We start from the raw sequence: 56,005 nt of genomic DNA, 5'->3' as shown, positions 1-56,005 counted from the left end.
CACCCTGGCGGCGCGCTCCACGGACCTGTTCGAGGGCGGCCGCGAGAAGGTGCGGCGCTTCCTCAACGCGCCCTCCAAGGACGACATCGTCTTCCTGCGCGGCACCACGGAGGCGATCAACCTCGTGGCCAATTCGTATGGCCGCGCCAACGTCGGTCCGGGCGACGAGATCATCGTCTCCCAGATCGAGCACCATGCCAACATCGTGCCCTGGCAGCTTCTGACCCAGGCCACGGGGGCGACCCTGCGGGTGATCCCGGTGGACGACCGGGGCGAGATCATCTTCGAGCAATTCGCCGCCCTGCTGTCGGGCCGCACCAAGATCGTGTCGGTGACCCACGTCGCGAACGCGCTGGGCACCATCAACCCGGTTCGTGAGATCATCGCGCTGTCCCACGCCTACGGCGTGCCGGTGCTGGTCGACGCGGCCCAGTCGTCACCACACATTCCGCTGGACGTGCAGGCGCTCGATGCCGACTTCCTCGTGTTCTCCGGCCACAAGGTGTTCGGGCCGACGGGGATCGGCGCCCTCTACAGCAAGAAGCACCTCCTGGAGGCGATGCCGCCCTGGCAGGGCGGCGGCCACATGATCGAGGACGTCACGTTCTCGAAGACCGTCTACAAAGGCGCGCCGGAGAAGTTCGAGGCCGGCACGCCCGACATCGCCGGGGCGGTGGGCCTGGGGGCCGCCCTCGATTACCTCGAAAGCGTCGGCCTGCCCGGCATCGCGGCCTACGAGCACGACCTCCTCGAATACGCGCAAGGTGGGCTTGCCGAGGTGAGGGGCCTGCGCCTCCTCGGCACGGCCCGCAGCAAGGCCAGCGTCATGTCCTTCGTCATCGACGGACACGAGAACGAGGCGGTGGCCCACCACCTCGACGCGCGCGGCATCGCGGTGCGCTCAGGGCATCACTGCGCCCTGCCGGCCCTGCGCCGGTTCGGCGTCGACCAGTCGGTGCGCGCCTCGCTCGCCTTCTACAACACCCGGCACGACGTCGACGTGTTCCTGAAGGCGTTGCATTCCCTGCCGCGCCGCTGACGCGAAGCAACCGACCGGCGCCCCTCGGGGGGCCGCCGGTCGGACGTCGTCGGGATCTACGGATCGGGCGGCGCGTCGGGATTGCCTTCGGCCCGGTCGCGATAGGTGGCGGCGCGGCCGAGGAGGATCAGGGTCACGGGCGTGGTCACCGTGAGGAACACGCCGATCAGAAGGTCGCGCAGGACGAGGCGCCCCTCGGCCACCGAGAAGAAGAGGATCGAGGCCGCCACGATCAGGGCCATGCCGAGGGTTGCCCCGAGGGTCGGGGCGTGGACGCGCTCGTAGAAGGTCCGCAGCCGCACGAGGCCGATGGCGCCGACGAGGGAGAACCCCGCCCCCGTGAGCGCCAGGACGACCACGAGACACGCGGTCCAGACCGGAACATCCGCGCCCGTCACTGGATCACCTCACCCTGCATGAGGAACTTCGCCAGGGCCAGGGTGGCGGCGAAGCCCAGGAGGGCGACGACCAGGGCGGCCTCGAAGGCAAGGCCGCTGCCGGTGCGCAGGCCATGCACCATGATCGCGAGCATGCCGTTGAGGTAGACCGTGTCGAGGCCGAGCACGCGGTCCTGGGCACGGGGACCGCGCAACGCCCGCCAGGCGGCCAGCGCCATGGCGAGGACGAGCATGCCTTGAGCGAGGCCGAGGCCCCAGGCGAGGAGGGTGGCGGCGCTCACGAGAAGATCTCCATCAACGGGCGCTCGTAGCGGTCCTTGATCCGGCGGACCCAGGCATCGCCGTCGGTGAGATCGAGGACGTGGAGGAGCAGGCGGCCGGTGCCGGAATCGTACTGGACCCACAGGGTGCCGGGCGTGCCCGTGACGATGATCGACAGGACCGCCAAGCCGGTGGGGTTGCGCAGGTCGAGGGGGATCGAGACGAAGCCGGTGCGGCGGGTCCCGGCGTTGAGTCCGAGGATCACCCGGGCGACGTCGATGTTGGACCGCACCACGTCGACGAGGACCGTCCCGGCGAGCCGGAGGATCACGCCCGGCGCGCGCACGCGCACGGCACCGGGCCGCAGGAGCCGCATGACGAAGGGCACGAGCCACCCAACGAGCCCGGCGAGAAGCGCCGTCGCCGGGGTGACGGGGGCGTTCAGCAGCCCCCACATGGCCGCGAGCGCGAGGGAGAGCAGGGGATGGGGCAGGAGCCGGCTCATGGCGTGCCGCTCCCGAGGACGGCACCGATGTAGCCGGCGGCGTTCGACAGCCCCGCGACGGTCCGGTCGGTATAGGCCAGGCCCGCCCCGCCCCACAGGGTCAGCACGAGGCAGGCGCCGAGGAGCCCGGCCAGGGCGGCGAATTCCAAGGGCCCGATCACCGGGTCGGAATCGTCGTGCGGCACCCAGAACCCGAGGGTTCCGAGGCGCACCAGGGGCATCAGCGTGCCGAGGCTGGAGAGCGTCAGCACGAGGATGAAGGCCCAGGCGGCGGGCGGCATCGCCCCGGCGGCGAGGCCGGAGAACATCGCGAGCTTGCCGACGAAGCCGGCGAGCGGCGGCAGGCCCGCGAGCATGAGGGCGCAGAACAGGAAGGCGCCCCCGACGATGGCCACCGCCGCCGGGATCGCGCGGCCGGTCTCGGTGGCGCCCTCGTCGTCGAAGGGATCGCGGTACTCGTCGGCGAAGACGGCGAGGGAGGCGGCGGCGGGGTCGCGGCCGCGCTGGAGGATCTCGCCCAGCAGGAACAGCGCGCCGGCAGCCAACGTCGAGCCGACGAGGTAGAACAGGGCGCCCGAGAGGGCAGCGCGGTTGCCCGTGCCGAGGGCGGCCAGCACGGTGCCGGACGAGATCATCACCGCATAGGCCGCCGCCCGCATGAGATCGCGGGCGCCGAGGATGCCGAGGGTGCCGTACGCAATCGTGGCGAGGCCGGCGGCGAACAACCAGCCCTGGCCGAACCCTTCCGAGGCGCCCGCACCGAACAGCAGCAGGCTCAGGCGCACCACGACGTAGACGCCGACCTTGCTCAGGATCGCGAGGACCGCCGCCGCCGGCGGACTCGCGGCGGCGTAGGTCGGGGGCAGCCAGAACCCGAGGGGCCAAGCGCTGCACTTGATGAGGAACGCGATACCGAGCACCGCGCATCCGGCCTCGAACAGGCCCGCCCCGCCGCCCGTCTCCGACAGGCGCCGGGCGAGGTCGGCCATGTTGAGGGTGCCCATGGTCCCGTAGACGAGGCTGACGCCGACGAGGAAGAACAGGGACGCGATGAGGTTCACGGCGATGTAGGCAAGGCCCGCCCGGATGCGGGCCTCGCCGGAGCCGTGCAGCACCAGCCCGTAGGAGGCGGCCAGCATCACCTCGAAGAACACGAACAGGTTGAAGAGGTCACCCGTGAGGAAGGCGCCGTTCACCCCCATGAGCAGGAGGAGGAACAGGGCGTGGAAGCGCGGGCCCGCCCGGTCCCAGCGCGCCACGGCGAAGACCAGGGCGGCGAGGCCGAGCACACCCGTCAGCATCAGCATCATGGCGGAGAGCCGGTCGGCCACGAGGACGATGCCGTAGGGCGCGGCCCAGTTGCCCAGGCGGTAGACCTCCGGAGTGTCGGTCATGCGCCATGCCAACGCGAGGGCGGTGACGAGGAGCGCCGTCGCCGTGGCGAGGCTGATGGCTGCTTTCAGCCCGCTGCGCCGCTCGTCCAGGAGCAGCATGATCCCGGACGCCGCGATGGGCAGCACGATGGGCAGGACGAGGAGGTGGTCGCTCCAGGCGCTCATCGGCCGGGCTCCCGTTGGCTGGGCTTCCCTTGGCCGGTCTCTTGTCCGGGCTCCTGTCCGTCGACGTGGTCGCTGCCGGTGACGCCCCGGGCGGCCAGGAGAACGACGAGGAACAGGGCGGTCAGGGCGAAGCTGATGACGAGGGCGGTGAGTACCAGGGCCTGGGGCACGGGATCGGCGATTCCCGCCGCATCGGTGCCGGATTCGAGGACTGGCGGGGCGCCGACCTTTAGGCGGCCCATCGCGAAGATGAAGAGGTTCACCGCGTAGGCCAGGAGCGACAGGCCGAGGGCGACCTGAAAGGTGCGCGGGCGCAGAAGCAGCCACACGCCCGAGGCGGCGAACACGCCGATCCCCAGCGACAGGACGATCTCCATCAGGCGCGGGTCTCCAGCCTGGAATCCTGCTCGACCGCCGCCTCGCGGGCCCGGCGCAGGGATTGCCGCGCCAGGGCGACGAGCATGAGGACGCTGGCCCCCACCACGAGGACGACGACGCCGAGATCGAAGGCGACGGCAGAGGCCACGGGGATCTTACCCAGCACCGGCACCTCGGCATACTGGAAGGCAGCGGTGAGGAAGGGGCGGCCGAACAGCCACGGCACCGCGCCCGCCACCCCGGCGACGAGGAGACCGACGCCGATCCAGGCGATTGGCCGGATGCGCAGGCGCTCCTCCACCCATTGGGCGCCATGGGCCATGTACTGGAGGACGAACGCGATGGTGAGGGCGATTCCGGCCGCGAACCCGCCGCCCGGAAGGTCGTGCCCGCGCAGGAACAGGTGCAGGGCGAGCACGCAGACGAACGGGAACAGCCAGGTGATCACCACGGCGGGGATCAGCATGGCGTCGGTAGCGGTGTCCCCGACCGCGCGGTCGGCGTGGGCACGGTCGGCGGCCTCCTGCCGAAGCTGTTGCCTCGGGCGCTCGAGGCTGTCGGCGGCCGGGCGGAACCGCCGCAGCAGGGCGAACACCGTCAGGCCGACGATCCCGAGGACACTGATCTCGCCCAGGGTGTCGAAGGCGCGGAAATCCACGAGCAGGACGTTGACGACGTTGCGCCCGCCGGCCTGGGGATAGGCCGCCTCGATGAACCAGCGAGCGATGCCCTCGGGCGCCGGCCGGGTCATCACCGCGTAGGCAAGACCGGCGAGCCCCGTTCCCACAGCGGCCGCGACGACGAGGTCAGTGAGGCGGCGGCGGCGGGCGCGGCGAGTCTCGTCGGGGGGCGCCACGATGGCCTCGTCGCGCTTGGGCAGCCAGCGCAGGCCCAGCAGCAGCAGCACCGTGGTGACGATCTCGACGAGGAGCTGGGTCACCGCGAGGTCGGGCGCCGACAGCCAGACGAAAGTGAGACTGCCGACGAGGCCGGCACCGCCCGTGAGGATCACGGCGGAGAGGCGGTGATACTTGGCGCGCTCGGCCGCCCCCACGGCGCAGGCGCCACCCACGAGCCACAGGAGCGCGAAGGCGGGATCGATCCCGGTGAGGGGCACCGACGGCACGGCGGCCGGACCACCCGCGAGGACCGCCGACAGGCCGGCGATCAGAGCGACGAGGAACAGGGTGCGCAGCTGCGCCTGGAGACGGGTCGCCCCGAGGGCTCCTTCGAGCCACCGCGCGCCCCGCACGAGGCCGGTCATGGCCCGCTCGAACATCCAGCCGCCGTCGAGGCGGTGCATGAGCCAGGGGCCGCCCCGTGGGTTGTTGTTGATGCGCCGGCCGAAGGCGAGATACAGGCCGACGCCGCCGGCGAGCGCGCCCATGCTAAGGGCCAGCGCCGCGTTGACGCCGTGCCAGATCGCGAGGTCGTAGTCCGGCGTGGCCCCGCCGAACACCGCGCGAGCGGCGACGAGAAGAGCCGGCCCGATGGTGAGGTTCGGAACGAGGCCGACCGCGATACAGGCGAGAACAAGGACTTCGATGGGAAGCCGCATCCAGCGCACCGGCTCGTGCGGCGCCTTCGGCAGATCGTGCGGCGCTGCCCCGAAGAAGGTCTGGCGGATGAAGCGCAGGGAATAGAGCACCGTGAAGGCCGAGGCGACGGTGGCCAGCACCGGAAGGGCGAGCTGGACCGGATGGTCGCCGACGTTGTCGACGGCCTCCGACAGGAACATCTCCTTCGACAGGAAGCCGTTGAGGAGGGGCACGCCGGCCATGGCGGCGGCGGCCACCATGGCGAGGGTCGCCGTGTGGGGCATCGCCCGCCACAGGCCGCTGAGGCGGCGCATGTCGCGGGTGCCGGTCTCGTGGTCGATGATGCCGGCGGCCATGAACAGCGACGCCTTGAAGGTGGCGTGGTTCACCGTGTGGAAGATCGCCGCGACGACGGCGAGGGGCGAGTTGAGGCCGAGCAGCAGGGTGATGAGCCCGAGGTGGCTGATCGTCGAATAGGCCAGCAGCCCCTTGAGATCGTGCTGGAAGATCGCGCTCCAGGCCCCCACCAGCATCGTCGCCATGCCGGCGGTGCCGACGATCCAGTACCATGCGTCGGTCTCGGCCAGCACCGGCCACAGGCGGATCATGAGGAAGATACCGGCCTTCACCATGGTGGCCGAGTGCAGGTAGGCGCTGATGGGCGTCGGCGCCGCCATGGCCCGGGGCAGCCAGATGTGGAACGGGAACTGCGCCGACTTCGTGAGCGCCGCCATGAGGATCAGCACGAGGGCCGGCAGGTAGAGCGGGCTCGACCGGATGGCGTCGCCGGACGCCAGCACCACGGAAAGATCGTAGCTGCCAACGATGCGCCCGACGAGGATCATGCCGACGAGGAGGCACAGGCCGCCCAAAGCCGTGATGGTCAGCGCCATGCGGGCGCCGTCGCGAGCCGCGCGGTTGTCGTACCAGTAGCCGATCAGCAGGAAGGAGAAGACGCTCGTCAGTTCCCAGAACACCACGAGCTGAATGAGGTTGCCGGCGAGCACGATGCCCAGCATCGCGCCGACGAAGGCGAGGAGGAACGAGAACAGGCGCGGCACCGGATCCTGCGCCGACATGTAGTAGCGCGCGTACAGCACCACGAGGGCGCCGATGGCGAGCACCAGCACGGCGAACAGCCAGGCCAGCCCGTCGAGGCGCAAGGTCAGCCCGACGCCGAGCGTCGGCAGCCAGTCGAGGATCCACACCACGGGGCCGGCACTGACGCGAGCATAGAGCGCGCCGATGCAGGCGAGGCTCGCCAGCGTCACGACGCCGGCGAGGAGGGCGGCGGCGTTGCGCGCGTCCCGGGGCAGCAGGGCCGCCGCGACACTGCCGAGGAAGGGCAGAAGCGCGGCCGCCACGAGGAAAGTCTCGGCAGGCATGGGGGCGGGGGCCTCGAATGCGGGGTCCGGACCCGTGCTCTGGACGAGTTTTCGCGCTTTGTCGCCCCGGCGAGGCTGATTCGGCGCTTCGATGGACCGGATCGCCCGCTGGCGCATTGGCTCTTCGAGGGATGCGTTCCCGCCCTCCGGAGTCGACCATGAGACCATATCGCCGGAGCGCCGTGCTCCTCTTCGTCCTCCTGTGCGGGACGGGCACCCTCGCCTTCGACGCCCCCGCGCGGGCGGCCGAGGGCGTCGAAGCCACGACGCAGCCCCGCTTCCGCACCGCGCCGGAAGCCGGAAGCCTACGGGTCTCGAAGATCCTCGGCGTCGGCGTCATCGGACAGGATCACGTCCGCGTCGGAACCATCGCGGAGGTGCTGCTCGGCCCGGACGGACGGATCGACACGGTGGTGATCGGCGTCGGCGGCTTTCTCGGCATCGGCGAGAAATACGTTGCGGTTCCGTTCGATCTCCTGTCCTGGAACGTCGGCGACGTGCCGCTCACGGGCGGGCCAACCTCCGTCGCCACCCCGAAGAATGCCGCGAGCCCGGCGGAGGCGGCCAAAGCCGGGCCCTCGACGATGCCAGGCAGCGACACCACGCGGGAGGTCCTCGGCGCCGTCCAGAACCAGCATAGCGGCCGCGTCACCGACGCGACGGGGACGGTGGATGCGCGAACCGCACCGGCTGAGCCGGCGACGATCCTCGCCGGAGACTCGGGCAACGCCCCCGTGCGAGCCGAATTGCGGATGACGAAGGCCGAGCTCGCCGCCGCGCCCGCCTTTCGCTTCGCGGGTGAAAAGCCATGACCGACCGCAAGCGCGAGGATCGATCGATGACCAGGTTCGCGGCTCTTCTCCTCCTGCTCGGATCGTCGAGTCATGCCGTCGCGCAGGCGATGAACCCGGCCCCGCCGATCCCCGAGTCCGGACCGGCGGGCTCCAACTCCACCGCCAACACGATGGCGGCCATGGATTTCAACTGGGTCTGGGTCAGCCTCGTGGTGATCGGCCTGGGGGCCGCCCTCTGGTACGTCGTGCGCCAGCGCCAGTCGCGCTGAGGGCTACGGCTTGGCCTTCGTGACCGGGGATACGTTGGCGCTCGGGAAGAACAGCTGCTCGCCGCCGATCCGATAGGCGGCGATGGAGGCCTGGCCCTCGGGCGAGACGAGCCAGTCGATGAAGGCCTGTCCCTCCTTCGCCTTCACGGTGGGGTGCTTGTCCGGGTTGACCAGCATCACGCCGTAGGGGTTGAACAGACGCTTGTCGCCCTCGACCAGGATCGCGAGGTCGCCGCGGTTCTTGAACGCGAGCCAGGTGCCCCGGTCGGCCAGGATATAGGCGTCGAGGGCGGAGGCGGTGTTCAGGGCCGGCCCCATGCCCTGGCCGACATCGCGGTACCATTCGCCCTTCACGGCGGGCAGATCGATGCCGGCCTCCTTCCAGCTCCGCAGCTCGGCGCTGTGGGTGCCGGAGCGGTCGCCGCGCGATACGAACGGGGCCTTGGCCGCCGCGATCCTTTTCAGGGCGGCGGTGATGTCCGTGCCCCGGGCGCCGGCCGGATCGGTCTTCGGGCCGACGAGCACGAAGTCGTTGTACATCACGTCGAAGCGCGCCTTGGCGAAGCCCTGCGCCACGAAGGCGTCCTCCGCCGGCCGGTCGTGGACGAGGGCGACGTCGGCGTCGCCCCGCCGCGCGGCGTCGAGGGCCTGTCCGGTGCCCAACGCCACCACCTTCACGGCGATGCCGGTTTTCGCCTCGAAGGCGGGCAGGATGTGCTTGAACAGACCGGACTGCTCCGTCGAAGTCGTGGAGGCCACCACGATGGAGGCCGGCTCGGCCCGGGCCCGGTCCATCGAGGCCGGGGCGACGGTGCCGAAGAGGGCGAGGAGCCCGAGGGTCAGGAAGCCGCGGCGAGGGACGACCAAGGCAGTTCTCCATCGAGATAGGCGCGCGCCTCGGGCGTGCGCGGGGACAGAAGGGTGGTTCGGGTCGGGCCGTGCTCGACGGCACGGCCGCGCGCCAGCACGATCACGTCGGCGGCGAGGCGCGCCACCTGCGCGAGGTTGTGGGAGACGAGCACCACCTTGGTGCCCTCGGCCGCCATCTCGGCGACGAGGGCCTCGACGAGGTCCGTGGCGCCGGGATCGAGGTTCGCCGTCGGCTCGTCGAGGAGGAGGAGGTCGGGCCGGGCCGCCCAGGCGCGGGCCAGCGCGAGGCGCTGCTGCTCGCCCCCCGAGAACCGGGTCGCCGGGTCATTGGCCCGGTGGGCGAGGCCGACCCGGGCGAGCGCCGCCCCGGTGCGCGCCCGGCGCTCCGTCCGGGACAGCCCCAAGGCGGCGAGGCCGAGGGCGACGTTGGCGGACGCACTCGCCCGGATCAGGGCCGGCTTCTGGAACACGAAGGCCCGGCGCGTGCCCGGCACGGTCAGGCTACCGCGCGCCGGGACGAGGAGGCCGTCGATCACCCGCAGGGTCGCGCTTTTGCCCGCCCCGTTGGGGCCGACGAGGGCGGTGATGCCGTTAGGCGGGATCGCGAGGCTCAGGCGATCGAGGATCATGGTGCGGTTGAGGACGAGGACGACGTCCGTGAGGGTGATGCCCGCCATGCGGATCACCCGTAGGCGCGGACGGCATGCCCGCGCAGGAGGGCCGCGACGGCATTCACCGTGACGACGAGGGCGATGAGGACGATCCCGAGGGCGAGGGCGAGGCTGAGATCGCCCTTCTGGGTTTCGAGCGAGATCGCCGTCGTCATGGTCCGGGTGTGCCCGTCGATGTTGCCGCCGACGACGAGCACCGCCCCGATCTCCGAGATGGCCCGCCCGAAGGCGGCGAGCGCCGTCGTGACGAGGGAGAAGCGGGTGTCGTAGACGAGCACCCCCGCCCGGCGGGGAGCCGACAGGCCCAGCGAGCGCAGTTGCTCGCCGAGGTGATCCTCGGCATCGGCGACCACCTGTCGGGTCAGGGCCGCCACGAGGGGGGTCGCGAGCATCGCCTGGGCCGCCACCATGGCGCCGGGCGTGAACAGCAGGCCGAGGGACCCGAGGGGTCCCGAGCGCGACAGGACGAGGTAGAGCACCAGCCCGACGATCACCGGCGGCAGGCCCATGAAGGCGTTGAGCAGCCCGACGAGGGCGGACCGCCCCCGGAACCGCGTCACGGCGAGGAACGCGCCGAGGGGAATGCCGAGCAGGAGCCCGATCGCGACGGCCGTGAGACTGACCCGCAGGGACAGCCACGCGATGGCGAGGACGTCGCGGTCGAGGGTCATCAATCGTGCGAACGTCTCGTGGATCGTTTCGGTCATGACGTCCGGCAGGTGGCAACGCCCCGCGATGCTACGCCTGACTGGACAAGATCAATAGGCAGTCGACGTCCGATACGCCGGGTTTCGACGATCCCTGCGTGAGCCGGGCTACCAGAGCGCGGCGTGCGGATGGAAGGCGAGGGCATCGCCGGGGGTCACGCCGATGGCCTCGTCCGGCAACTCGGCAAGGCCGTCGCTGCCGGTGAGGGAGGTGAGGAGGCCGGCGCCCTCACGGGGGAAGTTGTGCGCCTCCACGACCCCGTCGGGACCGGTCGCGAGACTGACCCGGACGAATTCCCGCCGCCCGGCCTTCTTGCGATAGGCGAAGGCGGCCCGCACGGTCTGGCGCATGGCCGGGACCAGGGTCTCGCCGCCGAGCCGCGCGAGGAGAGGCCGCACCACGAACAGGAGGGTGACGTAGACCGCGACGGGATTGCCCGGCAGGCCGACGAACGGCGTCCCGCCGACGAGCCCCATGGCGACGGGACGCCCCGGCTTGATGGCGAGGCGCCAGAACAGTAGGCGGCCCACGGCCTCCACGGCGGTGCGCACATGATCTTCCTCCCCCGTGGACACGCCACCGGAGGTGAGGATGAGGTCGTGGTCGCGGGCGGCCTCGGCGAGGCGCCGGGCCAGGGGTTCGGGCGCGTCGCGCAGGATGCCGAGATCGTCCACCTGCGCGCCGAGGCGGGTGAGGAGGCTTGCCAGCATCACCCGGTTGGAATCGTGGATGGCCCCGGCCCCCAGGGGTGCGCCCGGTTCCGCGAGTTCGTCGCCGGTGGAGAACAGGGCGACGCGCAGGCGGGTGCGGACGGGCAGGCGCGCATGGCCCGTGGCGGCCGCGAGGGCGAGATCCTGCGGCACCAGCCGGCGGCCCGCCGCGATGATGCGTTCGCCGCGCGCGACGTCCTCGCCGGCCGCGCGGGCATTGGCGCCCGGCTTCAGGCCCGGCGGCAACAGGACGGCCTCGCCCTCGCGGCGCACGTCTTCCTGCATGAACACGGTATCGGCGCCCGGCGGCAGGGCGGCGCCGGTGAAGATCCGCACGGCGCCTCCCGTCGCCGCCACGGCCTCGGGCGCCGCCCCTGCGGGGAGCCGCCCCCGCACGGGCAGGCGGGTCTCTCCCTCCGGCGTCAGATCGGCGTGGCGCACGGCGTAGCCGTCGACGGCGGAATTGGCGAAGGGCGGAACGTCGTGGCCGGCGCGCACGTCCTCGGCCGCCACGCGGCCGTCGGCCTCGATGAGGGGCACCCACTCCGTCCCGGCGAGGACGGGCAGGCGCTCGGCGATGAGACCGGCCGCGTCCTCGATCCGCATCAGGGCTCCGCCGAAGGCGAAGCAATCGTCACTCAGCTGCGCCATGATGCCTCCCGAGGCGGTCCAGGGTCGCGCCGAGGGGTTCGGCGCCGGCGAGGACGAGGTCGGCGATCCCGGCGATGTCGTCGAGATCCACCACCGGAACAGGGGCCTGCGGGAAAGCCGTGTCGCTCGCGATTCCGACGATGCGCGGATCGTCCGGATGGAGCGGGGGCCGTCCGTTGGCGGCGCGGTGGACCTCGATCTTCGCGTGCGCCTCGCGCTTAAAGCCCTCGACGAGGGCGAGGTCGCAGGGCGAGAGCTTTCGCAGCAGATCGGCCAGGGTGGGTTCGGCGCCGTCCGCCACCTCGTGGATCTGGACCCAGCGCAGGGCGGAGGAGACGATGACCTCGCCGGCGCCCGCCGCCCGGTGGCGATGGGAATCCTTGCCCGGCTGGTCCACGTCGAAGGCGTGGTGGGCGTGCTTCAGGGTCGCGACCCGCAGGCCCCGGGCGACGAGGGCCGGGATCAGGCGCGTCAGCAGGGTGGTCTTGCCGGCGCCGCTCCAGCCGGCGAGGCCGATGATCCGGGGGGCACTCATGACACTGCATCCACGGCGAAGCCGAGGTCGCGCAGGGCCGCCCGCGTCGGCGCCTCCGCGAGCACCGCGCGGAACGCCGCCACGGCCGGCTTCGCCCGGTCGGCCGCCGCATGGGCGAAGTCGTAGCGCTCCTGCGTCAGGGGCAGGAATCCGAGGCCGTAGGCGCGGGCCACGGTGGCGATGGCGACGCCCCAATCGGCCCGCCCCTGCGCCACCGCCGCAGCCACGGCGTTGTGGGACCGCGGCTGGTTCCAGAACCCGGCGGGGCGCTGTCCGCCGAGGAGGTCGTCGATGAGGGCGCGGGTGCCTGAGCCGACATTGCGGTTCACCATCACGGTCTCAGGCCGGGCCACGGCGGCGGCCACGGCCGCCCGCGCGTCCACCCCCTCGAACAGGGGATCGCCGGGCCGGAACACCACGCCCTGGAGGCGCCCCCAGCCGGGCACGAGGGTGAAGCCTTCGGCGAGGAACGGCGCGTTGTAGAGGCCGGTGGCGGGATCGAGGAGGTGCAGGGCGGCGAGATCGCATTCGCCGCGCTCGAGGGCGGCGAGCCCCCCGGCCGAGCCGACCCACAGGGTCCGGGTCCGCAGGCCGCGTTCGGCCAGGAGCCCGACGACGCGGTCGAGGCCGACGCAGTGGCTGCCGATGAGAGTGAGGTCGGGCGGGCTCAAGCCCGCCCCGAGGCGGGTGACCGATACGGTCTCGCCCGCCTCCACCCCGGAGCGGGCGGCGGGAACGGCGAAGAAGCCGTCGGCCTGCGAGAAGGCGGTGACGGCGCCCGATCCCTTCGACACGGGCAGGGCGACCAGCCCCTCCGGCGTCCGCGTCAGGGCCGCCATCACGAACTCGGTCCGCCCGAGTTCGGAGGCAACGCGCTGGGGCAGGACGGCCGAGACCGCCTCCTCCTCGCGCGGCGGCAGGCCCGCCATGGCGCGGACGAGGGGCACGACGAAATCGTGGAACGTGAACATGGCCGAGGTCGGAAACCCCGGCAGCACCACGACAGGCTTGCCGTCCGCCACCGCGAGGCACAGGGGCTTGCCGGGTTTCAGGGCGACGCCGTGAACGAGGATGCCGGGAGCCCCGAGGTCGCGCAGGATCCGGTGCGAGACGTCGCCGGCCCCCTTCGACGTGCCGCCCGACAGGACCACGACATCGTTCTCGGCCAGCGCCCGCGCCAGGGCCGCCGCGAGGGCGGCCGCATCGTCGCGCACGATGCCGAGGGGAACGGCCTCGCCGCCGTTCTCCGTCACCGACGCGGCGACGATGGGTCCGTTGGAATCGTAGAGGGACCCGGGGGGAAGGGGCGCGCCGGCCGGCACGAGCTCGTCGCCCGTGGACAAGACCGCGACGCGGGGCCGGCGCACCACGGGCACGCGGGCCAGGCCGCAGGCGGCCAGCATGCCGATCTCCCGCGCGGTGATGCGCAGACCCTTGCGCAGGACGGTTTCCCCGGCGGCCATGTCGCCCCCGGCATAGCCGACGAACTGGCCCGGCCGCGCCGCCTGGACGAGGTCGACGGCGAGTGCGTCGGCGAAGAACTCGGTCTGCTCGACCATCACCACAGCATCGGCGCCGCGCGGGATCACGCCGCCCGTGGCGATGGGGGTCGCGGTGCCCTCGGTGACCGCGAGGCCGGGGGCGACGCCGCAGGCCAGGATCTCGTGGTTGAGGCGAAGGCGCCGCGGGCTCGCCGCCCCCGCGCCCTGCGTGTCCCCGGCGCGCACGGCGAACCCGTCCACCATGGCCCGGTCGAAGGGCGGCACGTCGATGGGGGAGGCGACATCCTCGGCCAGCACCCGTCCCAACGCCTCCGCGAGGGCGACGCTCTCGGCCGGCAGGGCCACGTGGGGGACCGCCGTCCGAAAGCGCGCCGACGCCTCCTCGCGGCTCACCACGGTCAGGAACTGCTCCTGCCGGGCGGCGGCCGCGAGTCGCTCGCGGAAGGGCATGCTGTCCGCCTTCGTCACAGGGGCAGGACCTCGCATGTCGCTCCTTCGGGGTAACCCTCCCGCTCGGGCTCCACCAGGATCGCCCCGTCCGCCTCGGCGAGGCGCGACAGGGCGAGGTCGACGCCGCCGAGTGGCTCGATCCCCTCGGCGGCGCGGCGCACGAACACCACGTCGCTGACCCCGATGGTGGCCGTGACCTTGCGCAGCAGCGTCGCGGTCGCGGGCTCCGGCGGACGGGCGCCCGTGAGGGCCGACACGAGGGGGCGCCCGAGGGCGAGATAGACCGCGAGGGCCGCCTCCGGACGGCCGGGCAGCAGCAGGACGGGGCAGCCGTCGGCGCGACCGATGGCGGCGGTCTCGCCCGGCCGGAGGGCGATGCCGTGGGCGGCAACCGCGCCGGCCCGCGCCAGGGCGGCGACGCTGTGATCGGTCCGGCCGGGACCGGTGCCGCCGAGGACGAACACCGCGTCGGCCCGCACCGCGCGGATCGCCGCGGCAAGGGCGTCCGGGTCGTCGCCGGCGGCCATGACCTCGGTCGACGCGGCGCCGTCGGCGGCGATGAGGGCCGACAGAAGGGCGGCGACGAGCGAGGCCCGTCCCGTCGCGACGAGACCGATGCGCGGGACGCGCACGGGGACGGCGTCGCGACCGGCAGCGCCCAGGGTGAGGAGATGCCTCGGCACGATGCGCGTGCCGGCCGCGAGCAGGCAGGCTCCGGCCTTCAGGTCTTCGCCCCTGCGCCGGGCGCCGTCGCCGGGGGGGGCATCCGCCACGAAGGCACGGCCCTCCAGGGCCTCCGGAGGCAGGACCGTGCAAGCGCCGTCCGGCAGGGCCTCGCCGGCCTCGACCCAGACCGGCGGCGCGGTCAGCAAAATCGGCGCATAGGCAGACGCCCCGATGACGTCATCGGCCGCCACCGCCCAGCCGTCGCGCAGGGCCGTGGTCGCCTCGGGCCAATCGCGTTCCGCGATCACATCGCGGGCCGCCGTGAAGCCGAGGGCCGCGTGGATGGGCCGCCCGTCCTCGGCCACGGGAGAGACGCCGGAGGTCAGGCAGGCGACCGCATCGGCCAGGGGCATCAGGGCCGCCGAGGCGAGCCGCGTCACGCCGTTGCTCATGCGGTCTTCGCGGGGATGGGCGGTCGGCAAATCCCGGCTTCCAAAAGGAGGTCCAAGGGGGCAAGGCCATTCATGTCCCCTGCGATGCGCCATCGGCCGACGTTGATCAAGCGGGGCGGGAGGCGCCGTCCGACGTGGCTTCGCGCGGCACAGGGCCCCAGGGCCGAGGTCGGGACAGGGGGCGGGCGCCTCGTCTATGGTCCGGGCGCCGCGATGCGGCCGGTTTGGGAACGGATCCGACACCACGATGCGGCGCCTGCGTCTCCTTCGATCCCTCGGCCTGCTCGCCGTCCTGCTGGCGACGCCGGCCTCCGCGCAGATGCGTGGCCATGGCGGCCCGGTGCGGGCCCTGGGCGTGCTCCCCGGCGGCGAGGTCGCGGTATCGGGCGGCTTCGATCAGGCGGTCATCGTCTGGGGCATCGCGACCGGCACCGCGCTCAGCGTTCTGCGGTTCCACGAGGGGGCTGTGAACGCCGTCGTCGCCCTGCCGGACGGCGGCTTTGCCACCGCCTCCGAAGACGGCCGCATCGCCCTGTGGCGGGTGGGGCAGTCGGAGCCCGAGCGGGTCTTTGCCGAGCATACCGGGCCGGTGACGGGGCTCGCGGTGTCGCCGGACGGCCTCAGCCTCGCCTCGGCCTCCTGGGACGGGACCGCGCGCATCCGGCCCCTCGCGGGCGGGCCGGCGCGGGAACTCGTGGGGCATGCGGGCAACGTCAATGCCGTCGCGTACCTGCCCGACGGCCGGATCGCCACGGCGGGCTACGACGCCACCCTGCGGATCTGGTCGGCCGTGGACAGCGCCGCGCCGCCCGTGGTCGTCACCCTGCCGACGCCGCTGAACGCCCTGGCGGTGACCCGCGACGGCGAGATCGCGGTGGCGGGGGGCGACGCCACCGTGCGCGTCCTGACGCCGGACGGCACCGAGCGCGCCGCTGTCGAGGTCGGGCCGAACCCGGTCATCGCGCTCGCCCTCTCGCCGGACGAAACCCGGATCGCGGCCGCTACGGCGGGCGGGACCGTGGCGGTGGTCGCCCGCGACGGTGGACGGGTGCTGCGCCGCCTCGTCGGGCCGGGCCTGCCGGTCTGGTCCGTCGCCTGGCGAGGCGACGAACTCGTCACCGGCGGAAGCGATCGGCTGGTCCGGCGCTGGAACGCCGCCACGGGCGAGCCCATCGGGGCGCTCAGCCTGCCGCGCCCGTCCGATCCCCTCGCGGCCTTCCATGGGGATCGCGGCGCCGAGGTCTACCGCGCCTGCGTCGCCTGCCATGCCCTGACGCCGGAGGACGGACCCCGCGCCGGCCCGACGCTCGCCGGCATCATCGGGCGCCGCATCGCCACCGCCCCCGGTTATCGCTATTCGGAGGCGCTGAAATCCATGGACCTCGTCTGGGACGCGGCCACCATCGCCCGCCTGTTCGAGGTCGGCCCAGCCCGCTACACCCCCGGCACCCGGATGCCGGAACAGACGATCACGGCGGCGGAGGACCGCGCGGCCCTGGTACGCTTCCTCGAAAAGGCGACGGCCCTGCCCTGAACCCGTCAGGGCCACCGCACCATGTAGCGGGCCTCGGGGCCGTAGCCCGCGAGCTTGTCCGCCAGGGCAGCGTCGCCGGGCGCCTCGCGAAATCCCTGCGCGTCCCAGAAGGCAGCGGAGCGGTTCACCGCCACGAGGGCGATGGCCTGTTCCCTGGCGCGGGCGACGAGATCGGCGACGGCCGCGCGGGCGTGCCCCCGGCCCGCCGCCTCCGGGTGCAGGCCGAGGTCGTGGAGATAGAGCGCGCCGCACGCCCCCAGACCGTCCGGTAGGGGCCGGTCGAGGGGCGGGATGCGGCCGAGCGGCCAGGGATAGGCGACACGGTAGCCCCGGATCGCCCCCGGCCCGGGCGCCAGGACCCGGCACAGGTCGGGGGCCACGCCCAGGCGTTCGGCGAAGCGCTCGGGCGCCTCGTAATGGTCCGGGAACAGGGCGTTCGCCAGGTCCACGACGGCGGGAAGGTCGTCCGTCGTCATGGCCCGCCAGCGCAGCCCCTCCATGCCCGGGCTCAGACCGCCTCGCCGCGCTCCGTCCGCTCGCGCAGGTAATCCTCCGTCGTGCGGGTGCGCGAGCGCTCCGGCCCGGCATGGGGATCGAACCCCTGGTTCAGGGCGGCTTCGACGCGGCAATCCTCGCACATCATCAGGGCGTTGATCCGCTCCGCGCCGCCCGTGCCGGAGAACATCCAGTGGCGCTCGCGCAGCTTCTCGACGACCCGCTCGATGGTGCTGCGGGTGCCGAACGGCTTGGCACACGCGATGCAGCAGAACGGCTCCTCCTCCTTCACGATGCGGCGGGGCGCCGTCCAGGCCTCGAAGTCGAGGCCAGGCTTCAGGTCGATCACCGATTCGGGGCAGGTCGCCGCGCAGAGACCGCACTGGACGCACAGGCTCTCCTCGAAGGCGAGCAACGGCCGATCGCTGCTGTCCGAGAGGGCGTTCGTCGGGCAGGCACCGACGCAGGCGAGGCAGAGGGTGCAATCGTCTGTGCGGAAGTCGAGGCCGCCGAAGGGCGCGCCGGCCGCGAGGGGCACATAGGCGGTCGGCTCGGGCGCCGCCTCGTACATCTCGCGCAGGGCGAAGCGCAGAACCTCGCGCTTGCCGCCGACGGGCATGAACCGGCTCGGCCGGGGGGAGGGCGTGCCGGGCGCCGTCTCCGACAGGGCCGCCGCGAGGGCGTCCGGATCGTCGGTCTCGATGACCGAGACCACGGGGGCATCCGCGCCGTAGCCGAGGGCCTGCGCCAGGGTGTCGGCGAGGGTCACCGTGCGGTGGAGGCTGTCGAGGTCGTGGTGGGGCCGGGCCCGAGCGAGGATGCGCACGCCGGCCGCGCCGTAGGCGAACAGGGCCGCCAGGGCTTCGGGGCCGAGCTGCGTGATCTCGTTGACGCGCACGGGCAACACCCGTGCGGGCAGGCCGTCGCCGTGGCGGGCGAGCGCGTCGATGAGGGGTTCACCGTGGTCGCCGTCATGGAACAGGATCGTCGGAGCGATGGGCGTCGGCGATTGGCCTTCGGCCTGCCCATAGGCCAGCATCAGGCTGCGCAGACGTCGCATCAGGGCATCGGCGGGCGGCACGGCGTAGGCGGCCGCCCCCGTGGGGCAGACGGCGGCACAGTTGCCGCAACCGGCGCAGATCGCCGGATCGATGGCGACGGTATCGCCCGCCGACGCGATGGCCCCCGTGGGACAGACCTCGAGGCAGCGGGTGCAGCCGGTGATCTTCGAGCGCGAATGGGCGCAGAGATCGGCGCGGAAATCCACGAACCGCGTCTTGTCGAAGGTGCCGACGAGGTCGGCCGCCGCCGTGATCGCCCGCTCCACCGCCGCCGGGTCGCGGGGGTCGGCCCGCAGGTAACCGCTGCGCAGGTCGTGGGCGGGAAACAGCGGCGTACCGCCGGTCAGGTCCAGCACCACGTCGCAGGTCGAGGTGGCCCCGTTGCGCGCCGGGCCGAAGATGAGGTGGGTGCGCGACGAGGGGGCTGGGAGGGCATAGTCGTCGATCCGCAGCGTGAACGCCCCGAGGCGGCCGGTGGCCCCCGCTATCGTTCCCCGGAGGATCGGAAAGTCGTTGCGCTGGGGCGGCTCGACGGCGTCCGGCCGGGTGAGGAGCACGGTGACGTCGAGATCCCCGGCCAGCCGCCGCCCGGCCTCGATGGCGACGGCGTCCCGGCCGTAGATCAAGGCGACGCCCTGGCTCTCGAGGGCGACGGTGCCGACGTCGGGCACGGGCTCGGCCGCGGCGGCGAGGAGCGCGGCCATCTTCGGCCCCGCTTGCGCCGCTTCCGTGGACCATCCGGCGGTCTCGCGGATCTTGGCGTAGACGACGCGGTCCTCCGCGCCCATCTCCTCGGCGACCTCGTCGAACAGCGGCGCCTGGAGGGTGCAGGAAACAGTGACGGGCACGCCGAGGTTCAAGGCCTCGCGGAACCGGTCGAGCTCCCGTCCGCACAGCTGGTCGGCGGTCTTCAGGGTTCCGCCACAGCCGCGCGCGATAGCGGACGCGTCGAGGGGCATGGTTCCCTCGCAGGAACAGGCGAACACGATGCGATCGGACACGTTTGACCCTGAGGCATTGGGGACGGACGCGGCCCCTTCGCGGGACCGGGCGCTTCCGTTATATATTCGAACGGCTCGAAACTACGACCGGATCAATTGACCGCACCGGGCCGCCTCCCTTCCATCGCACAAGGTTTTCGGATCATTCCGCGTCCCATGCCGTTGCGCGCCCCGTGAAGGCCTCACCGATGAACGCCTCGACCATGACTGCCTCACCCGCGCCCGACCCGGCCGACCTCGTGCTGCCGCCGGCCTTCACCGGCCTGCGGGTGCCGGCGACCGACGAGGCCTTCGCGCGGGCCCGCGCGCTCGCCGAGGCCGAGGCGGGCGAGGCGGCCGGGACCCTGGTGATCGTCGAGCGGGAGGATGTGCTCGACCTCGCCGTCATCCTGGCGCCGGGCGAGCCCCTGGCCTCGGCCCGGCGGGCCTTTCTCCTCGGCATGGTCGCCCTCGTGGATGCCGTGGGGACGTACGGCCCCCCGGAGATGCCGATCACCCTGATCTGGCCGGGGACGCTGATGTTCGACGGGGCGCGCCTCGGCGGCGGGCGCCTCGCCTGGCCGGAGGACTGCGCCGAGGCGGCGGTCCCGGACTGGCTCGTCTTTTCCGCGACACTCCTCGTCTCGAAGGCGCAGTGGGGCGATCCCGGCCTCACCCCCGGCTCCACGGCCCTCGACGAGGAAGGGTTCGGACCGGACATCCGCCTTCCCCTCGCCGAGAGCTTCGCCCGCAACCTCATGAAGGCGTTCGCCGCCTGGGAGGAGGACGGGTTTTCCGGCATCGCCGCGCGCTATCTCGCCCACCTGCCGGCGGCGGTCGGGGCAAGGGCCGGGATCGACGGCAACGGCGATGCCCTCCTGGAGCGGGGCGGTGCCACCGAACGGCTGGCCCTCGTGCCGGGTCTGACCGAGCCGGACTGGCACGACCCCGCCACCCGTACGGTGCGCCTGTGAGTGCCCTCAAGCTCCCCCGCACCCTGCGCCTCGACCCGTCCGACGCCTTCGTGTTCGCCGAGGCCGCCGAGCCGGGCGAATGGGCCGTGACCGGCTCGTTCCTGTTCTGGGACCGGGACCTGACGAGCCTGACGGGCAAGGACCGCATCGCCTTCCGCTCCGGCTTCCTCGGCGTACGCTCGTTTGCGTTCTCGACCCTGGTGGTGGTGAGCGAGGCGAACGAGGCCGAGCGCGACGCGGCCGTCGCCGAACTCGCCGGCCATCTCCAGGCTCGCCTCGGCGCCCCGGACCGCACGGCGGCCCTCGTGGCGGCGCGGGAGGAGATCGATTTCGCCGCCTCGCTCTGCGACCTGCCCATCGGGACCGTGGTGGCGATGCATCGCACGGAGACGAAGGGCGCGATCAGCGAAGCCTTCCGCACGTTGCATCAGAAGCCCGGCGGGGAGGACCGCCTCCATGCCGGCGCTCGCGCCTTCCGCTTCGTCGAGACCGACGAGGACGAGCCGGAGGAGCGGGCCGACCTCATCGGCCTCGCGCGGAGCCGCACATCATGATCGCCCACGACGCACGCAACAGGGACCGTTCTCCGTCATGACCGAGTTCTGGGTGTCGAGCGGCCACCATCTCGTACGCCGCACCGAAGGCGGGGGACTGGCCGCCACGGACGAACTGATCCTCGCCTATCTCGCGCGGCCGGAACTCGTCCCGCCGGAGGAGGCCTGCGCGGCCGAGCGGGCGCTGTACGCCAGCCTGAGGGCCGAGCCCCGCCGTGCCGTAGCGCCCGAGGAACTGGCCGCCATCGCAGACGCCGATGCGCGCGAGAATTGGGCGGTGCTCCTTGCCTTCCGCGACCGGCTCCTCGGCGCGCGCTCCCTCGAGGCGGCCTATCTCGACCTTGTGCGGGGGGGCCTGCAGGGAACGCCGTCCCTGTTCCTCAACCAGCTCGTCCACCTCATCCTGCGCAATGCCCTCGATGGCTGCGACGACCCCTACGTGCTGCGGGCGGCGGAGCTGTTCTTCCGCACCCAGCGGGTCAGCCGGCACGACGGCGCCGTGCTCCTGGCCGATGCCGAGGTGATCGAGGCGCGCGAAGGCACCGCCCCGCTTTCCCCCCTCGTGGCGATGCTGGGCAAGGAGGCGGCCAACGAACTTGACGTACTCACCGACGAGACCGCCTGGAGCTACTGGAGTCGCTCGGACGCCTTCTCCATGGCGCTGAACCTCGGCTCGAACCCGAAGAGCCGGGAGGGCCTGGCCCGCGTCATCGAGACGTTCGTCCGCCATCTCCTGAACACGGAGGTGCGGGTGACCCCCCTCGACCGCCTGGAGGACACGGACTGGCGCTGGTTCGTCGGCCTCGACGCCGAGGGCACGCGCATCGGCAACGCCCTGTGGCACGGAGAGACCGTCGATGCAGCGACGCAAGAGCGGGTCGTCGCCCTGTTCGGCCTCACCTTCGCCGATCCGGCGGCGGTCGATCCGGCCGTGGGCGACCGTCCGGTCTACCTGCTCCTCGCCGGGACCCCGGCGAACCTCGTCCAGGTGAAGCCGCAGAACATCGTCGCGGGCCTGCCGCTCCGCGCCGAGCGTCCGGCGGCCTGAGGAACCCTATGATGTCAGACACCGAGCCCGGCCCGCCTTTGAAGCCCGACAACCATTTCGAGGTCGGCGTGGTGGTGGAGAAGCGCCGCCTCAAGGGGCCGTGGGCGACCCATGCCTGGCTTCCCGTCGCGATCCTGCCGGCCGCCCCAGCGGCCCCGCCGGGAACGCGCCTGTCCGGCACGGACGACGAGGGCACGTTCTACGCCGGCGCCTACGACGTGCACCTGCATCCGGCCGAGACGGCGCATTACCGCGACAACCTCGTCTCAGGGCGTCCCGCCCTGTGGGTCGCCCTGCGCAAGCTCGGCGACGAGGATTACGAGGTCGCCACCGTCACCGCCGATCCCTACGAGGGGGAATCCATGGCGGAAGGGATCGGTGAGGTGGTCGAGGCCGTGCCGATGCCGCCCGATCTCCAGGCGAAGCTCCTCGCGTTCTTCGAGGCGCACCACATCGAACGCGTGTTCGAGAAGCGCAAGCGCGACCGGGCCGACCCGGAAGCCTTGGCCCGGCAGGCCGGCGGTTCCGGCGGGAGCGGACGCAAGGGGAGGCGGGAATGAGCGACGGCTTTCTCGCGCGCTGGGCCCGGCGCAAGCGCGATGTCCGCCTGAGCGAGGCGCCCGAGGCCCCGCCGCCGGCGGAAATCGTCGACCCTTCCGACCTTCCCGTTGTCGCGGAGGAGGGGGCTGCGCCATCGGCCGAGGCGGAGGCGGAGCGCGATCTCCTGGCCGATCTGCCGTCGCTGGCGGATCTCACGGCGGCGACCGACCTCACGCCGTTCCTGCGGGCCGGCGTGCCGGCGGCCATCCGCAACGCGGCCCTGCGGAAGATGTGGTCCGTCGATCCTGCCATCCGGGACTTCGTGAGCGAGGCGCGGGAATACGCCTACGACTGGAACACCCCCGGCGGCGTACCCGGCCTCGGGCCGCTGCTGCCCTGCGACGACGTGAAGGCCATGCTCGGCCGCCTGTTCAATGCAGAGCCGTCCGACGATGCGAACGGTGATTCGCAAGGCTCCGAGCCCGAGCCTCCGCCACCCGACTCCGACACCGATGTCGGGCCAGTCTCTGCCACCACCGCGCCCCCCCTCATGGCAGAGGCTGCACCGGTCGAACCTCCACCGGACGGCGCTCCGGCGAATTCCGCCAATGAAACGCCGGTAACAACTCCCGCAGTTGTTACGAAGCAAAGACTGCGACGCCATGGCGGCGCAATGCCGAGCTGAGCCTTAGAATCCCGATTGCGCCAAACTCGAACGCTTTTTATCCTAGCTCCAAAGTAGATGGTCCGGCTGGAACAGGCCGGGGTGGGTTCAGGGTCAGGATGCGTTCCGTTGGGTTGGCTACCGATCATGCGGTCGAAGGACGGCAGGACGACCAGGCTTGGGTGAGCGCGGTCGACGAGGTCGATCATGGGCGCGCACGGCTCTATGACCTCCTCGCGGTTCTCCTCGGGCGAGCGCCGCATGGCGATCTGCTCGGGATGCTCGGCGGCCTCGAAGGGGACGACAGCACGCTGGGCCGGCTCGTCGAGGATCTGGCGCGGGCCAGCCGTGGGGCGGTGCCGGAAGTGGTCGCCCGTGAGTACCACGACCTCTTCATCGGGGTCGGTCGCGGCGAACTCCTGCCCTACGCCTCCTACTACCGCACCGGCTTCCTGAACGAGCGGCCGCTGGCCCGGGTCCGCGAGGATCTGCGCAATCTCGGCATCGAGCGCGACGCGGCGATGACGGAGCCGGAGGACCATCTGGCAATCCTGTTCGACTGCATGGCCGGCCTCGTCTCCGGTCGGCTGGACGCGGAGCCCGACGCCGCGCGCGCGTTCTTCGTGCGGCACATCGAGCCATGGGCCGGCCGCTTCTTCGCTGATCTCGAGCGGGCGAAGGCCGCGCGCTTCTATCGAAGCGTCGGGGGCCTCGGCTCCGCGTTCGTCGAGATCGAGACGCAAGCCTTCGCGATGGACGCGTGAGCGTCCGTCGCCATCGAAATTCAACGGGCTGCGCGCACCGCGCATCCCCCGCCGTTTGAGGAGTGTCGACCATGCGACAGGACCAGAAGGACACGAAGGACCAGCTCGGTCGTCGCCAGTTCTTCCGCGCGCTCGGCGGCGGAACCGTGGCGGCGGCCGTCGGTGTCGCCGCGACGCCGATGACCGCCACGGACGCCCAGGCCTACGATCCGGGCCAGGACGAAACCAAGGGGCGCTACCGCCTCACCGACCACGTGAAAGCGTTCTACCGGACCAACGGGTACGAGACGCTGCAGAACAGCTCCAACGCCGCCGGCAAGAAGTGAGGCACCCATGCTGACGAAGCGTAAGAGCGGCGCGGCAAGCCGCACCAAGCATCAGGCGGTGGCCGCCGGCCTCGCGGCCGGGGTTCTCGACCGCCGCGCATTCCTGCGCAAATCCGGCCTCACGGCCGGTGCCCTCGCGGCGGCCGGCTCGCTCCAGCTCGGTGCCGTGCGCCAGGCCAAGGCCGCCGGCTCCTCGGCGGTCGGCCCCGAGACCGTGATCAAGAAGAACGTCTGCACCCACTGCTCGGTGGGCTGCACGGTGACGGCCGAGGTGGTCGACGGCGTCTGGGTCGGCCAGGAGCCGTCCTATGCGAGCCCGATCAACCGGGGCACCCACTGCGCCAAGGGCGCGGCGATCCGCGAGCTCGTCTCGTCGGACCGGCGCCTGAAGTACCCGATGAAGCTCGTCGCCGGGCAGTGGCAGCGCATCTCCTGGGATCAGGCCATCGACGAGATCGGCGACAAGCTCAAGGCGATCCGTGAGAAGAACGGCGCCGATTCGGTCTACTGGCTCGGCTCGGCCAAGTTCACCAACGAGGCCGCCTACCTCATGCGCAAGTTCGGCGCCTTCTGGGGCACGAACTCCGTCGACCATCAGGCGCGCATCTGTCACTCGACCACGGTGGCGGGAGTCGCCAACACCTGGGGCTACGGCGCCCAGACCAACTCCTACAACGACATCCGAAACGCCAAGACGATGATCATCCTCGGCGGCAATCCGGCCGAGGCGCACCCGGTCTCCATGCAGCACGTGCTGTCGGGCAAGGAGATCAACCGCGCGAACATGATCGTCATCGATCCGCGCTTCACCCGGACGGCGGCGCACGCCACCGAGTACGTCCGCATCCGTTCGGGCACGGACATCCCGGTCGTCTGGGGCATCCTGTGGCACGTCTTCCAGAATGGGTGGGAAGACAAGGAGTTCATCAGCCAGCGCGTCTACGCCATGGACGACGTCCGCAAGGAAGTCGCCAAGTGGACGCCCGAGGAGGTCGAGCGCGTCTCGGGCGTGCCCGGCGAGCAGCTTCGCCGCGTGGCGGAGAAGTTCGCCAAGGAGAAGCCCGCGACCCTGATCTGGTGCATGGGCGCGACCCAGCACACGGTGGGCACCGCCAACGTGCGGGCTTTGTGCATCCTGTGCCTCGCGACCGGCAACGTCGGCAAGCCCGGCACCGGCGCCAACATCTTCCGCGGCCACACCAACGTGCAGGGCGCCACCGATCTCGGCCTCGATGTCACGTCGTTGCCGCTCTATTACGGCCTCGTCGAGGGCGGCTGGAAGCACTGGGCCCGCGTCTGGGACGTGCCCTACGAGTGGCTGCAGTCGCGTTTCGACGAAGTGCCGGCGACGGCGGGCCGCAAGGCGCGCACCCGCAAGGAAAACATGGAGGCGCCCGGCATCACCTCCACCCGGTGGTTCGATGCCGTGAACCTGCCGCCCGAGCAGATCGACCAGCGCAGCCCCCTCAAGGCCTTCATGGTGTTCGGCCACGGCGGCAACACCGTCACGCGCCTGCCCGAGGCGGTGGAGGGCATGAACAAGCTCGAATTGCTGGTGGTGGCCGATCCGCACCCCACCACCTTCGCGGCCTTGGACGCCCGTCAGGACAACACCTACCTCCTGCCGATCTGCACCTCCCTGGAGATGGACGGCTCGCGCACGGCCTCGAACCGCTCGATCCAGTGGGGCGAGCAGATCGTGAAGCCGGCCTTCGAGTCGAAGAACGACTACGAGGTTCTCTACCGCTTGGCGACGAAGCTCGGCTTCGCCGACACGCTGTTCAAGAACATCAAGGTCGAGAACAACATTCCCTCGGCGGAGGATCTCCTGCGTGAGATCAACCGCGGCGGCTGGTCGACGGGCTATTGCGGCCAGAGCCCCGAGCGGCTGAAGGCGCATATGCGCAACCAGCACAAGTTCGACCTCATCACCCTGCGCGCGCCGAAGGACGATCCGGAGGTCGGCGGCGACTATTACGGCCTGCCGTGGCCGTGCTGGGGCAAGCCGGAACTCCGGCATCCCGGTTCGGCGATCCTCTACAACACCTCGCTCCACGTGAAGGACGGCGGCAGCACATTCCGGGCCCGGTTCGGCACCGAGCGCAACGGCGAGACCCTGCTGGCCGAGAACTCGTTCACGAAGGGGTCCGACCTCACGGACGGGTACCCGGAATTCACCTTCGGGGTGTTCAAGAAGCTCGGCTGGGACAAGGACCTCACGGACGAGGAACGCGCCACTATCCTGAAGATCGGCGGTGACAAGCCCGACACGATCAGCTGGGCCACCGACCTGTCGGGCGGCATCCAGCGGGTCTGCCTCGAGCACGGCGTGATCCCGTTCGGCAACGGCAAGGCCCGCGCCAACGCCTGGAACCTGCCCGACCCCGTGCCGGTGCACCGCGAGCCGATCTACACCCCACGCCCCGACCTCGTGGCAAAGTATCCGACCCGGCCCGACGAGCGGCAGTTCCGCATGCCGAACATCGGCTTCTCGGTGCAGAAGTCGGCGGTGGAGCGGAACGTCGCCCGCGATTTCCCGATCATTCTCACCTCGGGCCGCCTCGTCGAGTACGAGGGCGGCGGCGAGGAGACCCGTTCGAACCCGTGGCTCGCCGAACTCCAGCAGGACATGTTCGTCGAGATCAACACCGGGGATGCGGCCGAGCGCGGCATCAAGGACGGTCAGTTCGTCTGGGTGACGGGCGCCGAGAACAGCTCGAAGGCCAAAATGAAGGCCCTCGTCACCGATCGCGTCGGCAAGGGCGTCGCCTTCATGCCCTTCCACTTCTCGGGTTGGTACGAGGGCCGCGACATGCGTGACTACTACCCGAAGGGCACCGACCCGGTGGTGCTCGGCGAGAGCTCCAACTCGGTCACCACCTACGGCTTCGATCCTGTGACGGGCATGCAGGAAACGAAGTGTACCCTATGCCAGATCAAGGCCGCGTGAGAGGAGCGCATCGACCATGGCCCGTATGAAGTTCCTCTGTGACGCCGACCGTTGCATCGAGTGCAACGCCTGCGTCACCGCCTGCAAGAACGAGCACGAGGTGCCCTGGGGCATCAACCGCCGCCGCGTTGTCACCCTGAACGACGGCAAGCCCGGCGAGCGCTCGGTCTCCATGGCGTGCATGCACTGCACCGACGCGCCCTGCGCCGCCGTGTGCCCGGTGAACTGCTTCTACACCACGGCCGACGCCGTGGTGCTCCACTCCAAGGACATCTGCATCGGCTGCGGCTACTGCTTCTATGCCTGTCCGTTCGGGGCCCCCCAGTATCCGCGCGTCGGCAATTTCGGTTCGCGCGGCAAGATGGACAAGTGCACCTACTGCTCGGGCGGGCCGGAGCCCGACCTGTCGCTAGCCGAGTACGAGAAGTACGGCTCGAACCGCCTCGCCGAGGGTAAGCTGCCGCTCTGCGCCGAGATGTGCTCGACGAAGGCGCTGCTGGCCGGCGACGGCGAAATGATCGCCGAGATCTACAAGCAGCGCGTGGTCAAGCGCGGCTACGGCTCCGGAGCCTGGGGCTGGAAGACGGCCTACCGCGAGACCGTGGCGATCTGATCGCCGCTCCGGGACCGCCGCCACGGCGACGGTCCCGCCGACGTTGAGATGAATCGAAAGGAACGCCCATGCGGCGGGCAGTCACGCTCTTCAGCACCCTCGTCCTCGCGACGACGCTCCTGGCCGCCCCGGGGGCGTTCGCGCCCGCGCAGGCGCAGAACCCGCAGCAGCAGGACGGGATGAACCCCATGGGCACGAAGCCCACGGCGGATTCGGTCAACGAGGAATTCCTGTTCAAGCAGGCCGACAAGATCACCGGCCGCGTCAGCATCCCGGATCGCAAATCCGCCAACCTGATCCAGCCGCAGGGGCGCGAGTACCGGGCGTTCCGCGAGTCCTGGCTGCCCTGGATCGGCGGCCTCGGCATCCTGGGGATGATCGCGGCGCTCGGCGCATTCTTCATGTGGCGCGGGCGCATCCTCACGGACGACACGCAGGAATCCGGTCGCAAGATCCTGCGCTTCAACGCCTTTGAGCGCTTCGCCCACTGGATGACGGCGACGTGCTTCATCATCCTGTCCCTGTCGGGCCTGAACTACATCTTCGGCAAGCGCCTGATCATGCCGCTCATCGGGCCGGACGCATTCGGCGCCCTGGCGCAATGGGCCAAATACAGCCACGTCTACCTCGCGTGGCCGTTCATGCTCGGCGTGGTGATCATGGTCGGCCTCTGGCTGAAGGATAATATCCCGAACCGGATCGACTGGGCCTGGATCAAGGCCGGCGGCGGCTTCCTCGGCAAGGGTCACCCCCATGCCGAACGGTTCAATGCGGGTCAGAAGGGCGTGTTCTGGATGGTCGCCGGCTTCGGGGCCGCCATGGGCGTCACCGGCCTGATGATGCTGTTCCCCTTCACGCTCGTCGACATCAACGGCATGCAGGTCATGCAGGTGATCCACTCGCTCATCGGCATCGCCTTCATCGTCGGCATCCTTGCCCATATCTACATCGGAACCCTCGGCATGAAGGGCGCTTACGACGCCATGGGTAGCGGAGAGGTCGATCTGGCCTGGGCCCGCGCCCACCACGATCTCTGGGTGGAGAAGGAGCAGGCGAAGACCGCGAGCGGTCCCCAGCTCACCGGCCGTCATCCGGCCCCGGCCGAGTGAGCCAGACGAGGAAGAACCGACCATGAAAGCCTTCGCCGCCGCCGTCATCGCCGCCATCGCCCTCGGCGTGGTGGCGATGTTCGCCCTCACCAGCAATCAGACCTTCGCCTACCAGGCCTTCGCCACCTCCGGGACACGGGTCTCCGAGCCCGGCACCAACCTCGTCGGCCCGAGATGGAACGGTCTCCCGCTCCTAGGCGACGCCACGGCCGAGGATCGCGCCAAGGTCCAGGGCGAAGCCTCCCACCCGAAGCGGTCCTGAGACTCCATCGAGACGCGGTTCGGCCGACGTGATGATTCCGCACCGGCCCGAAGTTTGAGGACACAATCATGCTGAAGTCCCTGTCGCGCGTCGGGCTCCTCACGGCCGCCGGACTGCTCGCCCTGCCGGCCCTCGCGCAGGAGGCTGCGCCCCCGCAGCCGGCCGCTGGCGGACCGGCCAACCTCTGCAAGGAACTCCTGGCCTTCGTGACGGCACCGGAAGCCAAGAAGCAGGAGGCCGCGACGCCACAGTCCCAAGCGACGGCCGTGTCGAACCCCTCCGGCAAGACCGAAGGCAAGCCCTCCGTTTCGGGGGGCGAACCGCAGCAGAAATCCGGCCTCAGCGGCGCGACGGAAACGAAGGACACCGTGGTCCCCGGCGACCGGAAGGCCGCCCTGGCCCAGGCGAACGCCTCGGCGAAGGGACCGGCCGCCCCGGCTGCGTCGCCGCCGCCGCCCAAGCCCGATGCCGCCACCGTCGCGACGATCGAGACCGCCGCCGCGAGCAACGATCAGGCGAGCTGCCGCGCCGCCGCCCTCACCATGCGCAAGGCCGGCGTGCCGATGCCGCCGCCGCTCCTCGCCCTCGCGGCCCTCGATCTCAAGTTCCAGAACGGCCGGTAGGCCCCTCGCGCGTTACGGCATCGTCCCGAACGCTGGCTTCCGGCTTTCAGGACGACGTCCTTAAGGAACTGAACGCTCCGGCTCGGTGGCCCGCTGGGTCTGGCGGTCGACCTCGTCCCGCACGCCGCGCCCGGCCATCAGGATCTCGCAGAGGAAGGCCGCGATGGCGGCCACCGTGCAGACCAGGGCGACGCCGAAACATCCGAACAGGAGCGAAGCCGTCGCCGCCTCGCGCAGCGTTCCGACATAGAGCGTGAGCACGGCCACCCCGGTCATGATGGCGCCCGCCGACGCGAGGACGACGGCGGCGTCGAGGACGAACGAGCGCCGCCGCAGGTACGCCAGTTGCCGGGCCAGCCGCCGAGTCTCGCCGACCCCCGCGCCCTGGAGGCGTGACGAGGCGGCATCGACCTTGTCGGCCACCCGCCCGAGGCGGGTCGAGAAGACGTTCAGGAGCGTCGCCAGGGCCGTCAGCAGGAAGGCCGGGGCGAGGGCGGTCTGGATGACGTGTGCGACGTCGTCGGGGGCGAGGGGTGGCGTCGGAGTGAACATCGGGTCTCGTAGGTGCGTCAGCCTCGGGGGGCGGCGTCTGGACGGGGAGCGAGGAGGAGCACGAGCGCCCCGGCGAGCATGCTGATCACGGAGCCGAGGAGCACGCCGACCTTCGTGTCCGTCTCGAGGCTCGGCCTATCCGCGAAGGCGAGGAGTCCGATGAACAGGCTCATGGTGAAGCCGATACCGCACAGCAGCGACAGTCCGTAGAGCTGCCACCACCCGGCCTTGGCCGGCCGCGGGGCGAGGCCGAATTTCACGGCGGCGACGATCATGCCGAAGACCCCGACCTGCTTGCCGAGGACGAGCCCGAGGGCGACGCCGAGGGTCACGGGCTCGAGCAGCATCGCGGTGGACAGGCCCCCCAGGGCAACGCCCGCATTGGCAAAACCGAAGAGCGGCAGCACGAGATAGGCCGACCAGGGATGGAGGGCATGCTCCAGCCGATGCAGCGGGGAGGCGGGATCGTCGGGCCTGCCGGGACTCGGGCGCAGGGGGATCGTCAGAGCCAGGAGGACGCCCGCGATGGTGGCGTGGATGCCGGATGCGAGGACGAGGACCCACAGCACGCCGCCAAGGACCAGATAGGGCGCCAGCCGGTTCACGCCGGCCCGGTTCAGACCGAACAGGACCGCGACGGTGGCCCCGGCGCCGGCCAGCGCCGGCACCTGCAGGTCGGCCGTGTAGAATGCCGCGATGATGAGAACGGCGCCAAGATCGTCGAGGATGGCCAGCGCCGTGAGGAACACCTTGAGCGAGACGGGTACCCGCGATCCGAGCAGCGAGAGGACGCCCAGTGCGAAGGCGATGTCGGTGGCCGTGGGAATCGCCCAACCCCGGAGGGTGCCGGGCGAGGCCCGGTTGACGAACACGTAGATCAGGGCCGGAGCGAGCATGCCCCCGAGGGCGGCCACGCCCGGCAGGATCCGGTCCGGCCACGTGCGCAGGCGGCCGTCGAGAACCTCGCGCTTGATCTCCAGGCCGACCAGCAGGAAGAACACCGCCATCAAGCCGTCATTGACCCAGTGCAGCACGCTCAAGGGTCCGATATGGGCCGCGAGTAGGCCGAAATACTCCGCCTCCAGGCGCGAGTTGGCCGCCGCGAGAGCCAGCGCCGCGCTTGCCATGAGAATGAGGCCGCCGGCGGCGTCGCTGCGCAGGGCGTCGCGCAGGGCGGATCTGCGAAGGACGGATCGGCGCGGAACGGGTCTAGGCGGAACGGATGGCACCTGCATGCCAAGACGCCTGCCAGTCATCGTCCACGCAGGCAACCCGCCGCCCCCCTCGCAACGGCCGCGCGTCAATCGGGCGAAGTCCAAATCCGCCATCCCGAAGGGATCGACGGGATCTGGCATGAGACGGTCCCCGCTTCGAGAACACGGAAATCGGATCAATCCCGGAAGAGTTTGCCCGAATAGACCACCGGTCCGGTCGGAACTCCCCCGGGCGCGCCGCCGGAGGGTTCGACGGTGACGGCCAGGACCGCCTTGTCGAGGCCGGCGGTCTCGCGCACGGCGTTCGGCATGGGTATGCTGACCCGTCCCGGCTCGACCAGTCCGAGGGAGCGCGGCACACCGCCATCGGCGATGTACCAGAGTTCGAGACTCTTCTCGCGGGGCGTATCCGCCGCGACGGACCGGACCTGGGCGAGGCCGCGCCGGGTATCGACCCGGACCACCAGGGCCGGCAATTCACCACCCCGGTTGACCACGGCGACGTATTGGCCGGCATCCGGATCGGTCGGCAGCCAACGGCCGAGGCCGAGCGCCAGGGCGAGCCCGGCGGCCAGGGCAGAGGCGCCGACGGCCCCAAGGCGCCAGCGCCGCAGGCGACGCGTGAGGTCCCTCACCCGCGCGTCGTCCGGGGTGGACGTCAACGCGGCCCGGATCCGCAGCCAGATTCCGGCCGGAGGCTCGGCTTCGGGGATCGCCTCGTCGAGGGGGGCGAAGCGCGCCTGCCAGCGGGCCACGGCGGCGCGAAGCTCCGCGTCGGACGCCAGGGCACGGGCGAACGCGATGCGTTCGGCCTGGGGCAGGGTGCCGAGGACGTACTCGGCGGCCTCGATGTCGCGGTCGGGCAGGCCCTGGTCGGTGGGACCGTCGCTCATGCGTTGGCTTCCAGGCAGGAGCGCAGGCTCGCCAGTCCGCGGTGGAGCCAGGTCTTGATCGTGTTCACCGGGCGCCCGAACCGGGCCGCCAGCTCCTCACGGGAAAAGCCCTCGCAATAGGCCATTACGAGGCACTGCCGGTGCAGGTCGTCGAAGCGGCCGAGGCAGAGCGCGAGGGCGCCGCGATCGAGGATGTCGCTCTCGCCGTCGTAGGGATCGGGCACCTGGTTCATCCAATCCTCGCCGTCGACGAGATCCGTGAGGGGGGTCTCCTTGCGGGCGCGCACCATGTCGATGGCCCTGTTACGGGCAATGGCACACATCCAAGTGATCGGGCGGCCCGCCGTGGGCACGTAGGCCCCGGCATTCTGCCAGATCCGGAGATAGACATCCTGAAGCACGTCCTCGGCCGCCTCACGATTGCGGACGATACGCAGCACCACCCCGAAGAGTTTCGCCCCCGTCTCGTCGTAAAGCGACTTGAGGGCGGCCTGATCGCCGGCCGCGATGGCGGCGAGATGCGCGCGAAGCGGTGCATCGCGAGTTAGAAGATCGTCAGCCACGGCGCACCGCCAACGAACTCACCATTGCGTGTCCCCCCGTTCGCCCGAAATCCGACCCGCCCCCTCGTTGATGAGGCGCGGACCGTTCCGGACGTCTTATCGTTTTCTCAAAGCAATCCCGCCGTGCGGACTGCTTTTTATCGGACCAGTCCTGAAACTTTGGCTCCGAACGTCCCGTAAGTCACCCCGATCGCCCCATCCGGGACGTCCAAGGAGACATAAATCGATGCTGAACATCACCGTGCGCCGCCCCCTGGCCTCCAAGCTCGCCGCCTTCGGCCTCAGCCTCGCCATCGGCGCAGCCCTTCCGGCCGCCGCCCTCGCCAAGAACCCGATGGTCGGCGGCGCACCGATGTACGCCTCGAAGACCATCGTCGAGAACGCCGTCAACTCGAAGGACCACACCACCCTGGTCGCCGCCGTGAAGGCCGCCGGCCTCGTCGACACCCTGTCGGGCCCCGGCCCGTTCACGGTGTTCGCCCCCACCAACGCCGCCTTCGCGAAGCTTCCGGCCGGCACCGTCGAGACCCTGGTGAAGCCCGAGAACAAGGCGACGCTCACCAAGATCCTGACCTATCACGTCGTCCCCGGCACCTACACCGCCAAGGATCTCATGAAGCTCGCGCGCGACGGTGGCGGCGAAGCCCAGCTCAAGACCGCCGCGGGCGAGCCCCTGGTGGTCCAGACCAAGGGCAAGAAGGTCTACGTGACCGACGCCAAGGGCAACACCGCCACGGTCACCATCGCCAACGTGATGCAGTCGAACGGCGTAATCCACGTGATCAACGGCGTCCTGCAGCCCTGATCCCCGTCTGAGGCTCCGTCCCTCGGGGGCAGGGCCCACAACGAGAGCCCCCCGGTCTCGGCCGGGGGGCTTTTTATTTTGGTGATCAGCGTCCCCGGCCGCCGCCCGGCCCGCCCCCGAAGCCGCCGCCCGGCCCGCCACCGAAGCCGCCGGGTGGTCCACCACCGAAGCCGCCGCCCGGTCCGCCGCCGGGTGGTGGGCCGCCGGGTGGCGCGCCACCGAAGGGGGCACCACCACCGGCGCCACCGCCGAAGCCTCCAGGGGGAGCCCCACCCATGGGTCCGCCGCGCCCGAAATCGCCGGAACCGCCGAATCCGCCCGGCCCGCCGCCCGGCATGCGGGTGTCGATCTCGAAGCCGCCCGGTCCCGTGCCGCCCGGACGCTCGAAGCTGCCCGGCCGGCCCGGATCCCCGAATCGGTCGATGCGTCCGGGAGCCCCGCGTCCGGGGCCGGAACCGCCCTCGAACGGACCGTCCTCGGTGCGTCGGTCGATCCGGTCCTCGATCCGCAGGCGCTCGACGGAGAGGCGCCCGTCGCGGGCGACCTCGGTGGTGAGGATCGCCCGCACGCTGCCCCGGCGGGGCAGGGCGGGATCGGGCGCGCCCGAGACCGCGTAACCGGACCCGAGGGCAAGCCCATCACCCCGGCGCCCGACATAGGATTCGATGGACACCCGGGTCAGGCCGGGAAGAAACAGGGCGCGCGTCTCCTCGCCGCGTGAGACGACGAGGGCCGCTCCGGCCGGCTCACCCGTCACCACGGCACGCCGGCCGACGAGGCTCGGGGCAACACCCTCGAGCCGCAGGCCCCCGATGGTCGCCGTCCCATCGGGGGTCCGCCGGACGGGTCCCGAAACCTGGGCCGGACCGGCCGGCCGGGCCTCGATGAGGCTCGCCACCACCACGCCGTCCGGCCGGCGCAGGCCGCTGACGGCGACGCGGTCGCCGACCTTCCAACCCATCGCCGAACCAGCCGGGGCGGAGACCCGCTGTCCCAGAACCGTGAGGCGTCGCCGCTCCACGGCCTCGACGGGACCGACGACCTCGCTCGTTACCTCGATCCTTCGGGTCGAGAGCGCACCCTCGGCGCCGCGCGCCACCACCCGGACGACGTGGCCGACCTTGAGGTCGGAGACGGACGCCACGCGGCCGTCGATCCGCACGGCCACGTCCTTCGGATAGGTGATGCGCAGGTCGTTCACCACGATGGAGCCGAACCGGCGGATCGTTCCGATGACACCGGTGCCGCCGATCCCCCGGTCGCCCTCCTCGCCGGGCCCCTCCGTCGGGCGCGCGCCCGTGCCGCCGATCCCCTGGTCCAGGGATTGGGCCAGCCCCGGACGTCGCGACAGACCGGCCGGCAGGAGACCGAGGGGGAGGGCACGGAGCCATCGCAGGACGCCACGACGGGTGGAGGAGGGGCTCTCCCGGGAGCCGCTGCTCACGCGTCGGCCCCGGGGGCGGGGGGCGCGTCCTCGCCGTAGACGTAGAGGCCGAAATTCCAGCGATGGGTCCCGCCCGGATCGGTCTCGCAGGCGGCATGGGCCTCGCGGTTGGCCTGCTGCAGCGCCTCCATGGCGATCTCCTTGGCGCGCCGCTCGAGGCGCTCGGCAAGTTCGCGCGAGAGGCCGTCGTAGTGCACGGCGCGCTCGAGGAAGCGCGGCGTCTCGCCCATGACGTTGGCGACGCTGGCGGCGATGTGGTCGTGCAGGTTGCGTCCGAAATAGTAGAGCTGCGGTTCGCCGCCGCCCTTCGGCACGTAAGCCGCCTCGGCCAGCACCACCCGGTCCTCGGCGTCGAGCCGGGCGAGCCCACGGTCGAGCCACTCGTCGAGGACGGCCCGGGGCCGCAGGTCACGGGTGATGGACGAGACCAGCCCTTCGAAGGACGGCGCCTCGCCTTCGGCCAGGCGGGGGAGGGCGAGGGGATGGCCAGCCGCATCAGTGAAGCGCGGATCGGCGAGCCAGCGCGCCACGATCCGGCTCGTGCGTGAGACCACGGCCGGAACGACGCTCACCGGCGCCCCCGCTCCCCGCAGGCGGCTCACTTCCTTGCGGTGGATGCCCGTGAGCAGGCTGACGCGGCTGTCGGTCTGCTCCTTGCCCGACAGGGCGAAGTCGTACTCGGCCACGTTGACGTAGAGTTCTCGCAGGAGCGTCGTGAGGGCCGGAAAGGTGATGCCCCTGCCGATGCACAGGCGCACGAGGGGGCGCAGCAGCCGTGCCAGGGGCGCATGCAGGCTGGTCCCTTCCGGTGTGTTCGCGGCAGTCTTCGACATGCCATCACCTTAGAGCGCGAGGTGTGGGAGACAATCCCACATAGTGTGCAGGAGCACCCTCGACACACGATTTTCGTTTGACGTGGGATTTTTACACACGTACTGAAACTGCGTGGTTAATTTTCCCACGGAGTTTCGTCATGACCCCGCTGAGGCCGTCAGTCGATTATCAACCCCTGGCGCCCCTGCGCCTCGACGGCCCTCGGCCTCGCCGCCTCGACGGATTTCCTTCGAGCCAGCCCTTCCTTCGCGGCCTCCTCGTGGCGGTCGCCCTCGCCCTGCCCGCCCTCGGCGCCCGGATCACGGATGTTCCCCAGCATCGGCCCATGCCCGGAGCGGCGCAGATCGCCGCCACCCCGAAACCGTCCCCTCTGAGGGTGGCGGCGGTTCGCCTGCCGTGACGCCCATGTTCGCGTCTCCCGTCCACACACCGGCATCGGACTTCCTCCCCATGCCCGGCACCTTCCCTCCCCGCGGGACCGACCTGGCGTTCTGCGCCTTCCTGGCCATCGTCATCGTCGGCCTGCTCTTCCTGGCCGTCTGATCAGGCATCCCGAACGGATCCGACACGATCGCCCCCCAAACCCACCTCCATCAGAGAGATCCGATGTTTCAAACGTCGTCCTTCGCCCGCCTGCGGGCCAAGTTCACCGTCCTTCTCCTTGCCGGATCGGCACTCCAGGCGGCGCAGGCGGCCGACCTGCCGCGCCGGCAGGTGCCCCCGCCGCTCCCGATTCCGCCGGCCTTCACCTGGACCGGATTCTACCTCGGCGTGAATGCCGGATACGCCTTCGGTGAGGGCAGGCGAACCTTCACGGATGCCACCTACGGTACCGTCACCGGCGGAGCGCAGGGCGGTGGCTTCGCGGGCGGCGGTCAGATCGGCTACAACTACCAGCTGACACCCGGGTCCGGCTTGGTCCTCGGCGTCGAGACCGACATCCAGGGCCTGGCCGAGGCCAGGGCGAATGCGGCCTATCTCGGCACCACGCCGTACTACAACGTCAGCCCAAGTCTCGATTACTATGGGACCGTTCGCGGGCGCGTCGGCTATGCCTTCGACCGGGTGCTCGTCTACGGCACCGGCGGCTTCGCCTATGGCGGAGGCTCGACCTCGTCCTATGCCGGGTCGTATCTCTACACACTGCCGAGCACCAGCCGCACGGGCTACACCGTGGGCGGCGGCCTCGAATATGCCTTCACCGAGAAGCTCTCGGCCAAGATCGAAGGCCTGTACGTCAAGCTGAACAAGGGTGGCAGCACATTGACCACCTACGACGCCACGGTTCCGGCCTATTATGGGATCGGGTCCGGCAACACGGGCTTCGCCGTTGTACGGGCGGGCCTGAACTACCGGTTCTGACCAACCCAGGTGGCATGACCGCTGCAGCATCGCGCCCGGCTTCCCGCCGGGCGCGATGCCTGTGCAAAGGCTTCAGCGCCCGCGTCACCGCCCCATTATGGCCTTGCTCCGCCCCCTTCGCTGCATCGGTCCACCGAGCCCGCCGCTCCGGGAGTTTCGCCACCGCCAAACCGCCGCGCGCTCACGACTTCTTAACCCTCCTGGCGCTAAATCCATCTCGTGGGAAATACTCCCACTCTGACGGAGCAGCCTATGTCTACCTTCGACACGACGACCGCCGCGTCGTTCACGTCGCCCAAGCAGCGCCTTCACAACGCCGTCTCGTCCAGGGCCGAGACAGGCCAGATCAGCGCGACCGACAAGACCGCCCTCGATTCGGCCATCGACACCATCGACGCGAGCCTTTCGAGCAGCACGAGCTCCTCCACTTCGGCACGGCTCGACCCGTCGCAGATGAAGAGCCGCATCGACGACCTCATCAGCAAAGCGGTCTCGGACGGCACCCTCACGGACGAGCAGGCCACGACCCTGAAGAGCCTGTTCAGCCGTGGCGGCCAGGATGGCCAAGCCGGACTGAGCGGCGCCGGCGGACCGCCCCCCGGCCCCCCGCCGGCCGGCGGACCGCCCCCCTCGGCATCGAGCGACAGCACCTCCGACGACAGCTCCACTCAGGTCGCCGATGCGACGACGTCGAGCACGGACGGGACGAGCGCGAGCGAGCTCCTGGCGACGTTCATCAAGCAGCTGCAGTCCTTGCAGAGCCAGGGCGGCTCCTACACCGCGGCCGGCGCCAGCGGCAGCGGCCGGGTCGCCAGCGCGCTCCTGCTCAACTTCGAGGTCTGAGCGCGACGAGGATGCCGCGGTGCGAGGCGAAGGCTATCGCACCGCCATCATGGCCCTGCCGAAGTACTGCACCAGACGGCCTTCGAGCTTCGTGCCCATGCTATCGAGCACGGCGAGGGCATCACGAGCGGGCATCGGGTCCCTGTAGGCGCGACGCTCGGTGAGGGCCGCGTAGATGTCGCAGATCGTCAGCACCCGCACGGTGTCGCTGATCGCGCTTCCGGCGAGGCCGTCGGGATAGCCGGACCCATCGAGCATTTCGTGGTGATGGCGCACGGCACCGAGCGTCAGGCTATCGCAGCCGCTGCCGCGCAGGATGTCGTAACCGATCACCGGATGGGTGCGGATGATCGCGATCTCGTCGGCGTCGAGGCGGCCGGGCTTGTTCAGGATCGCCTGGGGGATGCGGGCCTTTCCGAGGTCGTGCAGCAGGGCCGCCCGCACGAAATGCCGCCGATCCTCCTCGCGGAAGTTCAGGAAGGTGACGAATTGCGCGGCGACGCCGGCCACGAGGAGGCAGTGCTGGTAGGTTGCGTCGTCGTGTGTCCAGACGGTGTCGAGCCACCGCGTCAGGCCGCCTTCGCGGACGGCCGCCAGGATCGGGATTAGACCCGCCTCGAGGACCCCGAGGGCGACACTCCCCTCCCGCGCCCCGTCGAACAGGTTGGTGAGCACTTCCGTGGCCCGCGCGACACCTTCGGCGCAGACGCTGTCCCCGTCCTCGTCATGCGCGCCGACCTGGTCGCGGATCACCTGGGCGATGAGGTTCGGTGCCGTAAAGGCCGGAAGGCAGACCGTGGCACCGAGGTCGCGCGCCTGCCGTAGCGCTCCGTCCGAGGTCGAACGCATGAGGCAGATCACCGGGATCCGTTTCTTGCGGTCCAGGGACACCAGGGCACGCAGCCGCCGAGAGGATTCGTACCGGGTGAGGGTGAGATCGGACACGATCGCGATGGGCTTGGCACTGTTGGCGAAATTCCGATCGTCGAACACGACCTCGCAATGACCCACCGTCTTGAGGACCGCTTCGAGAGCCCGGCTTTGATCGGGGCGATCGGTCAGGAGGATAATCGCGCCGTCATTCATTCCAGTGGTCCAGAACTCGCCAAAGGCCGCTCGCGCCGTCCCGCCCCCGGTTCCCCGTCGGATCGGGCCACCGGTGTCGGTCTCACGGCGACAGCGCCTCAGGCTATGAGGCGCAGCTCGTGTACGACACCAGGCTATCGCTACACTCTTTGTTTTAGGAAAGCCCCACCCACCACCATCAAGGATGTTTCACAACGTGACAAACCTGCACACGCTTGCGAGGCATAAACGATGAAGATGCATTGCTTCGGAAGACAATCCGTCGAAACACTGACTTATAGGCAGTGACGGACAGTCTCGAACAAAGGACCAGGCGTCTCGGTTTGCCGGCCAAGCCGCGACGGGTCCGCAATCGCCAGCACTGCGCGGCGGCGGCATCGTCCCGGAAACACATCGACCTTCGACCGTGACAGGGCCGGTTGGCGTGCTACCGACGCCACGGGCGGTCCGCTGGCCCGCGCTCCTAGCCTTCGGCACGCGCCCGGCCGTCGGAGCGATCGGACAAGATGGGCATCGACGCCGCGCGCCGGGGCAGGAGGAGATGCGCGCGGTAGGGATAGACGGCAGACAGGACAACCAGCGTGAGAAGCGTCGCGGTGACGAGGCCACCGATGACAACCGTGGCCAAGGGACGCTGCACCTCGGCGCCGACGCTCGTCGAGAGCGCCATCGACAGGAAGCCGAGGGTCGCCACAAGGGCGGTCGTCAGCACCGGCCGCAGGCGCATCTCGGCCGCGCGGATCGCCGCCTTGCGCGGGTCGAGGCCGATCCACTCCAGATCGCGGCTGTAGCTCGTCAGCACCACGCCGTTCAGGATGGCGATGCCGAAGGTCGCGATGAAGCCGATGGCCGCCGAGATCGAGAACGGCAGGTCGCGCAGGTAGAGGGCGCCGATCCCGCCGGTCGCCGCCACGGGCACGTTGAGGACCATCAGGCCAGCGAGGCGGACGTCGTCGAACATCACCACGAGCAGCACCAGGATCACCGCCATCGCGGCCGGCACGACCACGGAGAGCCGAGCCGTCGCCTCCTGCAGGTTTTGGAACTGGCCGCTCCATTGCAAAGCATAGCGCGGCGGCAGGCCGACCTGGGCTTTGACCGCCGCTTGCGCGTCGCGCACGAAACTCCGCACGTCGCGGCCGCGCACGTTGGCCTGGACCGAGATCCTGCGCTGGAGGCGCTCGCGGCTGATCTGGGCCGGGCCCGTCGCCACAGCCACCGAGGCGACGGGCGACAGGGGCACCAGCGCCTTGCCGCGTGAGTGCCGGGCCGCGTCCGGGCGGACGCGACGCTATTTGTAGAGGTTCGCAGACGCCGCGATCATCGCCTTGGATGATCCAGCGTCGTATCCTGCCGAACGCCCGCCTGCCGCCCCGACCGAGCGATCGTGACCGCCATGCGACACGCCCATGCCGAGAGCCATCTCATCGACCGGATCGGCTGGCTCCGCGCCGCCGTGCTCGGCGCCAATGACGGGCTCGTCTCCACGGCGAGCCTCATCGTGGGCGTCGCGGCCTCCTCGGTCGCCGCCGGCGAGGTCCTCGTGGCCGGCACGGCCGGGCTCGTCGCCGGGGCGATGTCGATGGCGGCCGGCGAATACGTCTCGGTCAGTTCCCAGTCCGACACCGAGCGGGCCGACCTCGCCCGCGAGCGCCGCGAACTCGAACAGGACCCGGCGGCCGAACGCGCGGAGCTCGCCGAAATCTATGTCCGGCGCGGCCTCGATCACGCCCTCGCCCTGAAAGTGGCCGAACAACTGATGGCCCAGGATGCGCTGGGCGCCCATGCCCGCGACGAACTCGGCATCTCGGACTTCACCACGGCCCGCCCGATCCAGGCCGCCCTGACCTCGGCGGGAACCTTCTCGGCCGGTGCGGCGATGCCCCTCCTCGTGGCTGCGGTCTCGCCCGCGAACTTGGTGATCGTCCTCGTCTCCGCCGCGTCCCTGGTCTTTCTCGCGGTCCTGGGAGCGCTGGGCGCGAAGGTCGGCGGCGCTCCCGTCCCCCGCGCGACGGCGCGCGTCGCATTCTGGGGTGCCCTCGCGATGGCCGTCACGGCCGGCATCGGCCATCTCGTCGGCAAGGCCGTCTGAGCGGCGACGGCAATGCGGGGTGCATCGCCCCCGGTCCGGCGTCCGCCCCAACCAGAAGACCGTGCCGCCCGGACGCGCGGCCTCGTCGTCCCGGCCCCAGGACCACATCGGTCGGTTGACCCGGCGCCGCTCCCGTGGCTTTTACGGGGCATGGCCCTCCTGACTCCGTAGCTCAGCTGGATAGAGCAGCCGCCTTCTAAGCGGCAGGTCGTTGGTTCGAGCCCAACCGGGGTCGCCATTCCTCTTGCATGACCAAGCCCGCTCCACGTGGAGGAAGTCGGTAACTTTTCCGCAGGCGGTGGACGGATCCGAGTCGCGTGCTCAGGCCGCCTCGAGGGGAATGTCCACGGTGCAGACGACGCCGGCCGGATCGTAGTGGATTCGCACCTCGCCCCCGAGTTCGTTGGCGAGACTCCGCTCCATCATCCGGCGGCCGAATCCCCGATGGGTCGGTCGTGTCACCGGGGGGCCACCTTGCTCCTGCCAGCGCAGGTTGAGGCGTGATCGCTCGGCGCCGGACAAGCCTGCGGCTTCCACGACGATCCACGACACCGTGACGGTGCCGGTCTCATTCGACAGGGCGCCGTGCACGGAAGCGTTCGCGGCAAGCTCGTGCAGCATCATGGACAGGGCGAGGGCCGTGCGGGGGACCACCCGCACGCGGTCACCCTGCCAGCGGCAGCAGGTCCGAACGACGTTATGGAGGCGCAAGGCATCGTCCACCAGCCGGTCGAGGTCCGCTCCCTCCCAGTTCTCGGAGGTCAAGACATCATGCGCCTTGGCAAGGGCAATGAGCCGCCCAGTGATCGCCTCGCGCGCGTCCGCCAAGGATGCCGCGGAGCGAAGCGACTGGGTCGTGAACGCCTGCACGGTCGCAAGCGTGTTCTTCACACGGTGATTGAGCTCGTGGATGAGGATCTGCTGGTGCTCGCTGGCGAGTTGCGCCTCGGTGAGATCCCGCAGGATCTTGAGGAAGCCCGTCAGCCCGCCCGCATCGTCGCGCATCGGCATCATGAGCCCGTTGGCCCAGAACCGGCTGCCATCCTTGCGCAGGTGCCAACGATTGTCGTCGGCCCGGCCTTCCGTGACCGCCAGACGCATCTCCTCCTCGGCGATGGCCTCGGCGTTGTCCTCGGGACTGAAGATGAGATTCACCGGGCTCCCGAGGGCTTCGTCCTCGGACCATCCGAGCAGATTCTCCGCGCCGGTGTTCCACCCGGTGATGCGCCCGGCGAGATCGAGGGTGAAGATCGCGTAGTCCTTGGCGCTCTCGACGGCGAGGCGATACCGGGCTTCGCTCACGGCCAGAGTGGCGTAGCGGGCGGTGAGATCGGCGAGGGTCCGTTCCAGTTCGGCGACCCGGCCCTCGGTATGGGCCAGGGCCGCCCGACCTTCCGCGATTTCGCGTTCATAGTCGCGCCTGACCGCAGGCCTTCCCTCGGCCAGGCGCTGCACGGCCTCGTCGAGGGCGCGTCGCAGGCGCCCGTTCTCCGCCTCAAGGGCACCCGCTGCCTGGAGGGCAGCCGCTCGGTCATCCGCCGATGGCAAGGACCCGTCATGGTCGCTCAAACTGAATCCCTCCCCGGCTCGCCATCGCCCACGCTGCTATGGCCGGCCGAACAGGGCGTCGTTCCGACTCTTCCAAGCGACGTCCGAAAGCCAGTCGTAGGTCTGGTCCGGCATCAGCGGAACGGTCTTGACCACCGCCTGGGTCATGGGAAGGAAGAAGCTGTCGCGCTCCTGGGACACCTTGAGGGACCGGATCGGAACCACGATGCTGTCCTTGCCCGGGGTGAAGAATCCACCCGAAGCGACGATGGCGTAATCCCGGCCGTCTTTCGTCCCGAAAACGATGTTCCTCACCTCGCCGACGATCTTGTCGTCGGAACTGCGAACCTCCGCACCGATGATCTGGTCCGTCCGCAACCCGGACGCGAGGGCATCGACGCTGATCAGGGGCTTTGCATCCTTCTCGTTCCGACGACCCTGAATGGCGCCCCGCTGAACCTTCGGATCGGTGGCGGCCATCTGCTGCTCCGCTGCATCCTCGTCGTTGTCGCCGAGGCTCGTCATGTTCGGGCCGGCGATGAGCTCACGGATGTTGGCCATGAGGCGCTCGCAATCGGCGTGTCGTCCATAGGACCAGAGCGTGAAGGCAGCGTCGCGAAGATTGCGAAGGTCCTTCACGGCCTGGCGATTGGACGGCCCACGCAGGTCGGGTTTCTGCAGGATGGCTTCCTCCAGCTTCGCGTCGGCGATCTGGCACTCCGCCAGGGCGGGCGTGGCCACGGCCAGTCCGAGAAGCGCGGCGAGAAGAATACGGGTCGGGGAGTTCATCATGAACCTTGGGTATTGGGCGTAGGGGCCGGACGCGCATCCTCGCGGACGGGACGTGTCCGACGATCTCCGTCGGCCCGGGTCGAGACGGCTTCTCGAGCCCACCGCCGATCCCATCGAGGAGAGCCGGCACATCGCGAAGAACGGGGATGGGGTACACCGAGAGCCTCTTCGCTCCGGAACAGGCGGGAGCACATCGAACTCTCGGGCGCCAACGCTTTGGACGAGGGGCCAGCGATTCTCTTAATCTACGGACGCAAATAAAATTTAGCAACGATAAACGATTGCTGTCGTAATTATAAAATCGTTCCAAGAATCTACCACGCTATCAACCCATGATTTATGGAACGAATACGGAACCAGACACTTGACCTTGGCCATACGATCACTCCGCGGCCGCATGGATTAAGGAGCTACGTCATGGTTATATTAGATCCTATCAGTGGAATTCGGATCACGCTCACGGCTGCTTCAGGGACCTCTCCCCGCCACCCCGGCTCGCGACCCACCGTCGAACCTTCACGGCGCGCCACGCTCGCACCGGGCTCGAACGCGCCGGTGAACTGCGCCGCATCGGGGTTCATAGGCGAGCGAGACGAGAGGCGGATCCGCCCCGTGTTCGACCACACTGCCTTCGATGGACCGGTCGCCGCATCGTCGGACGCGACCTGAGCGGTGCGCCCGATCCGGCGGGATCGCAGAACACCTTCCTCAACCCTGCCGTCCCGCAACGCGTGATATCGCAGCGATGAAGCAGAGCCGGACATCGCAGCCGACACCTCGACATCTACGCTCTCCGTTCGAGGGCGCTTCCCGCGCCAGGAATCGTCACCAGCCGCATGGAACGCTCGTCTCGCGCACCAGGCAAGGCGCCTATTCATGGGATCGACGCGCAGAAGAACCATTCTGAGCGCAAGAGTACAATTGCCATCAGATTATTGTTCATCGCCTCGACATGAAAACCTCCGGCGGAGGAAGCGTATTCGTAGTCTGATTGTCAATTATCGCACCACCAAAAAACCGAACATTACAGACGCGTCTATTTGCCGCCGGGACTGCGAATATCTTACAACCACAACGATTATTTCAGAATGGCCATACTAAATCCGGTTGATCCCTTCGCGATGGGGTTTTGATATGACGAGCCGCTGCGCCGACAGGCCCCCGTTCGAAGATGGAGCTTGCGCCGGATCGGCCGGGACGCCCGCACGCCGGTGAATCAAATCGACGGCCTTCATGACAGCCGCCTATCGGCTTGACCCACGACCGATCAGGTCTCTCTCGTCGCCCACCCCGTTCACGTGAGCCTACGGGCAGACCGGGACCCGGACATGCCTACGAGCCGACGAAATTCCTCGATGCGGACGGCTTTCATGACCACCGGCTCAGATCCTTGCGGGGCCTTGCATCCCAGGCACAGATCGGAAAGGCATGGCCGAAACACCCTGAAACGGTTCCGGCTCGATCCGTCACCGGACAGCCCACGACCCTACAATGCTAACTCAAGTCATGGCGGCCGATGTGGTCCACGCAGTTGAGGGCAACATCCTCTCATGCGCCCCTCGATCAGAGTGAAATCACCAGAATGAGCTGATCGTTCCAGGTGCGGATCTCGAGCCGCCAGTCGGCATGATCCTGCGGAAGGTCGCCCGCATCTTGCATTTCCAGGATGACGGCCAGGGCATCCCGCCGAGCCTGCTCTTCGGTCTCGATCTCGACACCGACCGTATCGACGATCTCATCGACGGAAGCGACGAGATGAAAGTAATAGCGTTGCGTCATGGGAGGGACTTCAATCGCTACCTTCGAGACATGGAAACACCTTGAAAATGACGCCCAATCGACGACGAAACACACCACGCGCACCATCGTGGCTTTATCTTCGCGTAAAATAACCCTCTCACTGAAATATAAAAATATCACGACAATCATACGCACTTAATATTATGATTTCAATATAGAACCACACATCCAGGACCAGTCTTTTATAAGTCGAACGTCGTTCTCAACCATGTCAAATAACCCGTCAAACAGTCATTTGAAAGGCTTTGCATGCAGATTTCACAGGCCGGTCAAATGAGAAACGTTCCCTGACGCCGCGAACGAGCGTATCGAACAGACGCTCGCTCGAATCAGATTCGCAGATCCATGGCTTTCAGGGCCAATTCCGTCCTATTTCGGACCTTGAGCTTCTTCATGATGCTTCGAATATGAACCTTGACCGTGCTCTCGCACATGCCAAGATCGTAGGCGATGATCTTGTTGGGGCTCCCTTTGCGGATCGCCGCGATGATCGCCGATTGCCGGGGCGTGAACGGCAGGTCGATGCTGGGCTGAACCGACACAGTCGGCTCGGCTCTATAGGCTTCGATCATACTGTCAGGGGGCACATAAGCCCCACCGGAGCGGATCAGGCTCATGACGCCGTTGAGAATGTCGAGTTTGGAGCTTGTCGGGAGAATACCCCGCGCCCCGCTCTCCAAGACCTTGATCACGGTCTCGGCGCCGACCGTGTCGCAGATGACCAGGATCGGGCAGGATCGGCACGCGCCGCGGAGGAAATCCAGGTCCGCGGCAAGATCGAGGTGGCTGCCTCCCCAGAGGATAATGAGGTCGCACGTATGCCTCGAGATCAGATCGACGCATCCCTCGACGGAGGGCAGCGTCTCGACCTCATAGGTCCACGACCGCATAGCTTGGGCCAAACACTCTCGAATGATCGTATGACTGTTGATGAGGACAACTCTTCCCTGCGAATGTCCTATCTGCGGGTGTCCTGTGCTCATGTTGGGATCGATGACCTCCGTAGGGACCTTCGATCCGCCTCCAGTGTCCTGCTTGATCCCGCGTCCCCACGACAAACCGATCTCGGTTCTGTCGGGAGGCGCCCTAAGGGGGCTTGCTTCGGATTGCACGCCCGCCGTGATCGACAGCCTTTCGAGTATGTTCTCGGGATACATTTTGCAATTTAGACTCCGCTGAACTGATCACTCAGACAACAACTTGCCACAGGTCCTGAGAAAGTAAATTCTGTTTTTCCTGACGATAGAAATCTTACTCGATTCCGCAATCATGAAATCTGTTTTGATCGGCCGGTGGTATGCGTGAAAAGCGCGATGACGAAGGGCGCGAAGGAACGAAGACCAGGGCAATGCCCGCGACGGCCCAAAATCTCTCGCGCAAGCCTTGGTCCAGGGATCGTGATCCGGCCCATCGGCGATCCCGTGCAGGCGATGGCCGAGAGGCATGTTCAGGAAGCAGGTCGGTCGCCCGTGTCGGGAGCGCGCGGCGCGCGATGGCGCTTCTCGACCGCCCCACGCAGGGTTCAGTGGCGCCGTCGTCTTCTGCCGCCGACCTGATCCTCCGCCCGCAGGCGAGGTCGCGCGACGGGACGGCTCGAAGCGGGTCCGCCGACGACGAGGCCATGGCGCGCCCTCGCCGCGTCGCGCGCCGCCGGGCGGGTCGTTCGACAGGCGGGCGAAGCTCGTCTCAGCGTTCCCGCCAAGCCTTGGCGACCTGGTCGGTGAGGGGCTTCGTGAGGTAGCTCAGGACCGAGCGATCGCCGAGCTGCAGATAGGCCTCGACCGGCATGCCGGGGACGAGGCGCAGGGATCCCAGGCGCGCGAGCTGATCCGGCGGCAGGTGGATGCGGGCGGTGTAGTAGCTGCCGCCCGTCTTGGCATCGAGGGTCACGTCCGCCGAAACCCGCGCGACGACACCATCGATCTCCGGCGTCGTGCGCTGGTTGAACGCCGCAAAGCGCAGGTTGGCCGATTGGTCGAGGCGGACATTGTCGATGTCCTGGGGCTGGATCTTCACCTCGACGGCCAGTTGATCGGCCTCCGGCACGATGAGCATGGCGGGCTCGGCCGGTGTCACGAGACCGCCGATGGTGTGCACGCTCATCTGATGCACGATCCCGTCCTGGGGTGAACGCATGTCGACACGCTTGAGCTGGTCTTCGGCCGCCACGCGCTTTTCCACGGCCTCCGACCAGCGGCCGCGGATGTCGGCGAGTTCCTTGCCCACTTCGGAGCGCATGTCGCCGTCGATCTGCAGGATCTGGAGTTCGGTCTCGGTGATCTTGCCGCGCGCGGCGGCGGTCGAGGCAACGAGCTGGCCGCGTTCGCCGTCGAGGCGGGCCGCGTCCCGCTCGAGGGCGTTGACGCGCGCCAGGGAGACGAGGTTCTTGCCGTAGAGTTCGCGCACGCCCTTCAGCTCGTCGGTGATGAGACTGATCTCGTGCCGCTTGGCCCCGGCCTGCTCGGTGAGGCCCTTGATCTCCTCGCGCAGCTGAAGGATGCGCTCGCGCAGCTGCGCCTTCTGGCCCGCCCGGCCCGCTACCCGGGCGGCGAACAGGCGGGTCTCGCCCTCGACGAGGTGGGCGACGGCGGGGTCAGTGGCGCGGCGCGCGAGGAGCTCGGCTGGGAACCGGATCTCCGAAAGGCCGTCGCGCTCGGCCTCGTCGCGGGCGCGCCGGGCGCTGAGTTCGTCCAGGGCCTTGAGGACGATGTCGAGATTGGCCTTCGTCTGCGTCGCGTCGAGCCGGATGAGCACGTCGCCCGCCTTGACGCGTGCCCCCTCCCGGACCCGCAGCTCGCCGACCACGCCGCCGGTGGGATGCTGAACCTTCTTGACGTCGGATTCGACCACGAGCTGGCCGGGCGCGATCACCGCGCCCGAGATCTGGGTGACGGTCGCCCAGCCGCCGACGCCGACCACGAGGGCGGCGGCGAGGCCGAGGCCGAGGGCGAGGTGGCCGTGGATCGACCGGTGCGCCGTGGAGCGTCCGAAAGCTCCTGCGGCGGCGGGGAGACTGAACGCGTGGGCCATCATGCACTCTCCCGAAGCACGCCGACGGTGGGCCGGGCATCGAATGGAACGGAGGCCGGCCTCAGCACGCTCTTGAGCACCTCCTCCTTCGGACCGAAGGCCTGGACGCACCCGTCGGCCATCATCAGGATGAGGTCCACGGCGGCCAGGGCCGAGGGGCGATGGGCGACGACGACGCAGATGCCGCCGCGCTCGCGTACCCCGAGGATCGCCTGCGTCAGGGCGTTCTCGCCCTCGCTATCGAGGTTGGCGTTCGGTTCATCGAGGATGACGAGGAAGGGATCGCCATAGAGGGCACGGGCAAGGCCGACGCGCTGGCGCTGGCCGGCCGAGATCCCGGCCCCGCCCTCGCCGATGCGGGTGTCGTAACCCTTCGGCAGGCGCAGGATGAGGTCGTGCACGCCCGCCGCCCGGGCGGCGGCGATCACCGCCCCGGCCGGGGCTTGCGGGTCGAACCGGGCGATGTTCTCCGCGATGGTGCCGGCGAACAGCTCCACCTCCTGGGGCAGGAAGCCGAGATGGGGGCCGAGGTCGCCGGACGCCCATTGGTCGAGGGCGGCTCCGTCGAGGCGGACCTTGCCGCGCGCCGTCGGCCAGACGCCGACGATGGCGCGCACGAGGCTCGACTTGCCCGAGGCGCTCGGGCCGATGATGCCCAATCCCTGTCCCGCCCGGAGGGCGAAGCTGACGTCCCGCACCACGGGGACAAAGGTCCCGGGAGGGGCGACGCTGATGCTCTCGATCCGCAGGCTGCGGGATGGAGCGGGCAGGGCATGGGGCCGGGCGCTGGGCGGCATCGCGGCGAAGAGGTCCGACAGGCGGGCCCAGGACTGGCGGGCCTGCACGAAGCCTTTCCAGTTGACGATGGCGAGCTCGGCCGGAGCGAGGGCGCGGGCCACCAGGATCGAGCTCGCGATGATGATGCCGGCCGACGCCTGGCCGTTGATGACGAGCCAGGCCCCGAGCGCCAGCACGCCCGATTGCAGGGCCATGCGGAACACCTTCGACACCGCCCCGAAACCGCCGACGATGTCGGAGGTCCGCTGCTGGGCCATCATGTAGTCGCGGTTGGCCTGTCCCCAGCGGGTGGCGAAGTGCGCCTGCATGCCCATGGCGGCCAGGACCTCGGCGTTGCGGCGACCGGCCTCGGCGAGGCCGTTGCGGCGCATTCCGTGCCCCGTGGCCGTCTGCGCGGGCCGGCGGGTGGCGCCATCCGTGAGGAGGCCGAGGATGGCCAGAGCGATCGCTCCCACCAGGGCGGCCACCCCGATGAGGGGATGGAACAGGAAGCAGATCACGAGATAGATCGGCATCCAGGGCAGGTCGAAGAAGGCGGACGGGCCGGTGCCACCGAGGAACCCGCGCAGCTGGTCGAGGTCCCGCAGGGGCAGGAGACCGTCCCCCTGGGTGGTGCCCTTGAGGGGGCCGCGCACCACGATGTCGAACACGCGTCCGCTCAGGGCTTCGTCGAGGGCGGCCCCGACGCGGGTCAGAATGCGCGCGCGCAGGGTCTCGAGGGCGCCCTGGAACGCGTAAAGCACGAGGGCGAGGACCGCGAGACCGACGAGGGTCGGCACGCTCCGGCTCGGGATCACCCGGTCGTAGACCTCCAGCATGAAGAACGAGCCCGTGAGATAGAGCACGTTCACGAGGCCGCTCATCACGCCGACCCCGATGAAGGCCATGCGGCACCGTGCCAATGCCGAGGCGAGCTCGGCCGCGTTCCGATCCTTTGTCACACCCCGTCTCCTTCTGAACGAAACCAGACTCGGCACGGCCTTCCGATGGACAAGTGTTCGCTAGATTTTAAGATCAATTATTTATTAAAATTCGCCTATGTCAATAAATCGGCAGAGTATCCAGCATTTTTCGACCAATGAACGGCGTCATGCCGAGTTTTCGAAGTTGGAAACGGCACTTCATTTTGAGGAAGTACGTGTCGGCATACTCGATGGCCAGGATGGGAAGTCCGTGCGCCTGCGCCTTGCGGAGGTATTTGAGGCTCCACTGCACATCCGCCTCGGTGTTCGCCTCGCCCGGACCGCGCAGGTTGTAGAGCAGGCTCTCCTTGCTGACGGCGTCGATGGCATCGAGGTAGATCCGGCTGAGGAGCAGGGGCTCGGCGTTCTGCCCGACGACGAGAAAACCGGGATGGCGCTGGCGCCCGCGATCCGACACGGCCTTGACCAGGGCGATCATGGCCTCCTGTGCCCGGATCCCTTGATCGGGCCAGTCACCATAGGCGTCGACCCTGTCGAGGAAGACGCCGTCGAACCCGGCTTCGAGGACGCGGTCGAGGGTCTCCCCGGGGCCGAGCAACCTGTCGTACCAGGCCGGATGCCAGAAGCGCACGGCGAAGCTGCCGGGCCAGTTCGGGTTCTCGGGGCCGAGCCAGGGCGGTGGATGCTCGCGCCAATCCGCCCGCCAGTAATCCCGGTAGCTCTCCGCCTCGCCGATGCTGACATAGGCCAGGACGAGGCGGCGTCCGCCATCCGGCTTGCGACGCAGGAGGGCCGTCTGCGCTGCCGTCAGGGGTATGCCCTGGACGACCGGATCGAGGACGATGAGATCCAGGGGCGAGCGCGCCACCTCCGCCAGGTCGATGTTCTGGTACTGGCAGCCCCAGCGTTCGACGTCGATGCCACCGAGGCGCGCCGGCGCTCGCAGGCCGAGAGCCGCGCCCATGCCGGAGCCCGTGGCGCCGAAGAGGGCGGCCGTGCCGAGGCCTACACTCATCAACAGGGCACGGCGATGGAAGTGAAACGTCAACGTCATGGCCGAATTCCCCTGAAGTGGCTTTCGCGGCCGGCGGAGCGTGCATCGGGCCCCGCGCGCGGACACTCATTTGGCGACGAACTTCTCGGTCGCCGGACCCGTCCGGCACTTGCCCGTGCAGATCCGAAGGACGTCGCCCGGTTCGAGCAGGTCGGTTTCCCGGGCGCTCAGGGTCTCGAAGCCGTCGCTCGTCGCGCGCAGGATCTCGAACACCACGCCCACGGCCTCGCTGTCCCGGCCGGGGGGGCTGGCGAGTTCCTGCATGGCCGCCGTCGTGGCGAGCACCGCCGCCGCCCGCTCGGCCTCCCGCGCCTCGGCGGCCGCGCTCGCGAGGTCGCGTTCCAGGGCGAGGCGGCGGTCGAGATCGGCTTGGAGCGCGGCCTTGCGGGCGGCTTCGAGGCGCTGCTCGGCCTGCAGCAGGCTGATCTCGATGTCCCGGCGGCGGCCCTCCATGTCGACGAAGTCCCGCCGCACATCCGCGACGCGCTCGTTCTCCACGACTTGGCGCGCGAACAGCGCCTCCATCATCTTCAGGCGTTCGCCGCGAACCTTGATCTGGGCGTCGTATCCGGTCCTGCGCTGCTTGATCAGTTCGATCTCGTCCGTGATGGCGGCGATCGTCGCGTCGCGCGCGGCCCGGGCGCTGCCGGCGTTCTGGGCCCGCAGGGCCGCCATTCGCTGCTCGGTCGCGACGAGGCCGTCGATGCCGGTGAGGTGGCGCAAGGAATCCACCGACTTCGCCAGGGGCGTGCCGTCGCGCTCGGCCGTGAGCGCCGCCATGCGCACGAGGGACGTCTTGACCCGTTCCCGCGCGGCGTCACGGCGATCGAGTTCGCGGATGGTCTCGATGGCCGGGTTCGACGCCGAGGTGGCGAGATCGCCGCCGGCGAGGGCCACGGCCTGGACGACGATCATGCCGGGGGAGATCGGATAGGCGCCCGGCGAACGGACGGCTCCGACAACGTAGACCGGCGAACGCTGCATGAACGAGATCGTGATGCTGGCCGTGCGCTGGTAGGTGCGGGTGAACGCCTCCCCGAGGGCCGTGCGGAAGTCTTCCGTCGAGCGTCCGGCGGCCGCAATCGGGCCGAACAGGGGCAGGGTCACGGCCCCGCTCGGCTCGACGCCGTACTCGCCGGAGAGGTCGAGGCGCGGATAGGCGGTCTGGACCATGGGCGGCGACCCGCTTTCCTTGGCGGCCGAGCCGGTCGCCGCATCGGAGACCTCGATGGTCTCGAACAGGGTGATCTTCAGGCGGTCGCCGACGTGGAGCAGGTTCCTGGGAGCCCCGTCGGCCAGGGCCGGGCCGGCGCCGAGGCAGGCCGCGAGGATCCAGGCCCCCGGGCGGGGAGCGCGTGGAACGAGGCGTCTCCAAGAATAGCTCATGATGCCCTCCCGTGATGGTGCCGTTGGGTCAGCCTGCGGATCGTGTCGCGCTTCCGACGAAGGTGCGGTGGTTGATGCTGCGCAGGACGGTGAGAAGCGCGCCGAGGGCGCAGAAGCCCAGTGCGATGCAGGCGATCATGTAGCCGGCGGCGGCGAGCCCGAGATCGAAGCGCGAGAACACCACCGTCAGGCCGCCGAGGCAGACGACGAACGCCACCTGCAGGGCGGCGTAGAGGCGCGTGGCGTCGAAGTAGATGAGGATCGCCGAGCAGGTCATGAACAGGAACTGGAACAGGGCGCCCGTCGCCCCCATGCGGAAGACGTTGAGCTGCTGGAACTCGAGCCCGAACGCCTCGATGATCGCGGGCGCCGTCAGGAGGACGATGGTACAGAGCGCGGTCTGGATCGTGACGATCCCGGTCAGCGTCTTGACGGTCTCGTGCCGGAGGATCGATTCCCGCTCGAGGATGGTCTTCAGGGTCGCGTGCTGGTCGATGGCGCGGAAGTAGGTGCGGTAGTTCTCGAAGAACGTCGTCTCGACGCTGGTGACGAACAGGGCCAGCGCCGGAACGACGGTGAGGCTCGCGATGAACATCGGCGCGTCGTAGAGGGGCGCGTGGATGAGGCCGACATCAAGGCGCTCGCCGTAGCCGCTGAACCACATGGCCCACTTGTCGATCCAGACGCCGAGGCCGCTGGCGAAGGCGCCGAGCGCCAGGGCGGGGCTGATCCGCACGCGCTGGACGACGCGGAAAACGACCGGGCGGAGGTCGTGGCAGGGGGCCGTGAAGGTCGCCATGAACCGCGCCGTCAGGCACACGAAGACCACGAGGAAGCCCAGGGCGAAGCCCAGCATCATCGCGACGGCACCGAGTTCGCCGAACGCCGCCGAGACCGCCAGGGTGGTGCCGACGGCGAGCCCGAGGACGAAGCCGATCGTCACCTGGAGGTAGTCGCGCATGGCCCCGCAGAAGACGAGGGCGACCCAGACCATGGCGACGAGCTCGGCGCCGGCGATCCCCGCCACGGCGACGGCGGCCGTCGTCTCGATCACGACGCAGAGGACGAGGCCCCCGAGCACCAGGGTGAGCGCGCTGCCCGCCAGCATCGCGAGGAGGAACAACGCCCGCACGTCGTCGTAGCGCCGGAGGAAGAGGTCGTCGGCGAGGACCCGCACGCCGATCATCGTCACCGGCGTCGTCGCCACGAGGGAGATGGAGAAGACGTAGACAAGGAGCACCCGGAAGGTCGCCAGCTCCTCCTCGCCGATCACGCCCCGGGTGACCTCGCTGATCATCAGGATGACGAGGACGGTGTAGAGCCAGGGGCCGGCCGCCACGATGGCCGCGTGGACGATGGCCGCCATCGGTCCGAGGAGGTCGTCCCGGCGCCCGAGGCGGCGCAGCTCGAATCCGATGCCGGCCATGGCTAGGATGCCCTCCGGGTGGCGTGCTCGCCCGGGATCCCGAGGAGCTCCGCGTAGGTTCGGCGATAGCTGTCGAGGGCGTCCCGCGAGGCGTAGTACCGCCGCACCCGCGTCCGCAGGGTCTCGCCGCAGGCATGCCGGAACTCCGCGTCGCCGAGGAGGCGCCCGACGGCCTCGGCCGTCTGGCGGGGATCGACGAGGGCCGTCACGACTCCACCGGGCCCGAGACGGGGCGCCTCGTCGGAGCGTCCCTCCAGGATCTCGCGGCAGGACCCGACATCCGTGGCGACGCAGGGAATGCCCGCCGCCCCGGCTTCGAGGATGACGAGGGGCTGCGCCTCGCTCAGGCTCGTCAGAACCACCACGTGGATGCGGGAGAGGTAGGCGGCGATGTTGACGGCGCCGGTGAACACGACGGTGTCCTCGAGGCCGTGCTCCGCGACGCAGCTCCGGCACTCGGCGACGTAGGCGGGGTCCTCGTCGACCGGTCCCAGGACCAGGGCCTGGAGGGTGGGCACGGCGGCGCGCAGGAACGCCGCCGCCTCGATGTAGGACTTCACGTCCTTGATCGGGACGACCCGTCCGATGAGGGCGATGGTGGGCGGCGCGTCGGCGGGGGCCTGCGGCAGGCTCTCGAAGCGCGCGAGGTCGATGCCGTTGGGGATCACCGCTAGGCGCTCGGCCGGCGCTCCGAGGGCGCGCTGGAGGCGCTGGTTGTCCTCGTAGAGCGTCACGATCTTCGTGCAGGCCTGGTAGCAGATCAGGGCCTGCGCCTCGAAGACCTGCATCCAGACGTCCCGCAGGTCGACCCGCCCGTCGTCGAGGACCATGCCCTTGTCGACGGTATCGCAGATCCACTCGGCCATGAGGATCTCGACGCGGCGCTCGTTGGTGTAGATGCCGTGCTCGGTGATGAAGGCTGGCGATCCGGTCTCGATCACGGCCCGCGCCGCGAGCAGGCCGGCGTAACCCGTGGAGATCGTATGGTAGACGCGGGCCTTCGGCAGATCGAAGACCAGCACCGCGAACAGGCCCCCGAACAGAGCGCGCCACGCCCAGAAGAAGTGCAGGAACGAGGCGTGCGGCATCAGCCGCTCGTACATCCGGCAGGTCAGGCGCCACGACAGGGGCGAGACCATCAGGGACTGGATGGTGAGGGCGTTGCGGGGATCGGCGACGAGGCGCACCAGGGTCTGGAAGGCAGCGAGGCCGCCGCCCGTCACGAGGAGGATGAACGCGTCGGCCAGGGCCTCCTCCACACCCGCCGGCCGCGGTACCTCCCGGCAGGAAGCCGCCTCGAAGGGGCGGTGGAGGGGCAGGCAGCGGAAATCGACGACGTTCTCGGGCAGCTGGTAGCGCCGCTCGCGCGGCGCGGAGTCGGCGACGACGGCGACGACCGCGAAGGTGAGGTGGGGATGGCCCTTGATGAGCCAGTCAATCCACGTCGAGACCCCGCCGGGGACGAAGGGATAGCATCCCTCGACGATGAGGCAGACATCCGCCTCCGGGGGTGCGGGGCGGGGCCTAGCGAAGAACGGGATCATGGCTCGCTCCCGGTCGGGATGGGACGGAGGCCGGACGAACGACCGCGCGGTGCAGGTCGCGGGTGCGGCCGAGCTCCATGAGGCAACGGAGGCCGAGGGCGGCGTCCTCGGGCGAGCGCGCCCGGGTCGCGTCGAGGGACGCGCGCAGTTCGTCCCAGCGTTCGAGGCCGGCGAGGAG

At 69.8% G+C, this 56,005-nt stretch carries 55 protein-coding genes and 1 tRNA gene (2 of these 56 only partly in view); 22 read left to right on the top strand and 34 right to left on the bottom strand.

The genetic code is table 11. From position 1 onward, the window contains the following. On the top strand, positions 1–1,039 hold the 3' portion of the coding sequence (locus tag MFF01_RS04530; RefSeq protein ID WP_238222425.1) for a family 2A encapsulin nanocompartment cargo protein cysteine desulfurase. 971 nt of this gene lie to the left of the window's left edge; 1,039 of the gene's 2,010 nt are visible here — the last part of the coding sequence; its start codon lies off the left edge, out of view; it ends in the stop codon at positions 1,037–1,039. A 56-nt stretch (positions 1,040–1,095) separates the two neighbouring features. Here the strand turns inward: MFF01_RS04530 and mnhG are convergent, their stop codons facing one another. The 6 genes from mnhG to MFF01_RS04500 are packed head-to-tail and all read right to left on the bottom strand — an operon-like array spanning position 1,096 to position 7,063. Next, complete coding sequence (gene mnhG, locus MFF01_RS04525) at positions 1,096–1,437, bottom strand: monovalent cation/H(+) antiporter subunit G (protein ID WP_238222423.1); 342 nt, start codon at positions 1,435–1,437, stop codon at positions 1,096–1,098. Further along, positions 1,434–1,718: a K+/H+ antiporter subunit F gene (locus MFF01_RS04520; protein ID WP_238222421.1), complete on the bottom strand. Its 285-nt coding sequence runs from the start codon at positions 1,716–1,718 to the stop codon at positions 1,434–1,436. The genes mnhG and MFF01_RS04520 overlap by 4 nt, the downstream gene beginning before the upstream one ends. After that, a complete protein-coding gene (locus tag MFF01_RS04515; protein WP_238222419.1) occupies positions 1,715–2,203 on the bottom strand; it encodes a Na+/H+ antiporter subunit E in 489 nt (162 codons plus the stop codon). Before MFF01_RS04515 ends, MFF01_RS04520 begins: the two co-directional genes overlap by 4 nt. Then, positions 2,200–3,762 carry a monovalent cation/H+ antiporter subunit D gene (locus tag MFF01_RS04510; protein WP_238222417.1) on the bottom strand — a complete coding sequence of 521 codons (1,563 nt, stop codon included), beginning with the start codon at positions 3,760–3,762 and terminating at the stop codon, positions 2,200–2,202. Before MFF01_RS04510 ends, MFF01_RS04515 begins: the two co-directional genes overlap by 4 nt. After that, positions 3,759–4,139, bottom strand: coding sequence for a Na+/H+ antiporter subunit C (locus MFF01_RS04505; protein WP_238222416.1), 381 nt, complete (start codon positions 4,137–4,139; stop codon positions 3,759–3,761). The genes MFF01_RS04510 and MFF01_RS04505 overlap by 4 nt, the downstream gene beginning before the upstream one ends. Next, positions 4,139–7,063: a monovalent cation/H+ antiporter subunit A gene (locus MFF01_RS04500; RefSeq protein ID WP_238222415.1), complete on the bottom strand. Its 2,925-nt coding sequence runs from the start codon at positions 7,061–7,063 to the stop codon at positions 4,139–4,141. The genes MFF01_RS04505 and MFF01_RS04500 overlap by 1 nt, the downstream gene beginning before the upstream one ends. A 158-nt stretch (positions 7,064–7,221) precedes the next feature. On the opposite strand from MFF01_RS04500, the gene MFF01_RS04495 reads away from it, so the two are divergent. Both MFF01_RS04495 and MFF01_RS04490 read left to right on the top strand, forming a co-directional pair. Further along, on the top strand, positions 7,222–7,875 hold the full coding sequence (locus tag MFF01_RS04495) for a PRC-barrel domain-containing protein (RefSeq protein ID WP_238222414.1): 654 nt from the start codon (positions 7,222–7,224) through the stop codon (positions 7,873–7,875). Between the two features lie 26 nt (positions 7,876–7,901). Continuing rightward, positions 7,902–8,126 (top strand): hypothetical protein, encoded by a 225-nt coding sequence (locus MFF01_RS04490; protein WP_238222413.1) that lies wholly within the window; start codon positions 7,902–7,904, stop codon positions 8,124–8,126. Positions 8,127–8,129: 3 nt separating this feature from the next. Here the strand turns inward: MFF01_RS04490 and MFF01_RS04485 are convergent, their stop codons facing one another. From MFF01_RS04485 to MFF01_RS04455, 7 genes are all read right to left on the bottom strand, one after another. Then, on the bottom strand, positions 8,130–8,993 hold the full coding sequence (locus MFF01_RS04485) for an ABC transporter substrate-binding protein (RefSeq protein WP_238222412.1): 864 nt from the start codon (positions 8,991–8,993) through the stop codon (positions 8,130–8,132). Beyond that, entirely contained in the window at positions 8,966–9,673 is a 708-nt protein-coding gene (locus tag MFF01_RS04480; RefSeq protein WP_238222410.1) for an ATP-binding cassette domain-containing protein, read from the bottom strand. Before MFF01_RS04480 ends, MFF01_RS04485 begins: the two co-directional genes overlap by 28 nt. Positions 9,674–9,678: 5 nt before the next feature. Beyond that, positions 9,679–10,374, bottom strand: a complete 696-nt coding sequence (locus MFF01_RS04475) for an ABC transporter permease (protein WP_238222407.1) — start codon at positions 10,372–10,374, stop codon at positions 9,679–9,681. 108 nt (positions 10,375–10,482) lie between these two features. Further along, positions 10,483–11,736, bottom strand: coding sequence for a molybdopterin molybdotransferase MoeA (locus MFF01_RS04470; protein ID WP_238222399.1), 1,254 nt, complete (start codon positions 11,734–11,736; stop codon positions 10,483–10,485). Next, positions 11,720–12,271 (bottom strand): molybdopterin-guanine dinucleotide biosynthesis protein B, encoded by a 552-nt coding sequence (gene mobB / locus MFF01_RS04465; protein WP_238222396.1) that lies wholly within the window; start codon positions 12,269–12,271, stop codon positions 11,720–11,722. Before mobB ends, MFF01_RS04470 begins: the two co-directional genes overlap by 17 nt. Beyond that, positions 12,268–14,259: a molybdopterin biosynthesis protein gene (locus MFF01_RS04460; RefSeq protein WP_238222395.1), complete on the bottom strand. Its 1,992-nt coding sequence runs from the start codon at positions 14,257–14,259 to the stop codon at positions 12,268–12,270. Before MFF01_RS04460 ends, mobB begins: the two co-directional genes overlap by 4 nt. Continuing rightward, complete coding sequence (locus MFF01_RS04455) at positions 14,238–15,341, bottom strand: molybdopterin-binding protein (protein ID WP_238222394.1); 1,104 nt, start codon at positions 15,339–15,341, stop codon at positions 14,238–14,240. Before MFF01_RS04455 ends, MFF01_RS04460 begins: the two co-directional genes overlap by 22 nt. A gap of 247 nt (positions 15,342–15,588) precedes the next feature. Here MFF01_RS04455 and MFF01_RS04450 point away from each other — a divergent pair, with 247 nt between their 5' ends. Continuing rightward, positions 15,589–16,875, top strand: coding sequence for a c-type cytochrome (locus MFF01_RS04450; protein WP_238222393.1), 1,287 nt, complete (start codon positions 15,589–15,591; stop codon positions 16,873–16,875). A 5-nt stretch (positions 16,876–16,880) separates the two neighbouring features. Here MFF01_RS04450 and MFF01_RS04445 read toward each other — a convergent pair whose 3' ends face one another. Together MFF01_RS04445 and MFF01_RS04440 are read right to left on the bottom strand one after the other, a co-directional pair. Next, the gene (locus MFF01_RS04445; RefSeq protein ID WP_238222392.1) at positions 16,881–17,375 is read right to left on the bottom strand and encodes a GNAT family N-acetyltransferase; all 495 of its coding nucleotides are present in this window, start codon (positions 17,373–17,375) and stop codon (positions 16,881–16,883) included. A gap of 8 nt (positions 17,376–17,383) precedes the next feature. Further along, complete coding sequence (locus MFF01_RS04440; RefSeq protein WP_238222391.1) at positions 17,384–19,390, bottom strand: 4Fe-4S binding protein; 2,007 nt, start codon at positions 19,388–19,390, stop codon at positions 17,384–17,386. A gap of 245 nt (positions 19,391–19,635) precedes the next feature. Here MFF01_RS04440 and MFF01_RS04435 point away from each other — a divergent pair, with 245 nt between their 5' ends. The 12 genes from MFF01_RS04435 to MFF01_RS04380 all read left to right on the top strand — a co-directional run bounded on the left by MFF01_RS04435 (position 19,636) and on the right by MFF01_RS04380 (position 29,838). Continuing rightward, positions 19,636–20,385 carry a biotin/lipoate--protein ligase family protein gene (locus tag MFF01_RS04435; protein ID WP_238222390.1) on the top strand — a complete coding sequence of 250 codons (750 nt, stop codon included), beginning with the start codon at positions 19,636–19,638 and terminating at the stop codon, positions 20,383–20,385. After that, positions 20,382–20,939, top strand: coding sequence for a DUF6505 family protein (locus tag MFF01_RS04430; protein WP_238222389.1), 558 nt, complete (start codon positions 20,382–20,384; stop codon positions 20,937–20,939). The genes MFF01_RS04435 and MFF01_RS04430 overlap by 4 nt, the downstream gene beginning before the upstream one ends. A gap of 37 nt (positions 20,940–20,976) precedes the next feature. After that, the gene (locus MFF01_RS04425; protein WP_238222387.1) at positions 20,977–21,987 is read left to right on the top strand and encodes a DUF6352 family protein; all 1,011 of its coding nucleotides are present in this window, start codon (positions 20,977–20,979) and stop codon (positions 21,985–21,987) included. Positions 21,988–21,995: 8 nt separating this feature from the next. Further along, entirely contained in the window at positions 21,996–22,547 is a 552-nt protein-coding gene (locus MFF01_RS04420) for a DUF3305 domain-containing protein (protein WP_373319630.1), read from the top strand. After that, complete coding sequence (locus tag MFF01_RS04415; RefSeq protein ID WP_238222385.1) at positions 22,544–23,212, top strand: DUF3306 domain-containing protein; 669 nt, start codon at positions 22,544–22,546, stop codon at positions 23,210–23,212. The genes MFF01_RS04420 and MFF01_RS04415 overlap by 4 nt, the downstream gene beginning before the upstream one ends. Positions 23,213–23,373: 161 nt before the next feature. Further along, positions 23,374–23,955 (top strand): TorD/DmsD family molecular chaperone, encoded by a 582-nt coding sequence (locus MFF01_RS04410; protein WP_373319629.1) that lies wholly within the window; start codon positions 23,374–23,376, stop codon positions 23,953–23,955. Between the two features lie 71 nt (positions 23,956–24,026). Then, positions 24,027–24,281, top strand: coding sequence for a formate dehydrogenase (locus MFF01_RS04405; RefSeq protein WP_238222381.1), 255 nt, complete (start codon positions 24,027–24,029; stop codon positions 24,279–24,281). Positions 24,282–24,288: 7 nt separating this feature from the next. Beyond that, complete coding sequence (locus MFF01_RS04400; protein WP_238222380.1) at positions 24,289–27,231, top strand: formate dehydrogenase subunit alpha; 2,943 nt, start codon at positions 24,289–24,291, stop codon at positions 27,229–27,231. A 16-nt stretch (positions 27,232–27,247) separates the two neighbouring features. After that, a complete protein-coding gene (gene fdh3B / locus MFF01_RS04395) occupies positions 27,248–27,844 on the top strand; it encodes a formate dehydrogenase FDH3 subunit beta (RefSeq protein ID WP_238222379.1) in 597 nt (198 codons plus the stop codon). A gap of 68 nt (positions 27,845–27,912) precedes the next feature. After that, complete coding sequence (locus MFF01_RS04390; protein WP_238222378.1) at positions 27,913–28,953, top strand: formate dehydrogenase subunit gamma; 1,041 nt, start codon at positions 27,913–27,915, stop codon at positions 28,951–28,953. A 22-nt stretch (positions 28,954–28,975) separates the two neighbouring features. Beyond that, positions 28,976–29,215: a hypothetical protein gene (locus MFF01_RS04385; RefSeq protein ID WP_238222377.1), complete on the top strand. Its 240-nt coding sequence runs from the start codon at positions 28,976–28,978 to the stop codon at positions 29,213–29,215. 68 nt (positions 29,216–29,283) lie between these two features. Then, positions 29,284–29,838, top strand: coding sequence for a hypothetical protein (locus tag MFF01_RS04380; RefSeq protein WP_238222375.1), 555 nt, complete (start codon positions 29,284–29,286; stop codon positions 29,836–29,838). A 60-nt stretch (positions 29,839–29,898) separates the two neighbouring features. Here the strand turns inward: MFF01_RS04380 and MFF01_RS04375 are convergent, their stop codons facing one another. The 4 genes from MFF01_RS04375 to MFF01_RS04360 all read right to left on the bottom strand — a co-directional run bounded on the left by MFF01_RS04375 (position 29,899) and on the right by MFF01_RS04360 (position 33,060). Then, complete coding sequence (locus MFF01_RS04375) at positions 29,899–30,390, bottom strand: DUF2721 domain-containing protein (RefSeq protein ID WP_238222374.1); 492 nt, start codon at positions 30,388–30,390, stop codon at positions 29,899–29,901. Between the two features lie 17 nt (positions 30,391–30,407). Continuing rightward, a complete protein-coding gene (nhaA, locus tag MFF01_RS04370) occupies positions 30,408–31,625 on the bottom strand; it encodes a Na+/H+ antiporter NhaA (protein ID WP_238222373.1) in 1,218 nt (405 codons plus the stop codon). 155 nt (positions 31,626–31,780) lie between these two features. Further along, a complete protein-coding gene (locus MFF01_RS04365) occupies positions 31,781–32,497 on the bottom strand; it encodes an anti-sigma factor (protein WP_238222372.1) in 717 nt (238 codons plus the stop codon). Then, a complete protein-coding gene (locus tag MFF01_RS04360; protein ID WP_238222371.1) occupies positions 32,494–33,060 on the bottom strand; it encodes a sigma-70 family RNA polymerase sigma factor in 567 nt (188 codons plus the stop codon). Before MFF01_RS04360 ends, MFF01_RS04365 begins: the two co-directional genes overlap by 4 nt. A gap of 226 nt (positions 33,061–33,286) precedes the next feature. Here MFF01_RS04360 and MFF01_RS04355 point away from each other — a divergent pair, with 226 nt between their 5' ends. Beyond that, a complete protein-coding gene (locus MFF01_RS04355) occupies positions 33,287–33,865 on the top strand; it encodes a fasciclin domain-containing protein (protein ID WP_238222370.1) in 579 nt (192 codons plus the stop codon). An 85-nt stretch (positions 33,866–33,950) separates the two neighbouring features. Here the strand turns inward: MFF01_RS04355 and MFF01_RS04350 are convergent, their stop codons facing one another. Together MFF01_RS04350 and MFF01_RS04345 are read right to left on the bottom strand one after the other, a co-directional pair. Then, complete coding sequence (locus MFF01_RS04350; RefSeq protein ID WP_238222369.1) at positions 33,951–35,309, bottom strand: DUF5666 domain-containing protein; 1,359 nt, start codon at positions 35,307–35,309, stop codon at positions 33,951–33,953. Then, on the bottom strand, positions 35,306–36,142 hold the full coding sequence (locus tag MFF01_RS04345) for a DUF6502 family protein (RefSeq protein WP_238222367.1): 837 nt from the start codon (positions 36,140–36,142) through the stop codon (positions 35,306–35,308). Before MFF01_RS04345 ends, MFF01_RS04350 begins: the two co-directional genes overlap by 4 nt. 140 nt (positions 36,143–36,282) lie before the next feature. On the opposite strand from MFF01_RS04345, the gene MFF01_RS04340 reads away from it, so the two are divergent. The 3 genes from MFF01_RS04340 (at position 36,283) to MFF01_RS04330 (ending at position 38,348) form a co-directional block, all read left to right on the top strand. Beyond that, positions 36,283–36,543: a hypothetical protein gene (locus MFF01_RS04340; protein ID WP_238222366.1), complete on the top strand. Its 261-nt coding sequence runs from the start codon at positions 36,283–36,285 to the stop codon at positions 36,541–36,543. Between the two features lie 206 nt (positions 36,544–36,749). Continuing rightward, the gene (locus tag MFF01_RS04335) at positions 36,750–37,505 is read left to right on the top strand and encodes an outer membrane protein (protein ID WP_238222363.1); all 756 of its coding nucleotides are present in this window, start codon (positions 36,750–36,752) and stop codon (positions 37,503–37,505) included. A 252-nt stretch (positions 37,506–37,757) separates the two neighbouring features. Continuing rightward, positions 37,758–38,348, top strand: coding sequence for a hypothetical protein (locus tag MFF01_RS04330; protein ID WP_238222361.1), 591 nt, complete (start codon positions 37,758–37,760; stop codon positions 38,346–38,348). A 33-nt stretch (positions 38,349–38,381) separates the two neighbouring features. Here MFF01_RS04330 and MFF01_RS04325 read toward each other — a convergent pair whose 3' ends face one another. After that, positions 38,382–39,434, bottom strand: a complete 1,053-nt coding sequence (locus tag MFF01_RS04325; RefSeq protein WP_238222360.1) for an HD-GYP domain-containing protein — start codon at positions 39,432–39,434, stop codon at positions 38,382–38,384. Between the two features lie 463 nt (positions 39,435–39,897). Next, the gene (locus tag MFF01_RS04320) at positions 39,898–40,677 is read right to left on the bottom strand and encodes an efflux RND transporter permease subunit (RefSeq protein WP_373319626.1); all 780 of its coding nucleotides are present in this window, start codon (positions 40,675–40,677) and stop codon (positions 39,898–39,900) included. A gap of 153 nt (positions 40,678–40,830) precedes the next feature. Between MFF01_RS04320 and MFF01_RS04315 the strand changes: the two genes are divergently transcribed. Both MFF01_RS04315 and MFF01_RS04310 read left to right on the top strand, forming a co-directional pair. Continuing rightward, on the top strand, positions 40,831–41,526 hold the full coding sequence (locus MFF01_RS04315) for a VIT1/CCC1 transporter family protein (RefSeq protein ID WP_238223064.1): 696 nt from the start codon (positions 40,831–40,833) through the stop codon (positions 41,524–41,526). Between the two features lie 161 nt (positions 41,527–41,687). After that, positions 41,688–41,764, top strand: a tRNA-Arg gene (locus MFF01_RS04310). 83 nt (positions 41,765–41,847) lie between these two features. Here the strand turns inward: MFF01_RS04310 and MFF01_RS04305 are convergent. The 11 genes from MFF01_RS04305 to MFF01_RS04255 form a co-directional block, all read right to left on the bottom strand. Then, positions 41,848–43,095 (bottom strand): sensor histidine kinase, encoded by a 1,248-nt coding sequence (locus tag MFF01_RS04305; RefSeq protein ID WP_238222358.1) that lies wholly within the window; start codon positions 43,093–43,095, stop codon positions 41,848–41,850. A 36-nt stretch (positions 43,096–43,131) separates the two neighbouring features. Continuing rightward, complete coding sequence (locus tag MFF01_RS04300) at positions 43,132–43,863, bottom strand: PRC-barrel domain-containing protein (RefSeq protein WP_238223063.1); 732 nt, start codon at positions 43,861–43,863, stop codon at positions 43,132–43,134. Between the two features lie 1,566 nt (positions 43,864–45,429). Continuing rightward, positions 45,430–45,732, bottom strand: coding sequence for a DUF6894 family protein (locus tag MFF01_RS04295; RefSeq protein ID WP_238222355.1), 303 nt, complete (start codon positions 45,730–45,732; stop codon positions 45,430–45,432). A 263-nt stretch (positions 45,733–45,995) separates the two neighbouring features. Further along, entirely contained in the window at positions 45,996–46,823 is an 828-nt protein-coding gene (locus MFF01_RS04290; protein WP_238222354.1) for a response regulator transcription factor, read from the bottom strand. 529 nt (positions 46,824–47,352) lie between these two features. Next, entirely contained in the window at positions 47,353–48,696 is a 1,344-nt protein-coding gene (locus tag MFF01_RS04285; RefSeq protein ID WP_238223062.1) for an HlyD family type I secretion periplasmic adaptor subunit, read from the bottom strand. Continuing rightward, positions 48,696–50,435: a type I secretion system permease/ATPase gene (locus MFF01_RS04280; protein WP_283207154.1), complete on the bottom strand. Its 1,740-nt coding sequence runs from the start codon at positions 50,433–50,435 to the stop codon at positions 48,696–48,698. Before MFF01_RS04280 ends, MFF01_RS04285 begins: the two co-directional genes overlap by 1 nt. 100 nt (positions 50,436–50,535) lie before the next feature. Beyond that, positions 50,536–51,471 (bottom strand): MJ1477/TM1410 family putative glycoside hydrolase, encoded by a 936-nt coding sequence (locus MFF01_RS04275; RefSeq protein ID WP_238222352.1) that lies wholly within the window; start codon positions 51,469–51,471, stop codon positions 50,536–50,538. Positions 51,472–51,537: 66 nt separating this feature from the next. After that, positions 51,538–52,857: a polysaccharide biosynthesis/export family protein gene (locus tag MFF01_RS04270; RefSeq protein WP_238222350.1), complete on the bottom strand. Its 1,320-nt coding sequence runs from the start codon at positions 52,855–52,857 to the stop codon at positions 51,538–51,540. Between the two features lie 28 nt (positions 52,858–52,885). Beyond that, the gene (pelG, locus tag MFF01_RS04265) at positions 52,886–54,283 is read right to left on the bottom strand and encodes an exopolysaccharide Pel transporter PelG (protein ID WP_238222347.1); all 1,398 of its coding nucleotides are present in this window, start codon (positions 54,281–54,283) and stop codon (positions 52,886–52,888) included. A gap of 2 nt (positions 54,284–54,285) precedes the next feature. Continuing rightward, on the bottom strand, positions 54,286–55,827 hold the full coding sequence (gene pelF / locus MFF01_RS04260) for a GT4 family glycosyltransferase PelF (RefSeq protein WP_238222346.1): 1,542 nt from the start codon (positions 55,825–55,827) through the stop codon (positions 54,286–54,288). Continuing rightward, positions 55,808–56,005, bottom strand: partial view of a hypothetical protein gene (locus MFF01_RS04255; RefSeq protein WP_238222344.1) — the end only. 819 nt of this gene lie beyond the right edge of the window; 198 of the gene's 1,017 nt are visible here — the last part of the coding sequence; its start codon lies off the right edge, out of view; its stop codon occupies positions 55,808–55,810. Before MFF01_RS04255 ends, pelF begins: the two co-directional genes overlap by 20 nt.

Source organism: Methylobacterium adhaesivum, from assembly GCF_022179065.1.
Classification (GTDB): Bacteria; Pseudomonadota; Alphaproteobacteria; order Rhizobiales; family Beijerinckiaceae; genus Methylobacterium; species Methylobacterium adhaesivum.
The sequence above is the reverse complement of the archived record's forward strand: the minus strand, read 5'-3'. Positions and strand labels throughout refer to the sequence as shown.

Excerpts from the sequence above, each read along its gene's own strand:
- MFF01_RS04315 (WP_238223064.1), top strand. The coding sequence starts at position 40,831 with ATGCGACACGCCCATGCCGAGAGCCATCTCATCGACCGGATCGGCTGG.
- MFF01_RS04290 (WP_238222354.1), bottom strand. The coding sequence starts at position 46,823 with ATGTATCCCGAGAACATACTCGAAAGGCTGTCGATCACGGCGGGCGTG.
- MFF01_RS04405 (WP_238222381.1), top strand. The coding sequence starts at position 24,027 with ATGCGACAGGACCAGAAGGACACGAAGGACCAGCTCGGTCGTCGCCAG.
- MFF01_RS04510 (WP_238222417.1), bottom strand. The coding sequence starts at position 3,762 with ATGAGCGCCTGGAGCGACCACCTCCTCGTCCTGCCCATCGTGCTGCCC.
- MFF01_RS04450 (WP_238222393.1), top strand. The coding sequence starts at position 15,589 with ATGCGGCGCCTGCGTCTCCTTCGATCCCTCGGCCTGCTCGCCGTCCTG.
- MFF01_RS04270 (WP_238222350.1), bottom strand. The coding sequence starts at position 52,857 with ATGAGCTATTCTTGGAGACGCCTCGTTCCACGCGCTCCCCGCCCGGGG.
- MFF01_RS04440 (WP_238222391.1), bottom strand. The coding sequence starts at position 19,390 with ATGCCCCTCGACGCGTCCGCTATCGCGCGCGGCTGTGGCGGAACCCTG.
- MFF01_RS04415 (WP_238222385.1), top strand. The coding sequence starts at position 22,544 with ATGAGCGACGGCTTTCTCGCGCGCTGGGCCCGGCGCAAGCGCGATGTC.
- MFF01_RS04445 (WP_238222392.1), bottom strand. The coding sequence starts at position 17,375 with ATGGAGGGGCTGCGCTGGCGGGCCATGACGACGGACGACCTTCCCGCC.
- mobB (WP_238222396.1), bottom strand. The coding sequence starts at position 12,271 with ATGAGTGCCCCCCGGATCATCGGCCTCGCCGGCTGGAGCGGCGCCGGC.
- MFF01_RS04460 (WP_238222395.1), bottom strand. The coding sequence starts at position 14,259 with ATGCGAGGTCCTGCCCCTGTGACGAAGGCGGACAGCATGCCCTTCCGC.
- MFF01_RS04385 (WP_238222377.1), top strand. The coding sequence starts at position 28,976 with ATGAAAGCCTTCGCCGCCGCCGTCATCGCCGCCATCGCCCTCGGCGTG.
- MFF01_RS04340 (WP_238222366.1), top strand. The coding sequence starts at position 36,283 with ATGACCCCGCTGAGGCCGTCAGTCGATTATCAACCCCTGGCGCCCCTG.
- pelG (WP_238222347.1), bottom strand. The coding sequence starts at position 54,283 with ATGGCCGGCATCGGATTCGAGCTGCGCCGCCTCGGGCGCCGGGACGAC.
- MFF01_RS04295 (WP_238222355.1), bottom strand. The coding sequence starts at position 45,732 with ATGGTGCGCGTGGTGTGTTTCGTCGTCGATTGGGCGTCATTTTCAAGG.
- MFF01_RS04495 (WP_238222414.1), top strand. The coding sequence starts at position 7,222 with ATGAGACCATATCGCCGGAGCGCCGTGCTCCTCTTCGTCCTCCTGTGC.
- MFF01_RS04330 (WP_238222361.1), top strand. The coding sequence starts at position 37,758 with ATGTCTACCTTCGACACGACGACCGCCGCGTCGTTCACGTCGCCCAAG.
- MFF01_RS04515 (WP_238222419.1), bottom strand. The coding sequence starts at position 2,203 with ATGAGCCGGCTCCTGCCCCATCCCCTGCTCTCCCTCGCGCTCGCGGCC.
- MFF01_RS04400 (WP_238222380.1), top strand. The coding sequence starts at position 24,289 with ATGCTGACGAAGCGTAAGAGCGGCGCGGCAAGCCGCACCAAGCATCAG.
- MFF01_RS04425 (WP_238222387.1), top strand. The coding sequence starts at position 20,977 with ATGACCGAGTTCTGGGTGTCGAGCGGCCACCATCTCGTACGCCGCACC.
- MFF01_RS04380 (WP_238222375.1), top strand. The coding sequence starts at position 29,284 with ATGCTGAAGTCCCTGTCGCGCGTCGGGCTCCTCACGGCCGCCGGACTG.
- MFF01_RS04285 (WP_238223062.1), bottom strand. The coding sequence starts at position 48,696 with ATGGCCCACGCGTTCAGTCTCCCCGCCGCCGCAGGAGCTTTCGGACGC.
- MFF01_RS04355 (WP_238222370.1), top strand. The coding sequence starts at position 33,287 with ATGCTGAACATCACCGTGCGCCGCCCCCTGGCCTCCAAGCTCGCCGCC.
- MFF01_RS04505 (WP_238222416.1), bottom strand. The coding sequence starts at position 4,139 with ATGGAGATCGTCCTGTCGCTGGGGATCGGCGTGTTCGCCGCCTCGGGC.
- MFF01_RS04325 (WP_238222360.1), bottom strand. The coding sequence starts at position 39,434 with ATGAATGACGGCGCGATTATCCTCCTGACCGATCGCCCCGATCAAAGC.
- MFF01_RS04470 (WP_238222399.1), bottom strand. The coding sequence starts at position 11,736 with ATGGCGCAGCTGAGTGACGATTGCTTCGCCTTCGGCGGAGCCCTGATG.
- MFF01_RS04455 (WP_238222394.1), bottom strand. The coding sequence starts at position 15,341 with ATGAGCAACGGCGTGACGCGGCTCGCCTCGGCGGCCCTGATGCCCCTG.
- MFF01_RS04345 (WP_238222367.1), bottom strand. The coding sequence starts at position 36,142 with ATGTCGAAGACTGCCGCGAACACACCGGAAGGGACCAGCCTGCATGCG.
- nhaA (WP_238222373.1), bottom strand. The coding sequence starts at position 31,625 with ATGCAGGTGCCATCCGTTCCGCCTAGACCCGTTCCGCGCCGATCCGTC.
- MFF01_RS04420 (WP_373319630.1), top strand. The coding sequence starts at position 21,996 with ATGATGTCAGACACCGAGCCCGGCCCGCCTTTGAAGCCCGACAACCAT.
- MFF01_RS04500 (WP_238222415.1), bottom strand. The coding sequence starts at position 7,063 with ATGCCTGCCGAGACTTTCCTCGTGGCGGCCGCGCTTCTGCCCTTCCTC.
- MFF01_RS04480 (WP_238222410.1), bottom strand. The coding sequence starts at position 9,673 with ATGGCGGGCATCACCCTCACGGACGTCGTCCTCGTCCTCAACCGCACC.
- MFF01_RS04335 (WP_238222363.1), top strand. The coding sequence starts at position 36,750 with ATGTTTCAAACGTCGTCCTTCGCCCGCCTGCGGGCCAAGTTCACCGTC.
- MFF01_RS04490 (WP_238222413.1), top strand. The coding sequence starts at position 7,902 with ATGACCAGGTTCGCGGCTCTTCTCCTCCTGCTCGGATCGTCGAGTCAT.
- pelF (WP_238222346.1), bottom strand. The coding sequence starts at position 55,827 with ATGATCCCGTTCTTCGCTAGGCCCCGCCCCGCACCCCCGGAGGCGGAT.
- MFF01_RS04435 (WP_238222390.1), top strand. The coding sequence starts at position 19,636 with ATGACTGCCTCACCCGCGCCCGACCCGGCCGACCTCGTGCTGCCGCCG.
- fdh3B (WP_238222379.1), top strand. The coding sequence starts at position 27,248 with ATGGCCCGTATGAAGTTCCTCTGTGACGCCGACCGTTGCATCGAGTGC.
- MFF01_RS04475 (WP_238222407.1), bottom strand. The coding sequence starts at position 10,374 with ATGACCGAAACGATCCACGAGACGTTCGCACGATTGATGACCCTCGAC.
- MFF01_RS04275 (WP_238222352.1), bottom strand. The coding sequence starts at position 51,471 with ATGACGTTGACGTTTCACTTCCATCGCCGTGCCCTGTTGATGAGTGTA.
- MFF01_RS04300 (WP_238223063.1), bottom strand. The coding sequence starts at position 43,863 with ATGAACTCCCCGACCCGTATTCTTCTCGCCGCGCTTCTCGGACTGGCC.
- MFF01_RS04375 (WP_238222374.1), bottom strand. The coding sequence starts at position 30,390 with ATGTTCACTCCGACGCCACCCCTCGCCCCCGACGACGTCGCACACGTC.
- MFF01_RS04390 (WP_238222378.1), top strand. The coding sequence starts at position 27,913 with ATGCGGCGGGCAGTCACGCTCTTCAGCACCCTCGTCCTCGCGACGACG.
- MFF01_RS04365 (WP_238222372.1), bottom strand. The coding sequence starts at position 32,497 with ATGAGCGACGGTCCCACCGACCAGGGCCTGCCCGACCGCGACATCGAG.